The following is a 48,808-nucleotide window of genomic DNA, read 5'->3' as shown; positions in this document are numbered from 1 at the left end:
CATCCGTCAGTTGTCTCGCATTAAATCCAGCCGCCTTGAGGGCCGCCGCACTGCATCCGTTTAATTCATGAATCTGGGTTGCTGATACCCCTTGCGCACGCAACGCACTCAATTTTGTCGGATCGCATCCCGCTGCGCGAATGGCTGCATCACTGACTCCTTGAGCCGCCCGTATTTCGGCAGGGGTAAACCCGGCATTTGCTAGATCATCATCGGTGAAACCGGCTGCTTTTAATGCAGCAGCACTGCAACCAGCATATTGCCGAATCAATTTTGCGCTAACACCTGCTAGACGTTCTCTTTTTAAGGCCTCAACATTACACCCTGTTTCTTTGACATCTTGCGGTGTCATACCTGGAGGCAACTGATTTTCAGCTTGCTGAATTTCCGCCGGTGAATAACCTGCGTCTCTCAACTGCGCAGGACTGTAACCAGCATTTAATAAATCTCTAGCACTAAAGCCTGCGCGTCTCAATTCATCTGGAGTAAAACCAGCATTTTTTAAGTCTGCGGCACTAAATCCTGCATTCTTAAGCTCTTGAGCGGTATAACCTGCTGCTTTTAATTGCTCCGCACTACAGCCACTTATTCGACGAATAGCGGCAGCAGTGACACCCGCTGCACGAAGCTTTCTTAAAGCATCTGGATCACATCCTGCCCTGCTAACATCCGCAGCAGTAATTCCATCAGGCAACCCTCCTGCCTGCGCAATTTCATTATCAGAAAAACCAGCTCCTTTTAATTCTCCGTCGGAAAATCCCCCATCTTTCATTTCTTGGGCAGTAAATCCGGCATTCCGTAATTGACAGGCATCAAAACCACATATCCTGAGCTGGCCAGCCGTATATCCTGCCTCCTTCATTTGCCTTGCATTAAAGCCACTTGCTTTTAATTGAGTGCAAGAACATACTTGCCGCAACTCCGTCAGCTTGTAGCCATTGTCTTTCAGTTGCAGACATGTACAAGCTTCCTTCAGGTCACTTAGAGTCGCTCCTTGCTGAACAACTTGCTGAACGGCAGTCTTACTGCAATTCGCATCCTTCAACGATTGCAGCCATTGACTTTTTTGGGGTCCTGTCGCACTTTCAAGAGCCAATGTTGAAAAACCAACGCCTCCTTCTCCATGTTGAGGACCAACCGCTTGAATATCACCACCAAACGCTTGCGTACGTATAATGGTTGGAATGGCACTCCCACCTTGTTCCGCTGCTTGCTTGGCTTGTTCTATATTTTGCTGCGCCTGCAATGCTGCATATTGAGCGGTAGGATCCATTGAGCCTGGGATAGATTGGATTCCTGTCGGCGCAGTGGTTACTTGGGCTGAAGGCGGAAGCTCTGTTGAAGTCGATGCAGTAAATCGTATCACTCCGATTAAGACAGCAATGATCAACAACACAGCAGTAAAAATAATAATGACCCTTGAACGGGTATTGGTAAATAGCGCCTTTAAATTTTCTTTTTTACCTGCCATTTTTTATAACCCTTCTACCTTGAGCTGCATGACTTTACCATGCCAGGAAACCAGTAAAACCGGAGATTTCTGCATTTCATAGGCATGCATCCCATCCGCACTTGTCATGCTTCCTATCCAGCCTGGTGACAAAATGGTAAGGTTCGTTCTCACATACATTCTCTCATTCAACAACCAAGCTCTTGCGTCTCCACCACTAACTGTAAGTCTTGTGCTCCCTGGAGGAGGAACGCCATCCAAAACATTTAACAATAAATCATTAGCAGATGGCGGAATTCCTATTTCAGTTGGCAAATTTTTGGCATTAGGCCCATAACCTTGAATGCGTAAATCAACTCGATAATCCACAGCCTTCTGCCCGGGAATTAATGTCAGCATGACTGGTGTGTTCAAATCACGTAGCCGGACTGCGAGATTTCCATAAGTGTATAATTTAGTTGCTTGGATCATTAAAGTATTGCTGGTTTTGTCCCATTGGATATTAAAAGCGCTCGGATCACCAAGATCATAAGCACCAATTGGCCAGGGAGCACCTGTTGAATCAAGAAATACCAAAGAAGAAACAAATCCTTGTGAAAGCCGTATTACAGGAGGAGTAGAACCAGGAGATAAATTAACTATTTGCGAAGTAGCGGTTGGTTTCGGCGGAGTCCCAACAGGCGACTCCTTGGCAAATTCAGAGGTTTCATACATTTGCTTAAGATGAATGGTTTGCTCTGGAGATAAAGGAAATAATTGTTCAGTTACCCCCTCATAAGCCAACTCATCGAACACTTCCTTATCAGGTGGCGACATAGAAGATGAAGAAGTACTATCTGTTTCTTTCTGCCCAACATCCGGCTTCACTGCTGAAGGGGGGGGGCGACGTGCGGCAGCAGCAGTAGCTGGTTGAGTTTGATTTCCTCTTGATGGTGCTGCTGGACGTCTTGCAGAGGGTTGCGCTTGCTCATTTTCAGGAGACAAACGCTGCTGTAACATTCGTAACTGCTCAAGAGCCTGTTGAGCAGAATCCACTTGCTGAGCATCCACTGCCACGACAACGTGCATAAGGATTGCCAATAAAGAAAATTTTATTGCTAATTTATTGTAACTCATCAACTTGTCTCACCGCTAGCAGGTCCAACCACAAACTGGGCAATTCCAATACCCCGAGGAGAATTCAACGTCGATACTCGAGTAATTAACATCGTAACGACATTATTTTGTTGAGAAAATTCACTGGCGCTTTGATAAGTTACTAAAATTGGCATTTGCACGCGCCATGAAAAACGATTATTCAACACACCTTTTTGCAAGATAATTGGTGCTCTGGTTGCCACCGCAGAGACGATTAATTTTTTAGCTTTAACCGCATCAAGGTTATTTGACTGCTGGAGAGCGTTCAGAAACTGAGTCCATCCATCAGCCGTAAAAAAGCCAGACGCCGCTTGTAACTCACTGCGATAATTGACAAAGTTATAACTAAATGCAGCAATGGCAGCCTGATTCGCCCATTGTAAAACCGCTGAATCCGATTGATTAGGCTCATTCAAGGGGAATAATGGTGTTATCCGACCATTAATGCTTGTTGCAAAATATTTTGGTGCTGGCGGATGAGTCACTATATAGGTGAGTATGCCCCCTAATATAATATTAACTAACATAGAAACCAATAAGATCAATATTATTTTTCTTTGTCCATCGCGATAAAATTGATTTCTCATCGCGACCGCTGTTAATGCATCTTCAGCCATAATATCCTCAGTTAGTTAGGCATGACTTTGTTATTATTTGATCCGGCCTCACTCGCAAGCAATGGAACAGACGTATAATTGGGTTCATCCAAAGACGTTAACATCACGGGAGGAGTCACGCCGCTCGTCGCATAAAAATCCGGCTCCGGAAGATTAAAATAAGCATAATAAATCCCCATCCCCAGGAATACATTAAGGACAGTAGAAAAAAGAAGAAACGTTATTGCCTTACGATAAGTATCTACGTAGAAATGTTTAGAATTTTTGATTAAATCCCACGCCACACGACTCATCTTATCTCCATATTAAGCAACTTTATCTCGAAATGCTATTTCGATTCTGGAATTTGGTGATTTGTCCCCACCTTGGGCAAGCGCCATTATAGGTTTATCACTACCCAGGCCATGTGTAAAGATAAAACGACTATCAATATTCTGTGTCCATAAATAATTAGCGACTGCCCTCGCTCTCGCCAAGGTTAAGGCGCGCTCTCGCTGTGGAGAACTGCATTTGCTGCTATAGGCAGTTACATTAATCGTAACTTTGCGGAATTGCTTTAAATAACAGGCGATATCGTTCAAAAGCGCATAAGAACCCCACGTGAGTCGTGGAGACTGATCGGCAAATAAATAACTAGATGGGATACTTATTAGATAATCCTGGCCAAGTGTAATAACCTGAATGCCATCTTTGTTAAAACGCTCCTGCATTTTTATAACCGCAGCATCGGATGCTCCAGCAACCTTGTAGGGTAAAGAAGCTGGTGTGCTCGTTACAACATGGACGGGCCTAGAGCAACTTGCCAAAGCAAGCATGGACAGTGAAAAAGCAAGCCAGGCTGAGAAGCTTATAAAACGAGCATGCAATCGTCTCAACTTAAACCCTCACGTCGAAAATCAATAAAATTTCTAAGGAAATAAAAACATACAAATCATCACGTTACAAGCAGTACATGAAAATTTCAAGAATCTGGCCTATTTATGAAAGATAATATTATAATTTGCATAAAATACATGCAAAATGAAATTGGATAATTGGTGGAAAAACATAAAAATTAAGTCTCGGAAACCAATGTTCAGACTTATTCCGAACTCCATGACATATCTTATGCTTTGTTTTTTGCTTTTTCTCGTTCATCTCGGATTTTTCCAGATAACGAATCCACAAGCGTTGCCAGCTCATCTGCACTGATTTGATCTCGCTCTTCAGGTGGATAAGAAGTAGCCATTTGGAAATCTTTTATCAATTCATTGGCAATATTTCCTGAAAGTTTATCTTTTTCACCGCTTAATCGCTCAATTGACATCATATAATCGCGGGTTTCATTGATAGGCAATAGCGGCTCCGAAAACCGCTCAACCTCTTTCACGAGTATTGGCAATGCCTCCATAGAAGAATGCAATTTACTAAATATAGTTAAAGTACCTGGTGGTTCTTCTTCAATAAGTTCTTCTATTTTTTCCGGTTCATTATGTCCATGGAATGCCAATAAAGCTGCCACGCCACGTTCAATAGGTTCGGTAATTTTAGATTCATGTAGAGCATTGCTTATCAGCGTAATTTCTTCATTCTCCACTTCCTTATTGATACCAATATCACCACGCTCTAAAATACTCTGGAAGCCAGCAAGTTGCTTTTGTAGTTTATCAAGGTATTCATCCGCAGGCGCTTCCACTTTCAAAAACTGATTTAATTTTAATTTTTTTACTGGTTTTGGATTGGCATAAAACATTCTGGCTCGCACAATTTTTGAACGGAAAAAGATGTGTGCTTCACCTTCCGTCTGCTCTTTTAAATCAAGTAAATCAATACGGGAACGTTTTTCAAACGATGAACTCTTGGTATCCATATAACTGTTAGCAATACTGGTTTCTTTCGTCTGAAAAGAATCCACTTTAGTTACATAAGCCTCACCTGCCGTTTTGGTGAAAAAATCCCATGTTTCAGTGGGATCTTCCAACTTCATACAGATTTTTATATTCGTGTTCGCACCGATTGATGCGGCTTCCTCTTTAGATGCTTTCTGAAATGCGGGTAAATCCTGACCGGCAAAGATAGCGGAAAAGCCTAGTGAACGTGCCTGAGCCGGAACGACGGCAAATCCTTGAACGGCATAATAGCCATATTCATCTAAGACGCAAATATAAGGTGTTGGAGAATTCGTAGGCTTACGCTCAATAACATCCCGATAGTCTCCTTCAACTTCTTCTCCAAGACCTGCTGCCATCATCGCCTTCAAAGAAGATACAATAATTTTCCCAAGGTTGGACAATTCATCAGGGGATTTTTCCAAAGCAGGCAATAGCACAACAAGGATCCGTCTATTTAATACCACATCTTTAAAATCAACTTCCGCCAAGTTAGTACGAACGATGTGGCCATAGGTATCGGCAAGGGAAGAAAAAGCACGCACCAACTGCATTGTAATAAATCCATGCTGCTCAAATACTTGCGAGACTTGCTTTCCTTTTTTTTCTTTATTGTACCCCGGCAAGGTTCCAAGGTAATTGCGCAGCGGATCGGTTACCAACTTGGGAATAGATTCAATATTAATACTCTCTTGATCATCTCTTGGAAAAATCTTGTCAATGACAATCGTCTCAAGCCGTTGGAGGTCAAAGTAATTTCGAATCGTATCTGCATCGAGCAGAATAGCGCCTTCATCCCGCATGTACACAAGCAGTCGCATCAACGCTTCCACAAATGCGATGGCCCGACCTTTCCACATATCACCGTCTGATGATTGGCTTGAGCCACCCATTAGGCTCACCACCAATTGCGTCAACATGCTGGAAGACCCTTGACAAAACGGGTTTAATGTATTGGACAATCGTTTTTCTTGTGGCCCGATGATATCACGCGCACCGGTCATGAAATTTACCAGTAATAAATCATCTTCACGCCCCATGCTCCGCACCATGGAAAATACTTTAGCGTATAATGAGTTATCACCTTTACCATCCACATAAATAAAACCACTGCCTTGCACCAAAGCATTAAAGGCAATTGAAACCAATGCTTCGGTTTTACCACTACCGGTTGAACCGAAAATCAATGCATGCGTCCGCATGTCATCGTTGGCAAACCACAACTCTTCGCCCGTTTTACGATCATTGCCAAAAAATGCAATTCCGCGAGCAAGATTGGGCGTTTGAATGCCTGGTTTTAGGTCATTATAGTCTTTAACGCGTGCAATTTTTGGCAAACGGAACGGTAAAGTTTGCTTACGGGTAAATGTATAAAGAAAACAAAAGAAACCAATGATCAGCAATAAAATAGCTGCCTCAGATATGTAATAAGTAGAAGCGGCCAAGGACACTAACACAATAGAAACGTTGGTAGGATTAGAGAAAAAATCACTAATACGCTGTCCTAGCGTTCGTGTGTCTCGTAAAAGCTGGGTTGGATCAATCTCATTACGGGAATCAATACCGCGCATCATGGCTCTAACTCCTGCATTTCTTTTGGAGACAGCTTGACGTCTTTGATAGCTATCTCAAGTGCTTTAATGGCTTCATCAATCATTGGCACTAAAGAACGACGCCCCATTGCCTTTTCTGCTTTCCAATGAGCAAAAGGGCCCGCAACTTCTGCATAAGGGGTTTGCCTTCCCACACAATTCAACATATACCAAAGTCGCCGATCAATGGGCTTTAACCACAAGAATTCGGAACTCGGCACAACACCATCATCCCGTGCTGCATATAATAACGACGCCATTACTGTTAACAGATAGGCATGTTTTGCCACGACTTGCTGTACATTTTCAGTGTTTTGAAACTTTCTTAGGGTATTGTTTGCAACACTGTAATCCGGTTTACCTTCAGCATAACTCTTATCGAGAGACTCCAAAATCATTATGGCAGAACTACGATCACGATTCATGCGCGCCATGAACACTGCAGCTAAAGCGCGCGCATGAGGTGGACAACGTTCAAACCCATCCCAATAAGGCCCCAACTGTAAGGTAAATACTCTTTTAGCATCACCTCGCCGTAATCCAGCAGTCATTTCCTGCCCAGGAACAGGTGTATCCAGCAAAACATCTTCTTTTTTAAGCAACTGATACTTGCGGGCAAACTCCATGGGAGTCAATGCCATGGCCCAGGGACCTTCATTAATATCAATGCCCACCAAATCCAGTTTAACCACTGGCATAATAGCTGGCCAATTGTATTGCTCTTGTGCTCGCAATGAAAGCATATTGTATGCTTTGCGAAACCTTAGCGTGACATTGGATTTATAAAGCAAAATGGCGAATGTAACAAGAATAGCGACAACTGGATAACGAGTGTAATCGCCTACACTTCGTGATAGATCAAGCATTTGATCCCATTCTACAGCGCTTGGGTCAAGCGTCTGCATTAAATAAATCTCATTCGACAATTGCCCAGAGCCTATAAAAAAATTAATCAGCTTTGCTTGTAGAATATTGATGTAAAAAACAGCGGATACAATGTACCTGTGCCCAACGCTCCACAAGACATAAACGGTTAGAATAAGCAATATCATAACCCACACAGGAGCCATTGAATTATCGCCAGATTGTTGCTGTGGTTGTTGTGCCATCTGAGATTAATAGGTTAAAGACTACTTAAATAAAGTATATACCTATTTTTAACTGTTTTGCGATATCCAGCTTACATAGGCCTTTCTAATTCATGATTGGAAACTTTAATCAACCGGCCACCAGTGTATTTATATGTACCGGAAATATGGACGAAGCGATCAATATTTTCCAATTTCAACGCCCTGTCTTTTAGCGTTAATAATGACTTACCGAGCTTATCAACGGGCGTTTTTTCTGCAGGAGTAGGCAAAATATCATTTTGACTGATGTAAATGGAAACATACCCTTCATTTATTTTATTTTCTTTGGTTCCTATGATTTCTTTAACGTCTTTCTCGTTGGCATAGATTGGCCTTGAAATCATTTGGCTTGGCAGATTAGCCACAATCCGCTCCCAGGACGACAGATTACTGCCAGTAGAAGAATAAAGTGCCACGAAAATTTCCCGCTGACCGCTACGCAAAGCAATTCGGTTAGCCAGATGAGAAGGTATTTTTTCTTTTTCTTGATCAGATAAATGAACCTGACTCGCAAAACGTTCGCGAATTTCACGTAATTTTTTACCAATCACCCGCAAAAAATTTGACTCATCCCACGGACCTTGCTCAATTGCATCATCCAGAGCCTTTAATATGGAGTTCGCTTGTTCTTCGGATAATTCATCTTTCATAAAAGTCAGGATATTACCACCATTTTGAGTATACTAAGACACCCCCCTCACCACAAAATATTCGCACGAGACAACGTTGCGGAGACAGGCGGGCGGGCATAAACAGATCAACAAGTTGGTGCTGAACGCAGTCGGATTTGCAGGCACACCCTTGGTTTATTGTAAATTATAGCACCAATTCATCTCTATGTAGACTGGTGTGCAGCACATTTATTCTGGAATGGTAACACGTTTTAAGGTTTATTCAATTCATTGACTTATATTCTGAGTGATGATTGATGCTCCTCATGATGCTCTTCAGTTTCTTTAGCCGTTGAAGCCACTGATTGTTGCTCTCCTGCTACAACTTTCTGAGCAGGTTCTCCATAAATCTCTGCCTTGATTTGCCTCGTGCAGGTAGAAAGCGTTGCAACCGCTTGTTTACCAGACTCTGAAGGTGAAATGGCCTCTGCACGGGTGGTTGCTCCAAGAAGATTTTCTACATTCTGCGAGGCCTTCACCGCAGCCTCTTTCGTCGAAACTCCTGACGAGGCCTCTCCACTAAAAAGACCATGCGTGCTAAGACCGTCACTAGAACCTTCACTTCTTACTCTGTCCCATCGATTTGACACTGCCATAGTAATCTCAAAAATATGTTTGTTGTTAAAGATAGCTTAACAGAATTTAACTTAATAAAACCTTAAATCATCCTTTATTTGCACATTCTTTACACTTTACCTAATCATACATCAATTCATCCAAAGGTGTATAATCGCGACTTGGCCCACCTTGAATCAATTCATTCAACACATCCGTCATGCATAACAACCGCAACACATTTGGCGTGACTTCATCAAACACAACCCGGGTTCCTAAAAGCGCATTTTCTGCTTCATCGAAGCTTACGCCTAAACCATACCCGAGACATAATGAACAAAGTTGGTCGGCACGCTTAGCGATCGCTGGTAATAATCCAGTCGCGGAAAATACCTCATCAAAACTGACAAATCGATCGTTCAAATAAAATTTTGCATTCATACTGGCCGCGATTAATGCCATGCCTTTGCTGATGTCTATTTTCATAGTTAACGCCACCAAGGCTGCGAAGATTTCACACTACCGGCGATAAACGTCCTGATCCAACGTAAAAAAACCGGCACAGTAAAACCATAGTGTTCAAGAACACCAAAAAATATAGCCGAGACGATGACCAATATGCCAGTCCAAATACGAATATGCATTAGAAAAAGAAAAATAGGAAATGCTGCTCTAGCATCCACTACAAAAAAACGGGCGCTGCGAGCAGAATCACGCCAATGCGATGTTTGCGAAAATCCAGCCATACCATTCCTCTTTCTTGCCTGTTTAAGTTAAAGTATATCGTGCAGAAAAGGCAATGCAAGCTTTAGAGACTGTTAATATAATAGCTAGAATATAGTATTTTCGTTTTTATCTTGTGGCAAAAGACATTTGGCTAACACATCAGCTAAAGCAGGAGAAGCATTGTTCGTCGGAGTTGGCTGTAATTCCAGATTCTTATCATCCCCTACCTGTTCTTCCTGGGTAGGCTGATCATGAATAGGTGAGTCCGTTTTGATTTCTTTGCTTTTCTGGCTCGTTTCAGATTCACCTACTTGGACCGAAGTCGATGGATGCCCAAGCTTTAATCTATCAAGCATGTACGTTGTGCTGCCACTCATGATAGCTCCGCATAAAATAACCCTCTGAGTCCATCATACACATCAAAGATTAAGGTTTTATTAGCTTGCCTTAAATAAATACCTGTAATAAAGTAGCCAGCATGCTGCTTAATTACTGCTATTCATGAAAGGACTCTGCATCGCTCTCGCGATAGCAGCGTTGGCTGTTTGCGCGTCTATTTTTCAACAAAATATCCCAATCATCATCCATTGGATTGATAAATTAGGTTTCATTGCCCCTCTTATATTTTTACTTTTATATTGTTTTGCAACACTTTCTTTCTTGCCTACGATGGTTTTGACCTTAGCAGGAGGAATCCTCTTTGGTCCTATCCTCGGTACATTATTTAATTTAATAGGTGCCACTTTAGGGGCTAGTTGTGCTTTTTTTATTAGTCGTCATTTCGCTTTTGATTGGCTAGCCAACAAACAAAATAAACCAATAAACAAGCTTATTACAGGCGTCGAACGGTGGGGCTGGCAATTTATAGCTTTATTGCGCATCGTACCAATTGTTCCTTTTAGTTTAGTCAATTACGGCTTAGGCCTAACGCGTATAAAATTTAGTCATTATTTCATGACCACCATCATTTTTTTGATCCCCACCGAAATTGTTTCAACTTATTGTGGCTATGCTGGCATGGATATGCTTATTCATTCAGGCGAACTCTATAAACGAATCAGTTTATTTTTTCTAGTTTCTCTTGGTGTCTTGCTTATCTTATTTAGAGTTAGACAGCTTAAGCGCAATGGATAATTCTTCATCCTCTTTTAACAGATCCTGCAGTTGGTTTAATAAAGGATGTTCGAGATTTAATAGAACGCCGTCCAAAGATCGGACTGGTCTAATGCCTTGTAAAACATTGGTAACAAATACAGCATCAGCATTTATAATCCATTCTTTTTGCAAAACCTCTTCTTGGCATTCAATAGTATGTTTCAGGCACAAACTCAATAAACGATTTCTTATAATGCCTGGTAGCACCCCACAGGTAATGGGTGGTGTATAGAGCTTATTTTGATGAATCACAAAAAGATTAGCGACTGTAGTCTCAGTAATATGATGCTGCATATTAAAAAATAAAGCATCATCGGCGTTCATGGATAGAGCATGTCGACGGGCTAAAATGGATTCCAGGTAATTAACCGTTTTCAATTGATAAACAGGGTTATTTGCATCACGCAACCAAGGGGCAGTTACCAGATTCAACGCCTGGCACATCGACTGATAGACAAATGGTTCTAACAGCAAGCTTGGGTGATCACCCTGAACACACAGCCCACGGGTAGCACGGCCACTTGTTAAAATCACCCTTATCCCGCCAGTTTGAAGCTTTGCACAGCCTATGCATTGAAGAAGCAATTCATACCATGCTTCATAACTTTGTTCATAAGAAATTTGAAGTTTTGAGGCGGCACTTGACATGCGCTGCCAGTGCAGCTCGGCATAACAAGGACGATGATTTATAATTTTTATGGTTTCAAACAATCCTTCACCCAGAAAAATTCGATCATCGGCCAAGAACGGTATAGCCTGCTCACAAGTCTTAGTAGTCAAGAAAATCTTCTAATTCATCACGCAGGCGCTTTTCTTCTAATAAATTTTCCAAACGCTTGCGTGCATCAGAAGGCGGACGGTTAGAATCATCTAAAATAATCTCATCCGCTTCTACAAACTCGTCTTCTGCAATCAGCTCTTTTTCTTCTTCATCATATAGTTCAGTCATGCTATCCTCTCGAAAGTTTAAATAGCAATACTCTTTGCTCCTGCGATAACTATTATTACCCTTATGAAGCAAAGACTTAAAAAGGTGCAAGCTATATACCCTATTTTTTTTTTTTTGCCTAGCTATTTTTTCATTTGTCTTGAACTATGAAATATATCTACGTGATAATCAATAAAAAATTATCTAACCAATTTATTATGGCTGACCGATTTAAAGAAGCACTAAGACAAACGTATCGACTAATACGCAAAAATTTGACACTTGATTATAAGCAAGCTGCAGCCAATAAAATATGCTCACGTATTCGCACTCTAGAAAAATATCGCTACGCCAAACGCATAGCGCTTTATCAATCGGTTCATGGTGAAGTTGACTTGGGCAGCTTATGGAAATCTGCTCCCTTGCAAGGCAAATATTGCTATTTTCCCACACTGAATGAAGATCTTAGTTTGTCATTTCTTCCGGCAACGCCAGCAACACAATTTTATAAAAACCGCTTTGGCATTCAAGAACCCTGTGGTCAGTCAGAACAAGCTCTAAGACCCGATGAACTCGATATTATTTTTATGCCCCTCGTTGCTTTTGACGACCAGGGAACACGGCTAGGCATGGGGGCAGGCTATTATGATCGAACGTTAGAGAAATATAAAACTCGTTGTTTGATAGGTGTAGCGTACGATTTTCAACGTCTTTCGTTCATTGCCCCACAACCCTGGGATATACCGTTATCCGTGATTGTAACTGAACGTGCAATTTATTGGAGTAAATCATGACTCATTATTGGTTAATGAAATCTGAACCCTCTTGTTTCAGTATTGACGACTTACGCAAATCACCACAACAAACAACACCTTGGGATGGTGTACGTAACTATCAAGCGCGCAATTTTATGCGTGATATGAATCTTGGCGATTTGGTCTTTTTTTATCATTCAAATTGCAATCCGCCAGGCATTGTGGGGATTGCAGAAGTGGTCAGTACCGCTTACCCGGATTATACAGCGTTTGATCCTAATAGCGAGCATCCGGATGCCAACAGCACTCCTGAACATCCAAGGTGGTTTATGGTTGACATTCGTTTTAAAGAAAAATTTCCTGAACTTATTTCCTTAACGACCCTTAAGCACTCTCCTGAACTGGAACAAATGCCTCTGCTGCGTAAAGGCAACCGCTTATCCGTCATGCCAGTCAGTGCACAAGAGTGGGATTTTATAACCCAGTCATTACGATAAATCTCAGGAGGGCCTGTTATCTATGGACCCTAAATAATGTGAGGAAAGATTTTTCCTAGAACGCTAACTTAATGCATCTTCACCAACTTCGCCAGTCCTGACTCGCACCACTTGTTGTAAATCATAGACAAAAATTTTACCATCACCAATCTTGCCTGTATAAGCTGATTTGCAAATGGCATCGATTGCTAATTCAACCATTTTATCGGGCAAAGCAAGCTCGATTTTTATTTTAGGCAGAAAATCAACAACGTATTCAGCCCCTCGATAGAGTTCCGTATGACCTTTTTGGCGGCCAAATCCTCTGGTTTCAGAAACCGTAATGCCAGGAACACCGATTTCCATGAGTGCTTCATGAACATCATCCAACTTAAAAGGCTTGATAATTGCAACAATCATTTTCATTTCTTTTACCTTAAAAAAATCTTGGTAAAGATTTCTCATAGCTGTTTCAAGCTGATTTTGTTAGACTTTAATCCTGGGCAATAAACGATGCAGCAGGAGTTATGTAATGGTTGAAATCAGCCAATTTGAAGAGCTGGCAAAAAAACTTTACGCCACTTTACCCGCCAGTGTACAAAATTTTGAAAATGAGATTCAACAAAAATTCCGGGAAATATTACAATCGGCATTCACTCGAATGGATTTAGTCACTCGCGAAGAATTTGATATCCAAATCAAAGTACTAGCGCGTACCCGGGATAAAGTTGAAGCATTGCAAAAGCAAGTCGATGCCTTACTTGCTGCAAATAAAGACAACAATACCTCCAGTTAAATATTCAACATTTAATCCAAGTTCTAGGATGTTGTAAACCACTTCTGTGAAAACATCGACGAATTCTCTTTCATGAAGTAGAATAAATCCGGTCCAACCTAAAAAATAGAGCATCATCATGAGCCTGGCTATTATTAAAACGCGCAGTGCTTTGGGCATTAATGCCCAACCCGTCTCAGTGGAAGTCCACTTATCCAATGGCATACCTGCTTTCACCATCGTAGGATTGGCAGAAACTGCTGTAAAAGAAAGCAAAGATCGCGTGCGCAGCGCCATCATCAATAGCCAGTTTGAATTTCCATGTCGAAAAATAACGGTTAATCTTGCGCCAGCTGATTTACCAAAGACAGGTGGAGGGTTTGATTTGCCCATCGCGATTGGCATTTTGGCTGCATCAGGACAAATCCCTATTCATAAGCTAGACTCCCATGAATTTATTGCAGAGCTGGCATTGAATGGTAATCTTCGAGGAATCTCAGGAATTATTCCGATCGTGATTGCCTCACAACGCGAGCAACATCAATTAATCATTGCTCGTGCCAATGAAAAAGAAGCGTCTCTTGCCGGACAAAATGATGTAAAAACGGCTGATAACTTACGTGCAGTCTGTGGTTATCTAAGCCAAGGCCTCCCTTTACATCCTTTGCCAGAACGACCAAAAAACACACTAGAAGATCATGAATTAGACTGGTCGGACATCAAAGGTCAAAATCATGCAAAATTTGCCATGGAGATTGCCGCATGTGGTGGCCATAGCATTTTATTAAGCGGTCCTCCGGGCAGTGGGAAAACGATGCTAGCGAGTCGCTTTTGTACGCTGCTGCCAGAATTATCTGAATCACAGGCCTTAGAATGTGCAGCCATTCGATCCGTTCGTGGACGATCGCTAAATTTTTCCCATTGGCGCGAGCCTCCTTTCAGGGCGCCTCATCATACCGCATCGCCCGTGGCTTTAGTGGGTGGAGGGAACCCGCCGAGACCGGGTGAAATTTCACTGGCCCACCATGGCGTACTATTCCTTGATGAATTACCAGAATTCCACCGCCAAGTCCTGGAAACCTTGCGTGAGCCACTGGAATCAGGCCATATATGCATTTCCAGAGCAGCAACCCAAACCGAATTTCCTGCACGCTTCCAATTGCTGGCCGCCATGAATCCATGCCCCTGTGGTCAATGGGGGAATCCGAAAGCAACTTGTGTATGCACACCTGAACGAATAAATCGTTATCTTGCCAAATTATCCGGCCCATTGCTTGACCGTATTGACATGCAGGTAACAGTACATGCGCTTTCTGAGGATGAGCTTGTCAAACCAAATCAAACAGCCGGTGGAGAAAGTATGAAAATAAGAAAAATCGTTACTGAGATTAGACAACTGCAATTAAACAGACAAGGATGCGTTAATGCAGCACTCAACGCTAAAGACTGCGAAACAGTCTGTTTCTTAGGCAAAAAAGAACAAGAATTTTTAAGCAAAGCCATTAATCGCCTGAAATTGTCCGCACGAGCTTTTCATCGCTTACTTAAAGTCGCCAGAACCATTACCGACATGCGGCATGAAGAACGGGTCGAGTTATCGGACTTACAGCAAGCATTATCATTCAAACAAATGATGCCTTCTGCATCCATAACGTCTTAAATAAATCCAAATAATGATTATATATCGGTCAAAAAGAACATTATTTTTTATTTATAATATAATTAAGTAACGAATGAGTTTCTTTATTACGTTAATAAAGGTGCCATAATGAAGAAAGCAATGAACTATGAAGATATATTTGCTATGCCTCAAGAGGAGCTGGATGTATTAGTACAACGCATTTATCAAAAAATTCAAAAGGATGAACGATTCAAGCAACGATTAAAAGAGAAGCCAACAGAAGTATTAGAAAAAGAAGGCATCAAACTGCAGCCAGGTCTTTGTTTTCAAGTGGTTGCAAGCAAAGAAGAAGCTATGCAATTGCCAGTAAATGTCATTCCATTCCCACTGATTACTGGCAAAAAGGGAAAGGTGGCGCTTACTGATCTGACAGAAGTGGCTGGCGGCGGTTATATCCCTGGGAGTTATTTTGGAAACCTTGATAGATGGGGGGAGTAAAGGCGCTTCCCTGACGAAAACACTTCTGTTTACTACGAAGCTTGAGACAAACCATTTTAATATAACATAGCTGCGGCAGCTCAAACTAAGCCGCTTTACATAATAAGTCAAAAATAGCCATGCGCATGAACACGCCATTATGTACTTGCCGCAAGATAACCGATTGAAGCCCATCCGCCACATCATTGTCGATTTCTATACCACGGTTCATGGGGCCTGGATGCATCACGACCGCATCTGGTTTGGCATAGGCTAACACCTCCTTCGTCAAGGCATAATCACGACGATAAGTCTCCACGTCAAGATGCTCTGAGGCCAATAAACGCTCTCGTTGCACACGCAAACACATCACCACATCAGCTTCTTTTATACCATCCCGTAAAGAAGAAGTAATCTGGCCGAAAGCAACCGATTCCGGTTGCCAGATATCGGGAGCGACAAAAATCAATTCGCCAACCCCCATCAAAGCACATAACGCTTGCATGGAATTAGCCACACGCGAATGACGGATATCACCGACAACGGCAATCTTTAACTGACTGAGATGAGGTTTAGTCTCCATAATGGTCATCATGTCCAACAGGGCCTGGCTGGGATGAGCATGCTTGCCATCGCCTGCATTGATGATTTGCACCACATCATTACACTGTGCTGCCAATAATTGTGGCAAACCATCTTCTGAATGACGAATTACGAGAAATGAGATCCCCATGGCAGTAAGTGTTTTTATCGTATCTCCAATGGTTTCACCTTTCTTTTCTGAAGAGCTTTGTAAATCCAAATTAATGACAGACATCCTTAATTTTTTGGCGGCAAGTTCAAAACTGACGCGTGTGCGGGTGCTGTTTTCATAGAAAAGATTAGCCACCGTGAATTGAGAATAAGCAGGAAAATTGGCATGATTTTTCAATATCAGAGCACGTTCTATCAATCGGTCTGCCTCTTGCCGGGATAACTGACTGATTTGCAGAAAATGTCTCATGTTTATAATACCTCATTGCAACAAGCACGTTGATACGTATTTTATAATGTAATATCCCTTAAAAGCGAGTCACTAAAGAAAACTCATTATTTGAAGCTAATTCAGTTATTTTGAACGTCTGGATGCTGTAACCATTGTTCTAGAATAATACAGGCTGCAATGCTATCAATTTCTGCTTGTTTAATTTTACGATATCCTCCTTGTGCAAATAAATGCGCGCGAGCTTCTACTGTGGATAAACGTTCATCGACGAGATAGACTGGAAGAGAAAAACGCTCTCTAAGCTCAGATGCAAATGTCTTACTGGCTTTTGTGGTGTAAAGCTTGCCATCGTTGAGCGTCGTTGGCAAACCAACAATAAGGCCGGCAGGGCGCCAGTCGTTTATCAGTTTTTGAATGCTATCCCAGTCAGGAACCCCTTGTTTTGCCTCCAGGGTAATCAATGGAGATGCGCTAGCAGTCAGCCGCTGGCCAACCGCTACACCAATTCGTTTATATCCAAAATCAAACCCTAAGAAAACGCCTTCACGCATGACCGGCACTGGAAGTTAATTGATTCATGTTTACTCCAATGCTTAAGCCAGCATATTCCCAACGATCTTCAAAAGGGACTTCATACAACAATTCAGGCGTATAAGGACAAACCAGCCAAACGTTGTCAAGCATTTCCTGTTCCAATTGATTTTCACTCCAACCCACATAACCTAACGTAACCAGCACATCTTTAGGGCCGTGATCATCAGCAATAGCGCGAATAATATCATTTGAAGTCGTCACCGTCACGTCATCGCGCAAAGCCAGACTTGACCGCCATTCACCAAAGGGACGATGAATAACAAATCCTCTATCCGGCTGGATTGGCCCACCAAATAATAATGGCATATTATTCCGTTCAATATGCCTTGGCTCAATATGCAACTGATCAAACACCATACTCATAGGATATTCCATAGGACGATTTATAATCAGGCCAACAGTGCCTTGAACATGATGTTCACAGACATAAATAACTGCCCTCTTAAAATTTGGGTCACGCAAGGAGGGCATTGCAATCAACAAATGATTCGCTAAGGATGTATTGGATGCCATAACGATGCCCTCTTTATAATCTGCTTATTATAAGTATATACCACTGCATTGAAACCGTTTTTAAAATCAAAAGCAGGAAGGTATGGAATTTATAGGAAAGCACACGTTATGATTGCGGTAAAAATAATTCCGTCATAAGGAAATACCGTGGATAAAATTGCGCTGAGCCCTAAGGACCTTTTTTTACTTCGTGCCTGGGAAATCGATGAACTGCTCTGGCTTGTCTTCAGCATAAGTTTAATTGTATTTCTAGTGGGGTTATATGTTTGGGATAGAATCCAGAAAAAACATGCGATTTTGCGCAACTTCCCTTTGATTGGTCATTTTCGTTATCTTGGTGAATATTTAGGTGAGTATTTACGGCAGTATTTCTTTGCTGGAGATCGCGAAGAGTTACCATTTAATCGCGCCGAGCGCAGTTGGGTTTATCGCGCCTCTAAAAACGTCGATACAACCATTGGTTTTGGCTCAACGCGGCCATTACATAATACCGGTACGGTTTATTTTGTCAGCGCCCCCTTTCCTCCACTTGCCAGAGATAAAGCCACGATACGTCCCTTAACCATTGGCCCCAAATGCGAGCAACCTTACACATCCTCGCATATTTTTAATATTTCTGCCATGAGCTACGGCGCCATTTCCAAACCAGCTATTCTAGCTCTGGGCAAAGGAGCGAAAATGGCTGGCTGTTGGTTAAATACCGGCGAAGGAGGCATTTCTCCTTACCATTTGGAATATGGTTGCGATGTGATTGCCCAGATTGGTACAGCAAAATACGGTTTTCGCGATGCAAACGGTTATCTTTCAGACGAACGCCTGCAGAAATTGGCTAATGAAAATGCCATCAAAATGTTTGAAATAAAATTAAGCCAAGGAGCAAAACCAGGAAAAGGCGGTATCCTGCCTGCGATTAAAGTAACAAAAGAAATTTCAGAAATCCGGGGCATTCCAATTCATACAGATTCTATCAGTCCAAATCGCCATATCGACATCAGTAATGTAGAGGAACTACTTGATATTATTGAACATATTCGCCACATTACTGGCAAACCAGTAGGATGCAAATTTGTGTTGGGTAGTTATGAGTGGGTTCATGATCTTTGTCTTAGCATTCACAAACGTGGAATCGACCATGCACCTGATTTTATTACCCTGGATAGTGCTGACGGCGGCACTGGGGCATCCCCACAAGGCCTCATGGACTATATGGGCATCCCTATTCAAGAATCGCTTCCCCGTCTGGTTGATATTTTGACTCTTTATAATTTACGTGAACGCATCAAAGTCATTGCCAGTGGAAAGTTAATCACCCCGGCCGATGTCACATGGGCGCTTTGTGCAGGGGCTGATTTTGTCAATTCGGCGCGTGGATTCATGCTGGCTCTAGGCTGCATACAAGCGATGAAATGCCACAATAACACGTGCCCTACCGGCATAACCACTCATAATCCCCGTCTGCAACGTGGTCTTGTTCCTAGTGATAAAGCAGAACGCGTCTATCATTATGCAAATAATATGGCGCATGAAGTCGCTATTCTATGTCATTCTTGCGGCGTAGATGAGCCTAGACAATTACAGCGTAAGCATGCAAGGATTGTGAGAGAAGATGGCTTTTCTGTTTCACTGGCTGAAATTTTTCCCGATCAAGAGCCTTTAGCGGAATACAAATGAAGCATTAAGCCGCTTCTTGAGCTCTCGAATCAACTCATTGCACTTGTCTGCGGCATATTCTTTATTAGGTTGTGAAACTTGCCAAATACCATGAGGCCATAGTTTATCATTCACAAAACGAGCAATCACATGAACATGTAATTGCGGAACAAGATTTCCCAAGGCGCCCATATTTAGTTTATCCGGTTTAAAATATGCACGGACAATGGCCGAAAGTTCATTGATTTCATCCATAAGTACATAACGCTGTTGTTGTGGTAATTGGTCAATGTCCTGTATATTTTCCACACGGGGAACCAGAATAAGCCAGGGAAATTCAGCATTATTTTTTAAAAACACCTGCGACAATGGCCAATCACTGAGCTTAAAACAAGTCGATAAAATTCGAGCATCCACGACAAAAGTCATAACATTCCTTAGGAGCCAGAGAGTTTTCCACTACAATCATGTGAAATAAGGTTTTTAAAGTGATTGTCCGACTACAAAAAACAACAAAAAGGAGGTAAACATGCACTTGAACGGCAAAATTTCATCCATTTTCTGGAAAGGACTCTTTACTTTATTACCCTTATATTTAACATTTTATTTTCTTTGGTGGCTATTAGGAAGCATCGAAGCAACATTCAGTCAATTTTTAAAAGCCATTTTAGGCTCCTATTATTTTCCCGGAATGGGGTTATTAACCGCTTTAATCATCGTTTTTGTCATGGGCCTCTTGCTTCAGGTGTATATCACTCAACATTTGAACCACGTATTAAATAAATTTATAGGCAAATTACCCATTCTTGGCGAACTCTATGAGTCACTGCAATCCATCATCAAATATTTGACTTCACCGACGAAGCCTGAAAATGAAGAAGTCGTTATGGTTCATCTTGAGCATTTAAATCTTAAGATGCTTGGCATTGTCACCCGCACTGATTTTGATAAATCACCCGCAGGCATTGGCGATGAGTCTTTGATTTCCATATACATCCCAATGAGTTATCAAATCGGGGGATTTACCGTTTACGTTCCTAAAACCGCTGTAACACCCGTGGATTTAACAGCAAAAAAAGCACTGAAATGGTCTTTTATGGCCGGCATTGAATCCTAATCATTTTTTGTTAACAAATCCTCATGATCGACTAAAATTAATATAGGAATAATCGGAATAAGGGAACAAAATGAACACGACTCAGGATAAAATTGCTAATCCACTTAATTATTATAAAAAACCAATTGAAGTTGAACAAGATAGAACCTTATCGGTTGCAGAGAAAATAAAATTATTAACTAATTGGCTAGACGATATTAACTTAAGACAAATTGCTGAAGCAGAAAATATGCAAGCAAAAGATAATGGACGAACCTATATTGCAGACGTTGAACGACTATTGCATAAATATCAGACAGAACAGCCAGGTCGTCATTAAGAACTAATTCACATAATTTGCTGGAAATACCAAGAGGTATGACCGACGATTTTAATCTCGTTAACAACAGCAACGACACCCTGTGTATTACGCGCCAAATTTTCAGCCCATTTTTTATGCGCTTCAGTCTTTGCTTTTCCTTGCAGAAAGACCACACCGTCATTTACTTTCACCTGAGTTTCTTCATACCAAGTCGTTGCAATCAAGATGCTTTCGATTCGCTGACGAATCTCTTCATCACGCGCTGAAGGCTTAATTTCAACGTGATGTGACACTTCAGGCATTGTACTGGTAGACGACTGTATCTCTTCAGCATTAGAATTCGGTGGTTTTTCCGCCCATGCAAATAAATAAAAACCCACAAAATAAATCAACATAAAGACGTGCGGTAAATAACCATACCACCGTTTTGGACTATTTTTTCTCTGAAGCATGTCTACATTCCAGATTAAAAACGATAAATGGCGGCAATCCCTGTTTGCGTAGGCATCTTATTGCTTGGCACAATTAAGACATCGCCATGCGTTTTCAAAACCAGCTCACTGATATCATCCAGTAAATCATCGGTCTCTGGATTCAACAGTTTATTTAATGTTACCTCACCAGAATCGTGATTTATTTGCCCTGGGATTCGCTTATCTGCATCAATCAGTACGGTAGATACTCGTCCTGCAACAGCCGCCTTAGCGATCTTTTCTAGATCATCTGAACCAAGATTCTTAGAATCGGCTTTTGAAAATTTATTTATAATTTCATCTAATCGCCTCAGATAATGCGGTTCAACCAACTTCCAGGCGCGCTCTCGTAATTCATCCAGTGATGCATCATCCGGATTAAGTTTAATACCATCAGCAAGCAAGTAAGGATTTTCACTTATTTTATGAAATAAATGATGATATTCTGGCAAGGCTGCAAGAATCAGAGGTAATTTTGCAGTTCGAGAATGATGCTTTAAGATGGCCTCATCGACGTGACGAAAGAATCGTTCTTCATCCAAATCGACATCGTCTTTTCTGGCCCCATGTCCATGATACATGGCAGGCCCTGCTGTTCCTTTACCATAACTGGCAACTTTTAAATGGGGCTCAGTCAATTCAGAACCTAGTGCCTTGATGATCGTATCCGGAACTTCTTTAGCCAGCTTGACTTCTTCAAGTCCATCACGATTGCCTTCAAACAATTTAACTCGTTCACGGCTTAAAGCAAGAATTTGATAACGTTCCGCTGTTTGCATCAGGCGTATGAGTGGTTTAATATGAAAATTATTGGCTACTACTGCAAGTTCCACCACCGCTCGCGGCAAAGTATACACTCGAAATGAGCTTGGTGTCGCTAAAATGGCCATGCCATCCAGCGTATAATTCCAAAATTCATGATCAGCCATTAATGTTTGAAATGGCTTCAACAGAGATTCGATTTTTTTTTCTGGGTATTTTTGCTGCAATGATTTTTCAATAGATTTAAGCAGATTTTTGAAACGAATAATGTCTTGTTCTTTTTCAGGGCGAGTACGATGAGTAGGTTGGTAAAGAGAAATACAAGGTGTCTCATCGTTATTAAAAAACTGCTCTGGATAATCCTCTATTAATGAATTCATGTTCTTCTCCTTCCAATGGAAAAATCTCCTAATAACTAAAAGTATAGAACAGCTTACAAGCAAAAAACGTTGGGCAGATGACCGATGAGATAACAAACTCACGTTAAAAACGTGATTATCAATGTGTGCTTGTATATTGAAACTTGCAAATACCATAATATGGAAGACACGATTAGGAGCCAATCACCATGCTTGCAGCCATACAGCCTTTCCTACTTTCTTTCATGATTGGTTTACTGATCGGAATAGAGCGGGAACGCAGTCATATCGAAAGCACCAAAGCCCTTGGTATGCGTACTTTTATATTGTTTGCTCTCTTAGGCACGCTGGCAGCAAAAATTAATGATTATAGTTTGACTTTTTCGCTAAGTTTATTTGTTTTTACTGCAATACTACTCAGCTATCTGCGAGCAACCCGAAGCCGCCAAGCAAGCAAAATGATTGGTATTACAACTGAAATGGCAGCAGCAACCGTATTCATGCTGGGTTATTTAATCTTACATCAGGTGCTATTAGCCATTTGCATTGCAACCACCGTATTAATTATTCTTTATGGGCGACGCAGTTTGCATCGTTTTGCCAAAGAAAAAATAACAACAAAAGAAATAGAAGCAGCGATTACCATTCTCATTATCTCTTTAAGTATTATTTCATTTCTGCCCAATCGAATGATTGATCCATGGCAGCTGTTTAATCCACAAAACTTCGGGATTATTTTACTTATCCTAGCAAGCTTGCAATTCGGAGGCTATATTGGTATTCGTCTTTTTGGTGAACATCTGGGCATGATTTTAATTGGTTTTTTTGGTGGTCTGGTCTCCTCTACTGCTGTATTTGCATCACTCTCCCACGCAAAACGCAAGCAAAAGCAAAGCAGTTTTTCAGCCGTTATTGCAGGTGTTTTTGCAACCATTGCAACGCTATTAGGCTTTATAATTGTGCTTTTTGTTGTTGCACCAAGATTACTACAATACATCATCTGGCCAATTCTTGCCGCTATTCTTTTTGGCGGACTATTTTCCTGGATTTTTATGCACCATAATGGTGAACATAAAATCAAAATAACCTATCCTAACCCCCTAGATATTAAAGCCATTATCAAACTTGGTTTATTAATTATGGGCATCTTACTCTTCGTTGCTGCAACAAAACAATACATTGGACCACAAGCATTGCCCCTGACTGCTTTTATCACTGGCTTATTTGAAATTCATGGGATGGCTTACGCCATTGCACTACTTTACAATGAAAAAAGCCTTTCTTTATCAGAAAGCACCCAATTATTAGCCATCGTCGTTACAGCAAGTTTTATTTCTAAATTTGGTCTGATTTGGATAATAGCCCACAACCGTTTCGCTTTTATCATGAGCCTATTTCTAACCGGAATGTTAGGTATTGGGGGAGCGGTTTATTTCTTTTTAATGACAGCGTCAAATAATATTTAATGCTATTATCAATCATCTCTCACCCTTTTATCAAACATCAGAAACAAAGTGGAAGTATACCGTCCGACTATTTTCTGGTAAAAACAGTAAAAACCAACTACGCTTGTAACTGATTTTTATAAAAATTTTGTCGCGAATCTTGCACGGAAAAAGTCTATTATTTATCCCATAAAGAATCCTGGGAGCAAAAATGAGAATAAGTAAAAAAAATTTGCCGACAAAAGAATTAGCGCGACTGCTTGCAGAAGCTAGCATTCCCACGATTGTCAAGGAGTTAAACCATGCGGCAAGGGAGAAGCGCAGTGAATTATTTAATCTCTTATCTCCCAATAGAGCCGATAAAATATTCAGCTATGTAGAACCGGTTCATCAGGCACAAATTATCCAAGATATTGACAGTAAGAAAGCACTTGCATTGCTTGAAAAAATGGAACCCGATGATCGTGCTCGATTGTTTGATGAATTACCTCATGAAACAGTTGAGCGATTTCTTCACCGCTTAAGTGCAAAAGAACGTCGAGCCACCTCTTTACTGCTCAAGTACCCTAATGAAACAGCGGGACGGATCATGAGTCCTTTTTTTATATCACTCCACGCTGAAATGACGGTCGAAGAAGCACTAAAAAAGATTAGAGCAACTGGAAAAGAAGCAGAAACAATATACATCTTGCCAGTAGTAGATGAAAACATGCACCTGGAAGGCGTGGTTGAGCTTGATAGATTAGTTATGGCCGATCCCAAACAAGTGATTACCCAATTAATGTATAAAGAAATAAAAAGTTTCTCTGTCTACGATGATCAGGAAAAAGTCGCACGATTTATTCAATCAACGGATTGGCTTGCGGTACCGATTGTAGAAAAAGGCCACCATCTAGTTGGTCTTGTCACAATTGATGACGCCATGGACATCATGCAGCTGGAGGAAACAGAAGACATCATACGAGGTAGTGCCTCAGGTCCTCTAGGCAACCCCTATCTTTCTGTTCCTGTTTTTCGTTTAATGAAAATAAGAATCATTTGGCTTTCTATGCTTGCCATTGCCGGAACATTGACGGTTAATGTTTTACATGCTTTCGAAACAACACTCAACCAAGTCATCGTTCTTGCTCTCTTTATCCCCTTATTGATTGGTATTGGAGGCAATACCGGCTCACAATCCGCTACAACCATTGTCCGTGCTCTTGCCGTAGACGATGTTCGAGTCAGCGATTTTTTAACCGTTGCCTTACGCGAAACAGCCGTCGGCATTTTGCTTGGGTTGAGCTTAGGGTTGGCAGGCTATCTCATCGTTTGGCTTATCTTTCAGCAAAATATTGCACTCATTATATCATTGAGTTTACTTGCCATCTGCACGATGGCAGCTTTTACAGGGTCTCTTATGCCCATACTGGCCAGAATTTTAAATTTAGATCCCGCTGTAGTCAGCGCACCTTTTGTCTCCACCATTATCGATGCAACCGGACTCTTGATTTATTTTATGATAGCCAAGATGATCATGGGCTTTTAGAACCCAGCTAAACAATTACTTTATTCCACTTCCCATAGGATGAGACAATTCTGCCGCGAGGTATCGTCAAAATGAACAACAATACTGCACATGCAATACTGGCCAACGTTGCAACCAGACTAGCGCCATACATGAACGGTGTTATAAATAATGCCAATGCAAATATCAAATTAATAAAACGTATTGCCCGAACCACTTCTGCCAATGCGGTCACGGTGACCGTAATAATCAAAGAACCAATCAAATGATCGGCATTAGCCATACCTCCTGATGCCTCTAACGTTAAGCGTGTAAACATTAACCAGACTCCAATGGCGATACATGCTAATAAATTCCAGGGTAATGTGATACCACCGCTTAACATTTCTCTGATGATGATATTCGAAGATTGTTCAAAATCATCGTGCTCTCTTTTTTTTCTATTTTCCTCATCCGTATCACCCACAAAGAGAATACGTAACAATGGTCTTCCGGCTCGCCAGCGTCGCCATAAAAACACCCCGGTTGCGATTAACTCATCAAATGAGTAAGGAACTTGAATTAACATGGCCACAGCTGCAATCAGACATAAAGTACACCACGTATCTAGTAAGATAGGCTGAATGACAATAAACGTTATTGATACGACACCTAAAGGAACAATCATAATACCAAACAATAAAACCAGCCACGGCATGGCGCGCCAGCGATTTGCTCCCCCAATGATGCCTGTAAGGATTTCTAAAAGATAAACCACTGCCCCAAGCCCTGCATCCGAGACAGGCCAGGCTTCTGATACATAAGACGTAATGATTTCTTCCGTCCCATTTTTAGGATCATTTAAGCTTCCCGGGAAAAAAGGTTCCCACACATGCTCAATATGACCTAATTGATAAGACGTCAAATAACGAGAAATGAATAACCCTATAAAAGCAAGAATAATAATGGGAAGTCTCTGAAACCAACTTGAAGGCGAATAATCCCAGCCTGGAGGAATAACAGGGCCAGTCATGGCGGCATTGGGAGCCACACCGGCATCCGGACGCACCAATACGGAAAAACCAATGACAAGTGAACCAATCAGTGTATCGTTAAGATACGCAGCTGCCGTAGGAGCCCAAAAGACAAGCGGGGCAAAAATCAACCACAATCCAAGGGCAGCACAAAGCCATCGAACCCCGGAAAATCGCCAGGATAAACATAAAAACGCAAAAAAAATCAATAATATGCCACTAATGATATCACTGAACATAAGGAATGGGGACTGATACTCAAACATGACAGGAGAAGTAAGCAGCCAAAAACCCATCCCGATATTTAAAAAATGGGCCCATAAATTTTGTTGATGTTGTTGTCTAAAATTCGTCTCATAACGTGCCCGTATTTTATCAAGTTGTTTATCTTTCAATGCTTTCATCCAATCCGGCAGAGTCAGTCCATTTTCTTGGTACCACCGTTTGGGATCCTGTTTTAAATGATTGATTATCTTAGGAAGCGTTTCTTTAATCGCATGTTTAGGCGCCCATCGAAGCTTTTCTCGTGCTTTACTAATATCCAGAGCATAATGATCCGATGCCCTGTCAATCATAAAAGGACGAATAAATGGTTTTTCACCTTGATCAAAATCATCTGGAATGATTGGTTCTGATTGTTCTTCTATCCAGGCACCAGCTTTGGCGATAGGTACAGGAATGTTATACAGCTTGGATTTTTCATCATGAATCAAATCCATGATAAGATGCTGTAATGTTTCATAGCTGACGGTTTCAGGTTCTCCGGCAAGAATGATTTCTTTCCCAGCCAATTTATCCTGATGTTGAATTGCTTTTTTAAATAATTCAATCAGATCTTTCTGATGAATAAAAGATTGACCTGTCTTGCAATTTCCAGCATATAAATGACTTTTTATATCTCGCTCATAAATTCTTGCAATCTGGCTCGCCAACGTTGGCACACAGGTAAATTCATTATATAACCCAGCAAGCCTCAGTATAAGATAAGGAATTTTACCATGATGTTTTTCAATGATTTCTTCCGCACGAACTTTCGATTGCGGATAAATCCATTTGGGAGCAAGCGGTGTTTTTTCATTGATCATTTCACCGGGTTCACAAGGCTTATGCGCCAGCATGGTACTGGAATAAATAAATCGCTCAACGACAAAATCCTGCAACGCCGCCAATAATCGTCTTGTCCCTTTAACATTCACTTCTTCATAAAGCGGTGATTCCTCCCCGCTGAAATCAAAATAAGCGGCAAGGTGAATCACCGCTTTGATTTGATCGCCATATTTTTCTTTTAAGAACTTAAATGCTAAAGTAACAGAAGAGTCAGAGGTAATGTCAAAAGCAATATCACAGGTCGCTTCATCTTGATCAAAACCAATCACCTGAAAATCATCTTGCAGCGCCTGCATTAATGATGTACCTATATTTCCTGAAGAACCGGTAATAATAATCATTGGCTTGCGATTTCCCTGAACCATCATTTAAATCCCTTTAAAAATAAAGTTAGAATGCGCTGCTGTTAATCGCGGTAAAAGCTAAGAAATTCCTGTACTGCTTTTCTTGCTTCCTCTTTAGTATAGCCGTAATGTTTTTGTAACTTGCCATAAATTTCTTGCTGATTTCCTTTAATTTCTTCTAAATCATTGTTAGTCAACTGTCCCCAAACTTGTTTTAACTTACCTTTTAGTTCTTCCCATTCACCTTGAAAAATATCCTTGTTCATAATTTATTTCCTTATAGATGCTGAAGATGCTGATTCATATAAGCTTAGCTCACTTTCTATAACTACATGAAAGATCATCCTGTGAAAGAACGAATGTCCTTGCTTCTTTGCGCAAAGTTTTTCCATGGATTTTGTTTTTTTGCCAACCGCCGGAAAATATTTTTCAAATGATAGGATTGTGGACCAAGTGCTTTATCAGCCAACTCTTCCCACTCAATGGGTGTAGCTATTGGTGCATGCCGCAACGCACGCAAAGAATAGGGTGCAACGGCGGTCATTGCGTAATCATTACGCAAATAGTCAATAAAAACCTTATTGCCTCGCTTTTCTTTACGTTGCTCCAGGGTTGTCAGATCGGGGCATTCCTCATGCAATTTTTCCGCAAGTATTCTTGCAATTGTTTTTATTTCTTTAAAGGAACCATAGGGCTTGATTGGAATATGCACGTGCATACCTTTTGAGCCAGATGTTTTGGCAAAAGAAGGCAATGCCAAAGCGTCGAGCAAGTCTTTTAATGCTAAAGCTGCTGTACGAACTTTTTCAAAGTCATTATCGGAAGGATCAAAATCAAAAATGACTTGATCAGGTTTTTTTATATCCGTCATGGTCGCCAAAGCCACATGCAATTCAATTGTATTTTGTCCGGCCAAATAAACCAAATCGCTTGCTTCATCCACCCCAACCATCTTCATGCTTGCATTCTCTTTTTCCATAGGAACAGTGAACCGTTGGATAAAATCCGGAAAATAATCGGGCACATGCTTGTTAAAAAACCCTTCTTTATCAATACCGTCAGGATAACGTTTTAACGTTAAAGGTCTTTTTTTTATCCATGGCAAAATATAGGGCGCAATACGACAATAGTAATTAGCCATATCTTTTTTTGAAATATTATCCTCAGGAAAAAGAATTTTATCCGGATGTGAAATGTCAACATCATTTATTTTCATACTCCGAGCTTGCCTCCATCCTGATGTACCAAATATGATACGGTTAGCCATCTTATGTTTCCTCTTTGCGCACCTCTTTTGCATCCTTATCTTTTCGTAATCCCAAAAACCGGGGATGACGTAATTTATTATTTGATGTCCACTCAGTAAACTCAACTTGAGCAACCAGTTCCGGTTTTATCCAAGTAATACCCTCACTAGATTCAGAAAAATCAATAAAAGGACATGAATCAGACTGTATCGATATCATTCGATTATGTAGAAATTCAAGAAATTCATCATCAAAACCTGTTCCTACTCGCCCGCAATAGTTCAATTGGCTATCTTGGTAATACCCTAACAGTAATGCGCCAAACCCAATTCTTTGGCCTTGAGGTTGGGTGTAACCGCCAATCACAAATTCCCGGCCATGGCTACATTTAAATTTTAACCACTGTTTTGAACGCTGACGCACATACTGGCTCTTTGCCTGTTTAGCAATCACCCCCTCCCAGCCTTTGGCACAAGCTTCTTGCAAATATTCTTCACCTCGTTCATTGCGATGCGGTAAATATCGAATTGCAGAAGACTCAAAAGAAAAAGCCTTTTTCAGAATCGCTTTGCGTTTTCTTAGCGACAATTCCTCTAGGCTGTAACCATCAAGATAAAGAATATCAAACACATAGGCAAATACTGGATATTTCTTGATTAGCTTGTCTTTAGGATTTTTAACATGCATACGATTTTGCAGCCTGGCAAAACTGGTAATTTTCCCATCAAAAGTAACCAATTCGCTATCCAGAATAAAACGTCCTGGAAATTCTTTTAAAGCTTGACTTATTTCCGGATAAAAATCATTTTGCTCTTTATGGTTGCGCGACAACAATTTAACTCGCTTCCCTTTTTTATGCAGCAAACAACGTTCACCATCAAGCTTACGCTCGTAAATCCATTCTTTATCAGAAAAATAGTCCTTGGTGAGCATTGCCAGCATAGGAGAAATAATATCATCCTGATCTTTCTCGATTAATTTTTTCTTTATTTTGTCAGGCAAGTCTTTCAGAACTTTATTCATCATGTTGTTCTTCTTTGGCAATTTCTTCTATGGAACGATCACTTAAAACAGAATCAGGTTCAGTATTGACAGGATTACGTCTAGCATCAGCAAATTCATCATCCAACTTAAAAATAACCCATTGCTCTTTTTCTTTTCTTTTACGAAGGCGCGCAAGCGCATAACCTCCTTGTAGCTTTTTACCGTTCAGTTTAAATTTGAATGCCCCTTCTTCAAGAGCCTCCGTCATGGATTTTTCATCTTTGTCCACCATCACTTCATAGTCACCAATATCCCATACTAATACAGTTCCTGCGCCATATTCCCCCTCAGGAATAACTCCTTCAAATTGAGCATAGTCTAATGGATGGTCCTCTGTTCTTATTGCCAAACGCTTTTTATTTGCAACCGTTGATAGACCTTTAGGCACAGCCCATGACACTAAAACATCCTCGTTTTGCAACCTAAAATCATAATGCAAATGACTTGCATCATGTTTCTGAATGACAAAAATACGCTGGGATTTTTTAGAGGCCTTACCCTCTTTCGGCTCTTTTGTTTTCTTAAAATTTCTTTTCTTTTTATAAGCGTCTAAATCATGCTTGGGCATTATAAATTCTCGCTTTCAGTTTTTATTGGTGTCTAAAGGACAGGAATAACGCTCGAGCTTGGAAATAATAGTAGTCACTGATTTAGCATAATGCCATTGATGAATGACGGTTGCTTAAAAAATAGGAATTAGCCACTCATAGAAAATACAACTATTTTAAATAGTTAGCGAACTGCTCATTTAATGAATTTCCTTTTACCGATTTTTAAAAAAACTATTGAGCATTAAGTCATTTATGAGGTATGTTGAAATAACTCCCGAGAAAATTGGGTTTGGTACAAGCAATGGTCATTTAAGGACAAATGCAATTTGCCAACTAGCTCGGTAAATACTCAGAGCAGACCAAAATGGATAAGCTTTAGCATAAGGAGGAAATTATGGCTACAGGCGAAGTTAAGTGGTTTAATAATGCCAAAGGCTGGGGGTTTATTGTGCCAGAAGGCGGCGGGGATGATATTTTTGTTCATTTTTCTGCTATTCAAGGCGCTGGTTATAAAACCCTGATTGCAGGTCAGACAGTTAGCTTTGACTTAGAACGCGGAGATCGCGGTTTGCATGCAACGAATGTTTCAGCACTGCCAGAAACAGCAGAAGCAGAATAGTACAACACGATGCTTATGTTTGTGGTATCGAATGCATTGATGACACAGCAGCAAGTGCTGCTGTGTCGTTTATGATAAAATAAATTCCACACCTATGATGGTACACAGAATCAAAGCATAATATAATGCGGTCTGAGTATTCACTAGCGTTTTGCACATGAAAGATGGTTTGCTATTAATCAATCTTGGTACGCCGGATCTTCCCGATACTACATCAGTCAGGCGATATCTGCGAGAATTTCTTAGTGATAAACGAGTAATTAATTTACCCATACTCGTGCGTTATTTTATTCTTTATTGTTTCATACTCCCATTCAGGCCCCAAAAATCCGCACAAGCTTATCAAGCCATCTGGACTCAAGACGGTTCTCCATTGCTGCAACACAGTCGAAATTTACTGAGGAAATTGCAATCTCGGCTTGGTGGACATTGCAAAATTGCTCTCGGCATGCGATATGGGAAACCCTCTATTGAGCAGGCATTAATGGAATTACAACACTGTGAAACGATAACGGTATTACCACTTTATCCGCAATACTCATCGGCCGCTACTGGCTCCACACTAGCCAAGGTGTTTCACCTTCTTGCCAAACAAAATATCATTCCATCAATAGCCATTATACGCGATTTCCACCAAAATGCGGGTTATATTCAAGCGCAAGCAGAAAAGATAGCGCCATACATAACCACGCATGATTTCATTCTTTTCAGCTATCATGGCATACCGGAAAATCATCTACACGTCGGAGCATGCAAGAAAAGTTGCCCCAACGATTGCTGTCCGGAAACGTCTGCTCATCCTAGCTGTTATCGTGCCCAATGCTTTCGTACAACTGCATTACTAGCCAAGGCTTTGTCTTTAACGAAACAGCAATACAGCACTTCATTTCAATCAAGATTGGGTAAAACCATTTGGATAAAACCTTACACGGATAAAATGCTTACTGATTTAGCTGCTCGTGGTATTAAACGACTTGCGATCGCTTGCCCTTCTTTTGTAGCAGATTGCCTAGAAACACTGGAAGAAATCGGTATACGAGCCAAAGCGCAATGGCATCAACTGGGCGGTGAGCAACTTACTCTGATTCCATGTATTAATGACAGTGAAATCTGGGTAAATGCCATTGTTGCACTGACCAAACCGAACTGCCGCGCAAATCCCTTGCCTGATTGAAAAAAGAGAGTCACATTGCAAAAATCGTTTTTTATGCTATATCCATTCGAAAGACCGTTTAATTTTTAATCTCAGTTACAGGCAATCCGCGTAGCCCACAAGCGATGCCTCTATCTGACTTCCTAAAGGAGGTTAGCATGAGTAATAAACAATTTTCAGAACGTCTTAACAAAGAATTAGATGACATTGGCGTGCCGCAAGAAAACCATGAGCGCGTAGAAGTATTTGCCAAACTAATTAAAATACCAAGATTTAAGGCGGAAGCCATATTAAATGGCAATATAAACCTTGAAGCACCATTACTAAATCTATTGGCTGAAGAGTTAGAAGTCAGCGCCGATTGGTTATTAGGTAGAAGTGATAAAAAACAAAATTAATTGTGACCATTCACCACATTTTGAATGCCTTAGGGGAAAAGTCAGATTGGAGTGCAGGTTAAATGGCGTGAACAGTTACAATTAATTTTCCTTAATGTCGGTCCTTACCCTTGAAAACGTTTATTAATGCTAATAGGCTTAGCATGTTTTTCAATATACTGGATGATTTCACCAGCAATATCAATTTGCGTTGTTTTTTCAATGGCTTCAAGGCCTGGCGAAGAATTAATCTCTAGAATTAATGGCCCGTGATTCGATCTTAATATGTCAACGCCTGCCACCTTAAGTCCCATGGTTTTTGTTGCGGCAACCGCAAGTGCCCGTTCTTGCGAGGACAGTTTAACTTTATAAGCCTTTCCCCCTTGATGAACATTTGCACGAAACTCTCCTTCTTTCGCCTGTCGTTTTATCGCGGCCACCACCTTATCACCAACCACGAGACAACGAATATCCGTACCGTGCGATTCGGATATAAACTCCTGCAACAAAATATTAACGTGCATTTCCTTAAATGCATTGATAATACTAACCGCCGATTGCTGACTATCAGCCAAAATAACGCCTTTACCCTGCGTTCCCTCCAGTAATTTAATCACCAAAGGCGTCCCCCCGACCATACGAATCAAATCTTCTGCATCATCTGGAGATTGAGCAAAACTTGTCAATGGCATTGGAATGCCTTTGCGAGCCAACAACTGTAAAGAACGAAATTTATCTCGCGAACGTGAGATGGCGATCGACTCATTCAAAGTATACATACCCATGGTTTCCATATGACGCAGTACCGCTGTACCATAAAATGTATTAGAACTGCCAATACGCGGAATAACAGCATCAAAATGTGGCAAAGCCTCCCCACCGCGATAATGAACCTTTGGATTTGAAGCTGCAACATTCATGTAACAGTACAAAAAATTAATGATTTTAATTTCATGACCTGCAGCCTCGCCGGCGGCTTTCAAACGCTGGTGTGAGTATAAATTAGGGTTTGTCGCTAATATCGCGATTTTCATGACTACTAACCTTAGTTATTATTAGCAGATTTCACAGCCAGTGAACCCGCATGGTTTAATGATTATCCTACCTGATAAAAACATATTAAAAATTCATGCGCACGCATCCCGCACACAGCCAGACGTAAACAATCTATGGATTTGCTACTGCACAGATCATATGGAAAGTGTAGATCACCTTAACCGCACTTACAGGGTATTCTCACAAAAAATTATTGCTTAATAATTCATACCCACTCACATACGGAACACATTAAACCGTCATCAATGGACATTGATAAGATGTTCTCCGATTGAACCAATCATTTTTTGCTTATGAGATCAACAATAGATAATCATCAGCTAGATTATCGGCTTGATGAGGCACCGTAAAAAAGGCACTCAATTGACCTTTAGGATTAAATAATAAGACCGTACCTGTATGCTCAATGTCATAGTTTTGCGGATCTTCATTGTTTTTGAGAGCAATTTTTGCATAGGCAATCCCCAATTCACGAGTCATGGCCCTGATTGTACGTTTATCCCCACGAGCACCGTAAAAGTTAGGATTAAAGGCATGAACGTAATGCTCCAATTTTTCCAGATTATCTCTCTTTGGATCAATAGAAACCATAACCACCTTAGGTAGTGTTTTCACTCTTTTTTCTTCCAATAAGCGATACATCTTGCCAAGCTCAGCCATCGTGGTTGGACAAAGATAACCACAATTGGTAAAACCAAAAAACATCATCGTCCATTGCCCTTGCAAACTTGCATTATTAAATGGTTGTTGATCCGTGCCAGTTAAGGCAAAAGAATTAACTTCTCGTGGTTCATTCAACAAGGTACCATGAAATTTGCTCTCATCAATTTTTTTTGTCTTATGAATATATTGTGAAAAAAATACGCCCGATATTAAAGCAACGAACGCAACTAAAACCACCACGGTTAAAGTCACACCATTTTTTTTATTAGCCATTTGTTCCCCTTACAAATAATGATCCAGCAATAAAAACAAAAATAATAACATTAAGTAAATAATGGAAAATCTAAACGTGCGCATGGCCACAACTGGTTGTTCACTGCGATATAAAACAACAGCCCAATATAAGAAACGAGCACCTAACAATAAAACACCGGTCAAATAAAACCAACCACTCATCTTGACAATAAAAGGCAGCATGCTAACGACGACCAGTAAAATGGTATATAACAACACATTTAATTTAGTAAATTGTATTCCGTGGGTAACAGGCAGCATGGGAATTTCGGCATGTTGATAATCTTCAAAACGATAAATCGCCAACGCCCAAAAATGCGGCGGCGTCCACGTAAATATAATCAACACTAAAAGCAAGGCTTGTGGATCTAGTTGATTCGTCACAGCCGTCCAACCCAGTAAAGGAGGGGCTGCACCAGCTAAGCCACCAATGACGATATTTTGCGGCGTAGCACGCTTTAGATAGCCAGTGTACACACCAGCGTACCCAATTAACGTCATAAAGGTTAATGTTGCTGTGAGTGCGTTGACAAAGAAAATCAGCACAACAATCCCCATACTTCCCAGGACAAGTGCAAACCAAGAAGCTTGCTTCACAGAAATTCGTCCATGGGCGATTGGCCGTTTTCTAGTTCGCATCATAATGGCATCAATCCGCTTATCCAGCAGATGATTGATTGCAGCAGCACTTCCTGCACATAACCCAATCCCAACAAGGGAAGACCCCAACAAAGTTAATGACACCCAGCCGGGAGTTGCAAGATACATACCAACGACAACCGTAAGTAACATTAATGCCACCACCCGAGGCTTGCATAATTCTAGATAATCTCGCCAGGTTGTATGGACGTATGAATTACTATTGAGGTGCATGAACACCTCCCTTGGATAAATAAAGCAGGCTGAACATCGTAACCAAAAGCAATGCAGCCACGCCATTATGTGCAACAGCAACCCATAAAGGGAGTAAGTAAATTACATTCATCACCCCTAATGAGAATTGTATTAATACCAGCGCAATAGCCAACATGGCAACCATGCGTAAATAAGTTGCACGAAATCGTGCAATCATTAATCCTGAAAGTAAAATAACAAACCCTGCTGTCGTAACAGCACCTAAACGATGAATGAATTGAATGGTTACTCGAATATGGGAATCCAACAGACCGCCCTGATAGTTAAGACCAACTGGTGAAAATAAATTAAAGCCTTGCGAAAAATCTAATTCGGGAAACCATAGACCATTACATTTGGGAAAACCAACGCAAGCAATTCCTGCATAGTTTGAGCTCACCCATCCCCCTAATCCAATTTGAACAAAAACAATAACTGTGGTCAAAATAACCCAAAAACGCCACCTCGGCAGAGATTGCCCTTTAACATCGCTTAATTGCCAACGAAAATAACAAAGTCCTGCAAAAATCAATAGGCCTCCCAGTAAATGAGCCATCACAATCACTGGAAGCAACTTCAAAGTGACCGTCCACATGCCTAACATCGCCTGAAATATCACTAAGCCAACTAATGAAAAAGGCAAGATTTTCGGTATTTTTCTTAACGGGTGGGAAAATAAAAAAGTACAGATAAAAATAATTAAAATTAATAAGCCCAATGTCCCCGCAGCATAGCGATGCACCATCTCGGTCCATGCTTTTTGCCTCTCGAATTGCTTGTCAGGAAATTGTTTTTGCACAAGTGATAAATTGCTTTTTTCCGTTGGTAATATCATATGACCATAACATCCAGGCCAATCCGGGCATCCTAATCCCGCATCCGTCAGTCTTGTATAAGCACCCAACATAACCACAGTCAATGCTAAAGTGATTGCCAACATTGTTATTTGGCGTAATATTTTTAATTCCATCAAATCATTACTCTTTTACATTCAATAAGCGTTTAATATCATGAAAAATATCCTCCGGCTTGGTATCTGGCGAATAAGCAAGCACCAAAAATCCATTGGGATTTTCAAGATATATTTGGGGTGTGGGTGGTAAAGCAGGTAACCGTGCATGATTACCCGCTGTCAATTTTAACACATGAATATCCTGGTCACGCAAAACATAAGTTAAACGATCAGACAGCGGCGGCACATCAGGCTTCATTAACAAACAAGATTCAACTTCATATAAGTGCCGGCCTAACGCCAAGCGAATTCTTGCCAGCTTATTTAATTGCTGTACGCACTGTTTCTTACATCCGTCCGGACTCCATAGCAATACCCGCCATTTCGCTGCAATGTCATGGGGTGAAATCAATATTGGAGGATTTAACAATTCACCTTTATTGGTTTTTGTTGCGCCCAGCCATTGCGGATGACTATAAAAAAAATAAGCAAAAAGCCCCGGGGAGGCAAATAATAAAACCAGTGCAACAGGAACAAAATACTTACGATAAAAAACATTCATGCTTTTTTCTTACTATTTAAGGCAACAAACAAGACAAAAATAACGAATGCTATGGCAAACCATTGGAATGCATAAGCGTAATGTCGCTGCGGAGACATTGAAACAATAGGCCATTCTCGAATAAAACCATTCGCTTCTTTCTTATCAAGTCGAATAATAAACGGATGAACTGATTTATGCAAAAACTGACTGGCAATTTTCGTATCAATCGATTCGATAATCAACTGATTCTCTTTTTTTTCAAAGGGTTGCCCAAGTAAAATCTTTTTTTCAGATGGATAGTAACTACTACCTATTATTTCAATAATACTAAGTGGAGTCTTAATGACTGGCAACGATTGTCTAGTCACATCACCAGCGACCCAACCTCGATCCACTAAAATGATTTGATGATTGGTCAGTTGAAAAGGAGAAAGAACATGATATCCAAACTGATGCTGATGATGTTGGTTGTCCAATAACACGACCTGCGAAAGAAAATGCCCCCGAACCTTAATCCGCTGATACTGAGCGGGCGGCTTGTCCAACGGAGACCAATCCATAGGTAATTGATTTAAAAATTTTTTTTCTAACTGAAGCATCTGCTCTTTCTCATGAGCTCGTTCCAATTGCCAATAGCCCAATCTCATAAAAATCAAGATTGCAGCCAATGTTAGTATTGCCATAGGCCAATTTAAGATGAAACGAATTTTAAAACCGGTTAAACTTAACATCTTTTATCTATCATAATTTGCAAAGCACTTTAGTCTATGGCAACTGCTTAAAAAAACCAGGAGTATAGCAATGTTTACTAAAGCCATCATCATTCTTGCTATGTTAATTATACTGGCAGCACTGGCAAGCAGTCTTATTTTTCTTGTCAAAGATGAAGGTAAATCCAAACGCACCGTTAAAGCGTTAACTTGGCGAATTGGTTTATCACTTTGTCTATTTGTTTTTTTATTTTTGGCGTTTGCCCTTGGCCTTATATCGCCTCATTCCATTCTATAAAATAGAAGTAAACAAAAACTCAGTTAAAAGTATGATGTACTTTACATTAAAAAGTAGATCGCTTATTTTGATTTAAATCTGAATGCCGAATGCAATGTGTCTGGTTATCCAAATACTCCAAGGCAGGATGATAGGCTAGAGATACAATAAAAATGATAAAAATTGAGTTAAGGTAAGAGGCAAAATGAGGCGTATTCTTTATTTCCTATTAACCATATCTGTTTCTGCTCATGCCGATACGATTGATCATTATATGAATATTGTTAACAATATTCCAAAAATGGAAATGAGGGCTGACCCACAATCACAAGCATGGGCCAGGTCAGCCAGGAATATCCTTACATTAACTTGTGAGAGTATTGCCGAAACATTGACTCTAGCTAACGATTCAGCAAAATCGCAAGGAGCACCATTATTTTGCTTGCCTGCAGGTGTCCAGCTTAAAGCAGCCACACTTGATAGCCTGATTCAACAAACTTATCGCGAAATTTCAAGTCAACAAAGTGATAAAAACAAAATGAGTGTATCACAGGTTGCCCTAATAGGAGTCAGTAAACAATACCCCTGTCAACCGAAAAATACCCAAACCAATCAGATGATTTCAGCAAACAGTCAATTATTTTCCTCAAACAATCAAGCGAATGCAATGCTCCACCAAAATGCAACTTATCCCCAAGATAAATCCTGGGGCACTACAGGTTAGGACAATGAGACAGATTCATTGTCCTAATTTTCATTAAATTCTTCAAAGGCCTCCAAGGCTTCAGCAGCATACATAAGCGAAGGACCGCCACCCATATAAATTGCCATCGCCAAAGTTTCAAGCAATTCCTCTCGACGGGTTTGGAGTTTAACTAACGTTTGGGCATGAAATCCTATGCAACCAGGACAATGGTTCGCAACGGCTAATGCCATAGCAATTAATTCTTTGGTTTTCTTATCCAAAATGCCATCTTTACTCGCCGCTTGTGAAATGGCAGCAAAACCAGACATAACCTCTGGCATTTCTTTACGCATCTTTCCAAGCTGTGTCGTAATATCCTTGGTAATTTGTGTGAATTTTTCTGACATAACATCATCCTTATTATTATCATTAATTAATGATAGAGAGATACTTCGCAAGATAAAATATACAAGTGATTTTATTTATAATCCAAGCTTTATTAAACTTTTTCTTAGTTCCTTTCTATTGCTCTTAAAGGCTTCGCTTTTGTAAAGGGGGGCGAGACCCTTGCCTATATAGAGAGTGCATAAATCCATTTAAATGGACTTTCATTATTTATTATGGCCAACATCCAATATCATAGTATATTCTAAAAAAAGTTCATCCATTATTAGTGGGTGTCATCAATGACACGCCCAGCTATTTTAAATATATCTTAAGCGTGGAATGCAAAAAATGCCCCTCAGAACATTACGTTTTTTCATAAAATTATTGTTTACAATTGCAATCGTAGCTGGACTAGCTTACTTTTTCAGAAACCAACTTATCCCTCTGTTTTTTCAACCCACCGCAACCACCGTACAGGCAGGGAAAAACTCAATCTCAACTCATGCTGAAGTCGTTGCCAATGATTTAACCGCACCGTGGGAAATGGCATTTTTACCAAATGGCGACATGCTAATTACTGAACGCCGAGGAACCTTGGTAAGAATTGGTAAGATTAAAACACGTATTAAAATTCCAGAGGTGGATGCCAGTGGGGAAGGTGGGCTTTTAGGAATGGCGCTTGACCCTGAATTTGAAACAACATCGTATTTGTATCTTTATAAGACTACTCGTAGAAATGGAACCTTACAAAATGAGATTGTACGCTATACTTATAATGCTGAAGGTGAGCTTCGGAACAAAACCATCATTTTTAATAACATTCCAGCCGCTCGCTTCCATAATGGTGGCCGCCTATTATTTGGACCAGACGGTTATTTATATGTGACCACAGGCGATGCCCAACAACGCTCATCAGCACAGAACACCCAATCTCTTGCAGGAAAAATATTACGTATTACTAAAGATGGGAAGCCTGCCCCAAATAATCCATTTTCCTCCGCAATTTATTCATATGGTCACAGAAACCCACAAGGATTGGCATGGGACGAACAAGGTCGGTTGTGGGCAACAGAACACGGTGAACGAGGAAATGATGAGGTCAATTTAATATTGTCTGGACATAATTATGGCTGGCCTGTGATTCAAGGCCAAGAGACCGCTCAAGGAATGATGGCTCCTGCTTTAACTTCAGGGAAAAATGAGACTTGGGCACCATCTGGCATCACCTATTTAAATAGCAGCCTCTATTTTGGTGGGTTAAGAGGACAAACACTTTATGAAGCCAAACTTGATGAAAATCAATCAGGATTCCGACAACTTTTAGGACATTTTCGCAAACAATATGGCCGCATAAGAAATGTAATCGTTGGTCCTGATCATTTTTTATATATCATGACTTCAAATAAAGATGGTCGAGGACAACCTGCTGCTAACGATGATCGGATTATCCGAATTAATCCAAAATCGCTTAAATAAAATCATCATCCAGCATGTTTTCACTTCATTGCCACGCCTTAGTGGTGCAATTCAAAGGCCAACGCTCAATGATTTCATATTGCCCAGGTCCTGAAGTTATTGTTGATTTTAGCAAATAAAAATCATTAATAAACCAGGATAAAGATGGAATCGAGCGCGTCTCAACTGGCTGCAACCATTTACGGGCAATAGTCACATGCGGGAGATAAGATGACCTATCGGGCTTAAACCCTACCGTAATTAAACCATGGGTAAGATGGTTCAACAGCTGTGCCAATTCAATTGGTTTTTTTTCCATGCCTAACCAACAAACCTTGGCTTTTAGCCAGCAGCCCGCTTCATTGATTTTTAATTTGAACGCTGGACTCTTTATTTGGGCCGCCATACGTTTTACTGCTTGCAAAAAATCGGGATGAAGACTTCCCAAATAAGCTAAGGTGATATGTAGATTTTTAATAGCAACAGCAGAGCAAGTCGCTTCGGCAATAATTTCCTGACCACGTTTATAAAGCGCTGCAGCTGTTTTTTCATCAGGATATAATGCAAAAAAATAACGCTCCTTTCCAATAAGAGGTAATTGTGGGTGTTTTTCAGGGGCACAGCGTTGAATCAATCCTTGCAGTGCAACTTGCACGGCTTGTTGACGTACCGTTATTCTATTTCCTTTAAAAATATAACATTGGCTATGTATAGGTTGAAAATCCCCAGCCCATGCTATCCATACCAGGCCAACGGGTTTTTCGCTGCTACCGCCATCAGGGCCTGCTACCCCAGTAATGGCCACACTCACTTGTGCCTCACTATGTGCAATAACTCCATGAGCCATAGCCCGAGCAGTTGCTTCACTGACAGCACCTTGCGAACGTATTGTTTGCGGCGAGACAGCCAGCATTTGTTCTTTAGCTTTATTATTATAAGTAACAAAAGCTCGATCAAACCACAGAGAACTACCTGGTACATCGGTGATTGCAGCGGCAAGACTCCCTCCCGTACATGATTCTGCCACCGCGCATCGTATTTTACGTTTCAGTAAAATTGTACCTAATTGTTCTGCAAGCTGATAGATTGCATTTGACATTCGATCTTTGCCTCAAAGAATGATTTATAATCATGCAAATTTATTGAAATATTTCTTGCAAAAAATCAGTCATTGCTTGCCAGGAGCGTCGTTCTGCTTTCGCATCATAGACTGTACCCAACGTCTCATCATGCGCTTGCGGATTGGTAAAAGCATGTTTTGTATGACCATACATATGAACTTGCCAATCAACCTTTGCTGCCGTCATCTCCTGACAAAATGCCATCACCTCTCCAGACGATACCATTGGATCATCGTACCCATGTAAGGCCAAGACTTTGGCCTTGATGGTGTGCTCAGAAAGCCCTTCCGGTTTATTTAGCAGACCATGAAAGCTGACTGCCCCTACAATAGTTGCACCGCTGCGTGCTAAATCTAAAGCACAAAGACCTCCAAAACAAAAGCCAATGACAGCGATGCGTTTATGATCAGCCTCAGCCATCGTTATCAAAGCATCCAGACCTGCTTGTATACGATCGCGCAACAAGAGTCGATCATTAGCTAAAGGCTCCATTAACGCTTTCTTTTCCTCTATGGATTTACCCTGACGACCAAGGCCATAGAGATCTATAGCAAAACCAATGTATCCCATATTTGCCAACTGCTCTGCTTTCTGGCAAGCAAATTCGTTTCGTCCAGTCCAATCGTGGATAACCAATACTGCGGGTCTTGGTTTCGTTGTTTGATTATCATAAGCAAGATAACCATGTAATTCCTGCTCTCCATGGTAGTATACATAGTTAGACGAATGCATCACAAATCCTTGTCTTAAAATTTACTGATTAACAGTCTAATTCGATATTCGCAAATGTCCAGGAAATAGCTGATAAATCCACCTGCATCTATTTTTTGTGGCTTGAATGTCGCGATATCATCGTCGCTGACGCCTGATCCGTCGGTAGTATAATCATTTCATGAATGTTAACGTGTGCAGGACGCGTTGCACAATAAAACACGGCATCCGCAACATCATCAGCAGAAAGCGGTTCCATTCCCTCATAAACGGCTGCTGCACGCTCTTTATCGCCTTTAAAGCGCACCAAGCTGAAATTGGTTTCAACAGCACCTGGGTCAACAGAACTCACTCTGATTTTTGTACCCAATAAATCCTGCCGCAACCCCTCAGATAATGCCTTAACTGCATGCTTGGTCGCACAATAGACCGCCCCCTTAGGATAAACCTGGTGACCCGCAATAGAACCAATATTAATCACATGCCCGAAATTTCGCTCAACCATTTGCGGAAGAACTGCGCGAGTAACGTACAATAACCCTTTGACATTCGTATCGATCATCTTTTCCCAATCGGCAACATCAGCCTCGTAAATTGACTCAAGACCAGCAGCCAGCCCCGCGTTATTGATTAAAATATCAATGTTTCTCCAACCTGTGGGCAAATCATTGAACGCATTTATCACTTGAGCCTGTTTACAAACATCTACTGTGAACATATGAATATCTGCATCATGCTCTTCTTGTAATTGCTCAGCAAGATCATGAAGCAGCTCAAAACGGCGGGCACATAATAACAACTTGGCTCCAGCCTGAGCAAATTGTTTGGCGCATGCAGCGCCAATGCCGCTAGATGCTCCAGTTATCAATACAATTTTATCTTTTAACATGGATAACTAACCTCTTCATGACTTATTAAGTTTATGCTCTATCTTGTCCTATTTATTTGTGTAAATATAACAAAATGACCAATGGTGATTTAGCCTGGATGCATTCGGCAAACACATGATTAAAGGAGTTTATATGAAAACCATCATGACACTGTGCACAATGTTAATATTGCTCATTCCAAACATTGGCCAGGCTAAAGCGAGCCAAACGCCTTCCAATCCCAAACCTTGTTCACTTGAACAATTAAAAACAAACGAAACGTTAAAGAGATATTTGAATTTTTCTAAAGATCCCGCCGGATTATCCGTAGAATCCAAAGAGAATGATACCAATGTTCCTCATTTATTCCAACAATACGCTTCTCAACACCAATGCGCTGTCTATACCATTTCTATGATGGAGCTGGTAAAAGGTTTATTAAAAGGTTCAACAAGCAACCTATTTAATAACGATCCTCCTTCTGATGTTCAATCTGAGCAAAACAACATCCGCAAAAAATTCATCGTGATTGATGGAGATAAAGCTGTCTGCATCAAAAAACTTGGTTTACAGCTACCTTTAATGGAATTTTTGCCTAAACACAGCAAGACTCATCAAAACAGATAAGGATTTCAATGATGAATAAAAAAATAACAATGTATTTATTAATTGCTTTATCAGGATCTTCTGCATTTGCTGAAATTACAACAAAATCACAAGAACCAAAGGCGAACGTACAAAAAAGTTTAAGTGATTATCCTGTTTGTAAAACTGAAATTTTGGCTCAACAACTTGATAAACAATTTACAGTGGTTTACTTAAAAGATGAGCTTGCCAATTACAATTATTATCTTATTAAAGATTCTTCAGAATTAAATGCCGATAACATTCGTAAAGCAGTTTGTGAGTTTATTTTAAATAACAATTGTTATCTTTATTGGGGAAATGTAGCTAATCTTGCTATACTCGCTTCGAAGAAAGCTGCATGGTTTCCGGCAGATACAAGCCCTCACTATATGTTATCGCCCATCATTACCTGTAATAAAGCAGTAAAAACAGTAAAAACAACTCCTAAAAACAATGACGATTGAAGAAAATAAATTACTATTAAAACAAGCATTTAAAGCAATCTTTGAACATGAGGTTGTCGACGAGAAAACAATTGCCGCATTCTTTTCTAAAGATTATCGGCAATGGGTAGACGGCCATGAACTGGATTATCAAGATTTTATACAACACATTCAGGCACAGAAAAAACGAGTAGCCACCGTGTCCATCGATTTCAAATCTATGATTGCCGAGAATGATAAAGTCGCAACGGTTCATTTAATTGATGCTATTACGAGAGAAGGCGCTCCTGTACGAGGTAAAGTCATTGCCCAGTTTACTATTAAAAACAAAAAAATCGTTGCGTGTGAGGAATTAACATTTCTTCATGAAGCCCAAGAAAAAGATAAAGATTTGGGCTCCGCACGTTAAGGTATGATGATGGAGCATCAGTCTAGGGTTTTTCGATAGCGTTTAAAACCAATCAACATCACAATACCCATAAAACCAATAATAGGAATAATCTCACGCCAAACATCAAGCAAATCATTGCCTTTTAAAAGAAGGCCGCGAACGATGATTAAAAAGTGCGTAAGCGGCAGCAGATTACCCAAGAATTGTGCCCATTCCGGCATGCCACGGAAAGGAAACATAAACCCTGATAATAAAATGGAGGGTAAAAAAAACATGGCGCTTTGCACCGCTTGCAATTGGTTGCTTGCCAGCGTAGAAAAAGTTAATCCCATGACTAAATTCGCAGCAATAAAGGGTAAGCAAAGGATTAATAACAACAGAATACTCCCTTGCATTGGCACCCCGAATAATAATTTGGCCATCAATAAAATCAGCAGAATTTGCACATAACCGACAATAATATAAGGAAGAACCTTGCCAATCATGACCTCAAGCGGCCTAAGCGGTGTTGCCAGCAGATTTTCCATAGTCCCTCTTTCATATTCTCGAGTAATTGCCAATGCAGTAATCACCACCATCGTCATGGTCAACACCACACCAAGCAAGCCAGGAACAATATTATAGGCTGTGATGGCCAAAGGATTGTATACTGCATAAACCAAGGGAATATAAGGAGGAGGACTTGCACGAAGCGATTCAAGAGGACCCGTTAAGTCCTCGTTTAGTGCCAAATGTGCCAACTCACTGAATACCTTTACTGCCTGGCTAGTAGCCGCTGGATCTGTGGCATCGGCTTCTAATAACAAGGAAGGCTTTAAGCCTTTGAGCAAATCATAGGAAAAATCAGGAGGAAAATTAACCACAAATTGCACTTTTCCTGTTTTTAATAAATAACTTGCTTCTTTTTCTGATGAAGACGGACTGATGAATTGGAAATACGTTGAATTTTCCATGCTCTTTAAAATTCGACGGCTCATATCACTATGATCATTACCAACAATAGCCGTAGGTAAATGGCGAGGATTAAGATTAATGGCATAACCAAATAAAATCAATTGAATCAAAGGGATACCGACAATCATAGCAAACGTTGCTTTATCTCGGCGTATTTGAATAAATTCCTTAATAATCATCGCCAATAAGCGTGAATTAATCCAGAATTTCAATTCTGCTCTCCCGGGGATTGTCTGACCAAGCTTAAAAAAGCATCCTCCAAAGTAGATTCAATTTCGTACCAGCAAATATCGTGTTCTTTTTTTAAGACGTCCAAACCCTTTTCAATGTCTTCTACATTAAAACCACAGACATGAATATGCCTGCCAAATAATGCTGCCTGGATCACTCCATCAATTTGTTTAGCTTTTTGCAGCAATGTTGTTGTAACGTCGCCACGAATTTCCCATGTCTTTAGTTTTGTGCTCTTGATGACTTCATCAACAGTACCGGTAATTAACAATTTTGAGTGAGCAATGTAAGCCAATCGTGTACATCGCTCCGCTTCATCCATATAGTGCGTCGTCATCAAGGTTGTTACTCCTTGCTCACTTAACGAATGAATTCTATCCCAAAAATCACGTCGTGCAATGGGATCAATACCTGCAGTAGGCTCATCCAGCAACAGCAAATCAGGTTCATGCAACATACAAGCCGCTAATGCCATCCGCTGTTTCCAACCGCCTGATAACTCCTCGGCTAATTGATTCTGCCGCCTTGTCAAATCAAAACTCTCCATGATGCACGTTACTCGCTGCTTACGCTTATTAAGTCCATACACACTGGCAATAAAATTCAGATTTTCCTTTTTTTACTTGCAAATCAACATCATTAACCACAACCCGATCATCAAATGATTTACGTAACTTATGAACATCAATGACAATTTCACGCGTCATATTTAATACCGTATACACAAACAGGTTGGCCGGGCTTAAATTGACTGGGATGTTCTATGCTCGCTTTAACTCTAAAAACGAGCTTATCGTTATTTTCACGACTGTAAACCAATGGTGGAATATATTCAGCTTTGGGAGAAATATAACGAATGGTTGCTTGATTTTTTTTTATCACAGCCGTCACAGGTAAAGAAAATGGTTTGACTGAGATGTATTTTAGCTAGTTCTTGGACTGGGATAAAAAATTCAATGCGCGTGTTCCTTGGCGTCAGCAGAGATAAAACAGCCTTTTGATTGCCAACAAACTCACCTTCCTGATAATAGGTATCCAGAATCACGCCGTTTTCAGGCGCAACAACATGTTTTTGCGCCAATCGCCATTTCGCCTGATTTAATTGCGCTATCAAGGCATTTATTCTTGCCTCTTGTGCATTAATTTGTTCTTCTCTGCTTCCTAATAATGCCAATTCCTTAAATCTTGCCAATGCCTCATCAAGATTATCTCTATCAGTCGCATCTCTTTCATATAAAGTACGGTATCGATTGACACGCAACTTAGCCAGCTGCAATTGCTCATCCACTTGTGAAATTTTTGCATTGATAGCAGCAATTTCAGGGATTCGCTTTGGATCTTGCAAATCGTTATAAATCTTTCTTGCCTGGACTATATCCGCTTGCCTTTCCTTTTGCCTTTCCTTGATTATCAACGCTTCCGGATTTTCATCAAGTTTGAATAATAATTCATTTTTCTTAACCTGCTGTCCTCGCTCAACAAATTTTTTTACCAAAACCCCAGAATAAGGCGAAGCAAGATAGATTGCCTCACCCTCGATGTAACCTTGATATTGATTATGGTTTGGCTTACCACAACCAATCATACAGATGATCAATATTAAACTTGTTATATTTTTAACGTTCATTCATCCTGTACCCACGTCACATTATGCCGATTCTTTATTGAAGTATGACTCGATTAAGATATAGCATACCCTTAAAATTTATTGAGAACAGCAAACATTATGAATAACTCAATCCAATCTTATCAAGACAAATATCCTATCATTGGACAACAAGTCTATATTGATTCAAAAGCGGTGATCATTGGTAATGTAACGATTGGAGATGAAGTTTCCGTATGGCCCATGGCAGTCATTCGCGGAGATGTCCATTCAATTCATATTGGAAATTCATGCAATATTCAAGATAGCGCTATTCTGCATGTCACTCATGACGGTCCACACACTCCAGGTGGACAACCGCTCATATTAGGAGAGGGCGTTACGGTTGGTCATCAAGCCGTACTGCATGGCTGCCGCATTGATAATTATTGCTTAATTGGCATAGGGTCGATCATTCTCGATGGTGCTTATCTTGAAAATCACCTCATGATCGCCGCAGGCAGCCTAGTTCCTCCCGGAAAACATCTAAAAAGTGGGTATTTGTACTTAGGCCGTCCTGTCCAACCAATACGACCATTAACCCAAGAAGAATTAAATCATCTTGAATATTCAGCAAAACACTACGTCAAATTAAAAAATAACTATCTACGAAAAAATAATATGGCTAATTTTTAGGTCTGTTGACCATTCAGCGAAAAAAAAGCGGCGTGAAGCCGCTTTAGGAAAAAAGCCCTGGCGATGCCCTACTTTGACATGGGGAAGCCCCACACTATCATCGGCGTACGTTTGTTTCACTTCTGAGTTCGGGATGGGTTCAGGTGGTTCCAAACGGCTATGGTCGCCA

Annotated in this window: 60 protein-coding genes, 1 rRNA gene and 1 pseudogene; 21 read left to right on the top strand and 41 right to left on the bottom strand. The window is 40.6% G+C overall.

Annotation, left to right across the window (positions count from 1 at the left end; genetic code table 11):
• From E1O52_RS12000 to E1O52_RS11945, 12 genes and pseudogenes are all read right to left on the bottom strand, one after another.
• Positions 1-1,471 (bottom strand): annotated as a pseudogene (locus E1O52_RS12000) (pentapeptide repeat-containing protein); the annotation flags it as partial.
• 3 nt (positions 1,472-1,474) lie between these two features.
• Positions 1,475-2,566 carry a DotH/IcmK family type IV secretion protein gene (locus E1O52_RS11995; RefSeq protein ID WP_133128944.1) on the bottom strand — a complete coding sequence of 364 codons (1,092 nt, stop codon included), beginning with the start codon at positions 2,564-2,566 and terminating at the stop codon, positions 1,475-1,477.
• On the bottom strand, positions 2,566-3,204 hold the full coding sequence (locus E1O52_RS11990; protein WP_133128943.1) for a type IVB secretion system apparatus protein IcmL/DotI: 639 nt from the start codon (positions 3,202-3,204) through the stop codon (positions 2,566-2,568). The genes E1O52_RS11995 and E1O52_RS11990 overlap by 1 nt, the downstream gene beginning before the upstream one ends.
• Before the next feature lie 11 nt (positions 3,205-3,215).
• Positions 3,216-3,497 (bottom strand): type IVB secretion system protein IcmM/DotJ, encoded by a 282-nt coding sequence (gene icmM / locus E1O52_RS11985; RefSeq protein ID WP_133128942.1) that lies wholly within the window; start codon positions 3,495-3,497, stop codon positions 3,216-3,218.
• A 12-nt stretch (positions 3,498-3,509) separates the two neighbouring features.
• Positions 3,510-4,079 (bottom strand): type IVB secretion system protein IcmN/DotK, encoded by a 570-nt coding sequence (gene icmN, locus E1O52_RS11980; RefSeq protein WP_423202737.1) that lies wholly within the window; start codon positions 4,077-4,079, stop codon positions 3,510-3,512.
• Between the two features lie 230 nt (positions 4,080-4,309).
• Complete coding sequence (locus tag E1O52_RS11975; protein ID WP_133128941.1) at positions 4,310-6,646, bottom strand: TraM recognition domain-containing protein; 2,337 nt, start codon at positions 6,644-6,646, stop codon at positions 4,310-4,312.
• Positions 6,643-7,773 (bottom strand): type IVB secretion system coupling complex protein DotM/IcmP, encoded by a 1,131-nt coding sequence (icmP, locus tag E1O52_RS11970; protein WP_133128940.1) that lies wholly within the window; start codon positions 7,771-7,773, stop codon positions 6,643-6,645. The genes E1O52_RS11975 and icmP overlap by 4 nt, the downstream gene beginning before the upstream one ends.
• A 71-nt stretch (positions 7,774-7,844) precedes the next feature.
• On the bottom strand, positions 7,845-8,444 hold the full coding sequence (gene icmQ, locus E1O52_RS11965) for a Dot/Icm secretion system protein IcmQ (RefSeq protein ID WP_133128939.1): 600 nt from the start codon (positions 8,442-8,444) through the stop codon (positions 7,845-7,847).
• A gap of 257 nt (positions 8,445-8,701) precedes the next feature.
• The gene (locus E1O52_RS11960) at positions 8,702-9,061 is read right to left on the bottom strand and encodes a hypothetical protein (RefSeq protein WP_133128938.1); all 360 of its coding nucleotides are present in this window, start codon (positions 9,059-9,061) and stop codon (positions 8,702-8,704) included.
• Positions 9,062-9,161: 100 nt separating this feature from the next.
• Positions 9,162-9,506 (bottom strand): type IV secretion IcmS family protein, encoded by a 345-nt coding sequence (locus E1O52_RS11955; RefSeq protein WP_133128937.1) that lies wholly within the window; start codon positions 9,504-9,506, stop codon positions 9,162-9,164.
• A gap of 2 nt (positions 9,507-9,508) precedes the next feature.
• Entirely contained in the window at positions 9,509-9,766 is a 258-nt protein-coding gene (icmT, locus tag E1O52_RS11950; protein ID WP_133128936.1) for an IcmT/TraK family protein, read from the bottom strand.
• An 84-nt stretch (positions 9,767-9,850) separates the two neighbouring features.
• The gene (locus tag E1O52_RS11945; RefSeq protein WP_133128935.1) at positions 9,851-10,123 is read right to left on the bottom strand and encodes a hypothetical protein; all 273 of its coding nucleotides are present in this window, start codon (positions 10,121-10,123) and stop codon (positions 9,851-9,853) included.
• A 124-nt stretch (positions 10,124-10,247) separates the two neighbouring features.
• Here E1O52_RS11945 and E1O52_RS11940 point away from each other — a divergent pair, with 124 nt between their 5' ends.
• On the top strand, positions 10,248-10,880 hold the full coding sequence (locus E1O52_RS11940) for a TVP38/TMEM64 family protein (RefSeq protein WP_133128934.1): 633 nt from the start codon (positions 10,248-10,250) through the stop codon (positions 10,878-10,880).
• Here the strand turns inward: E1O52_RS11940 and E1O52_RS11935 are convergent.
• Both E1O52_RS11935 and E1O52_RS11930 read right to left on the bottom strand, forming a co-directional pair.
• Positions 10,845-11,681, bottom strand: a complete 837-nt coding sequence (locus tag E1O52_RS11935) for an aminotransferase class IV (protein ID WP_242602245.1) — start codon at positions 11,679-11,681, stop codon at positions 10,845-10,847. The two genes, E1O52_RS11940 and E1O52_RS11935, sit on opposite strands and share 36 nt — an antisense overlap.
• The gene (locus E1O52_RS11930; protein WP_133128932.1) at positions 11,671-11,850 is read right to left on the bottom strand and encodes a PA3496 family putative envelope integrity protein; all 180 of its coding nucleotides are present in this window, start codon (positions 11,848-11,850) and stop codon (positions 11,671-11,673) included. Before E1O52_RS11930 ends, E1O52_RS11935 begins: the two co-directional genes overlap by 11 nt.
• A gap of 197 nt (positions 11,851-12,047) precedes the next feature.
• Between E1O52_RS11930 and E1O52_RS11925 the strand changes: the two genes are divergently transcribed.
• Both E1O52_RS11925 and E1O52_RS11920 read left to right on the top strand, forming a co-directional pair.
• Positions 12,048-12,623, top strand: a complete 576-nt coding sequence (locus E1O52_RS11925) for a 5-formyltetrahydrofolate cyclo-ligase (protein ID WP_133128949.1) — start codon at positions 12,048-12,050, stop codon at positions 12,621-12,623.
• Positions 12,620-13,081: an EVE domain-containing protein gene (locus E1O52_RS11920; RefSeq protein WP_133128931.1), complete on the top strand. Its 462-nt coding sequence runs from the start codon at positions 12,620-12,622 to the stop codon at positions 13,079-13,081. The genes E1O52_RS11925 and E1O52_RS11920 overlap by 4 nt, the downstream gene beginning before the upstream one ends.
• 63 nt (positions 13,082-13,144) lie before the next feature.
• On the opposite strand, the gene E1O52_RS11915 is transcribed toward E1O52_RS11920, so the two are convergent.
• Complete coding sequence (locus E1O52_RS11915) at positions 13,145-13,486, bottom strand: P-II family nitrogen regulator (protein WP_133128930.1); 342 nt, start codon at positions 13,484-13,486, stop codon at positions 13,145-13,147.
• Between the two features lie 106 nt (positions 13,487-13,592).
• Between E1O52_RS11915 and ubiK the strand changes: the two genes are divergently transcribed.
• From ubiK to E1O52_RS11900, 3 genes are all read left to right on the top strand, one after another.
• A complete protein-coding gene (gene ubiK, locus E1O52_RS11910) occupies positions 13,593-13,856 on the top strand; it encodes a ubiquinone biosynthesis accessory factor UbiK (protein WP_133128929.1) in 264 nt (87 codons plus the stop codon).
• Positions 13,857-13,974: 118 nt separating this feature from the next.
• Positions 13,975-15,495 (top strand): YifB family Mg chelatase-like AAA ATPase, encoded by a 1,521-nt coding sequence (locus tag E1O52_RS11905; RefSeq protein WP_133128928.1) that lies wholly within the window; start codon positions 13,975-13,977, stop codon positions 15,493-15,495.
• A gap of 108 nt (positions 15,496-15,603) precedes the next feature.
• Positions 15,604-15,954, top strand: a complete 351-nt coding sequence (locus E1O52_RS11900) for a hypothetical protein (RefSeq protein WP_133128927.1) — start codon at positions 15,604-15,606, stop codon at positions 15,952-15,954.
• A gap of 85 nt (positions 15,955-16,039) precedes the next feature.
• Here E1O52_RS11900 and E1O52_RS11895 read toward each other — a convergent pair whose 3' ends face one another.
• The 3 genes from E1O52_RS11895 to E1O52_RS11885 all read right to left on the bottom strand — a co-directional run bounded on the left by E1O52_RS11895 (position 16,040) and on the right by E1O52_RS11885 (position 18,025).
• Positions 16,040-16,936: an aspartate carbamoyltransferase catalytic subunit gene (locus E1O52_RS11895; RefSeq protein ID WP_133128926.1), complete on the bottom strand. Its 897-nt coding sequence runs from the start codon at positions 16,934-16,936 to the stop codon at positions 16,040-16,042.
• A 101-nt stretch (positions 16,937-17,037) separates the two neighbouring features.
• On the bottom strand, positions 17,038-17,469 hold the full coding sequence (gene ruvX, locus E1O52_RS11890) for a Holliday junction resolvase RuvX (protein ID WP_133128925.1): 432 nt from the start codon (positions 17,467-17,469) through the stop codon (positions 17,038-17,040).
• A complete protein-coding gene (locus E1O52_RS11885; RefSeq protein WP_133128924.1) occupies positions 17,462-18,025 on the bottom strand; it encodes a YqgE/AlgH family protein in 564 nt (187 codons plus the stop codon). Before E1O52_RS11885 ends, ruvX begins: the two co-directional genes overlap by 8 nt.
• 147 nt (positions 18,026-18,172) lie before the next feature.
• On the opposite strand from E1O52_RS11885, the gene E1O52_RS11880 reads away from it, so the two are divergent.
• Positions 18,173-19,696, top strand: coding sequence for an FMN-binding glutamate synthase family protein (locus tag E1O52_RS11880; RefSeq protein ID WP_242602243.1), 1,524 nt, complete (start codon positions 18,173-18,175; stop codon positions 19,694-19,696).
• Here the strand turns inward: E1O52_RS11880 and E1O52_RS11875 are convergent.
• Positions 19,679-20,104 carry an HIT domain-containing protein gene (locus E1O52_RS11875; protein ID WP_133128923.1) on the bottom strand — a complete coding sequence of 142 codons (426 nt, stop codon included), beginning with the start codon at positions 20,102-20,104 and terminating at the stop codon, positions 19,679-19,681. The genes E1O52_RS11880 and E1O52_RS11875 overlap by 18 nt on opposite strands.
• A gap of 100 nt (positions 20,105-20,204) precedes the next feature.
• Between E1O52_RS11875 and E1O52_RS11870 the strand changes: the two genes are divergently transcribed.
• Positions 20,205-20,792, top strand: a complete 588-nt coding sequence (locus E1O52_RS11870) for a DUF502 domain-containing protein (protein ID WP_133128922.1) — start codon at positions 20,205-20,207, stop codon at positions 20,790-20,792.
• Between the two features lie 70 nt (positions 20,793-20,862).
• Entirely contained in the window at positions 20,863-21,111 is a 249-nt protein-coding gene (locus E1O52_RS11865) for a hypothetical protein (RefSeq protein ID WP_133128921.1), read from the top strand.
• An 8-nt stretch (positions 21,112-21,119) separates the two neighbouring features.
• Here E1O52_RS11865 and E1O52_RS11860 read toward each other — a convergent pair whose 3' ends face one another.
• Positions 21,120-21,545 carry a BON domain-containing protein gene (locus E1O52_RS11860; protein ID WP_133128920.1) on the bottom strand — a complete coding sequence of 142 codons (426 nt, stop codon included), beginning with the start codon at positions 21,543-21,545 and terminating at the stop codon, positions 21,120-21,122.
• A gap of 14 nt (positions 21,546-21,559) precedes the next feature.
• A complete protein-coding gene (locus E1O52_RS11855; RefSeq protein WP_133128919.1) occupies positions 21,560-22,708 on the bottom strand; it encodes a baeRF3 domain-containing protein in 1,149 nt (382 codons plus the stop codon).
• A 188-nt stretch (positions 22,709-22,896) separates the two neighbouring features.
• Here E1O52_RS11855 and E1O52_RS11850 point away from each other — a divergent pair, with 188 nt between their 5' ends.
• Together E1O52_RS11850 and mgtE are read left to right on the top strand one after the other, a co-directional pair.
• The gene (locus tag E1O52_RS11850; RefSeq protein ID WP_133128918.1) at positions 22,897-24,153 is read left to right on the top strand and encodes an MgtC/SapB family protein; all 1,257 of its coding nucleotides are present in this window, start codon (positions 22,897-22,899) and stop codon (positions 24,151-24,153) included.
• Positions 24,154-24,343: 190 nt separating this feature from the next.
• A complete protein-coding gene (gene mgtE / locus E1O52_RS11845; protein WP_133128917.1) occupies positions 24,344-25,660 on the top strand; it encodes a magnesium transporter in 1,317 nt (438 codons plus the stop codon).
• A gap of 7 nt (positions 25,661-25,667) precedes the next feature.
• Here the strand turns inward: mgtE and E1O52_RS11840 are convergent, their stop codons facing one another.
• The 5 genes from E1O52_RS11840 to E1O52_RS11820 all read right to left on the bottom strand — a co-directional run bounded on the left by E1O52_RS11840 (position 25,668) and on the right by E1O52_RS11820 (position 30,962).
• Complete coding sequence (locus E1O52_RS11840; RefSeq protein WP_207384206.1) at positions 25,668-28,127, bottom strand: vitamin K epoxide reductase family protein; 2,460 nt, start codon at positions 28,125-28,127, stop codon at positions 25,668-25,670.
• A 38-nt stretch (positions 28,128-28,165) separates the two neighbouring features.
• On the bottom strand, positions 28,166-28,369 hold the full coding sequence (locus E1O52_RS11835) for a CsbD family protein (protein WP_133128916.1): 204 nt from the start codon (positions 28,367-28,369) through the stop codon (positions 28,166-28,168).
• A 74-nt stretch (positions 28,370-28,443) separates the two neighbouring features.
• Complete coding sequence (gene ligD, locus E1O52_RS11830) at positions 28,444-29,319, bottom strand: non-homologous end-joining DNA ligase (RefSeq protein ID WP_133128915.1); 876 nt, start codon at positions 29,317-29,319, stop codon at positions 28,444-28,446.
• 52 nt (positions 29,320-29,371) lie between these two features.
• Positions 29,372-30,376, bottom strand: a complete 1,005-nt coding sequence (gene ligD, locus E1O52_RS11825; RefSeq protein WP_207384205.1) for a non-homologous end-joining DNA ligase — start codon at positions 30,374-30,376, stop codon at positions 29,372-29,374.
• The gene (locus tag E1O52_RS11820) at positions 30,366-30,962 is read right to left on the bottom strand and encodes a DNA polymerase ligase N-terminal domain-containing protein (protein WP_133128914.1); all 597 of its coding nucleotides are present in this window, start codon (positions 30,960-30,962) and stop codon (positions 30,366-30,368) included. The genes ligD (E1O52_RS11825) and E1O52_RS11820 overlap by 11 nt, the downstream gene beginning before the upstream one ends.
• 377 nt (positions 30,963-31,339) lie before the next feature.
• Between E1O52_RS11820 and E1O52_RS11815 the strand changes: the two genes are divergently transcribed.
• From E1O52_RS11815 to E1O52_RS11805, 3 genes are all read left to right on the top strand, one after another.
• Entirely contained in the window at positions 31,340-31,564 is a 225-nt protein-coding gene (locus E1O52_RS11815; RefSeq protein WP_133128913.1) for a cold-shock protein, read from the top strand.
• Positions 31,565-31,721: 157 nt separating this feature from the next.
• Positions 31,722-32,738: a ferrochelatase gene (gene hemH / locus E1O52_RS11810; RefSeq protein WP_133128912.1), complete on the top strand. Its 1,017-nt coding sequence runs from the start codon at positions 31,722-31,724 to the stop codon at positions 32,736-32,738.
• Between the two features lie 137 nt (positions 32,739-32,875).
• Positions 32,876-33,115 (top strand): hypothetical protein, encoded by a 240-nt coding sequence (locus E1O52_RS11805; RefSeq protein WP_133128911.1) that lies wholly within the window; start codon positions 32,876-32,878, stop codon positions 33,113-33,115.
• Positions 33,116-33,219: 104 nt separating this feature from the next.
• Here E1O52_RS11805 and rimK read toward each other — a convergent pair whose 3' ends face one another.
• The 6 genes from rimK to E1O52_RS11775 form a co-directional block, all read right to left on the bottom strand.
• A complete protein-coding gene (gene rimK / locus E1O52_RS11800; protein ID WP_133128910.1) occupies positions 33,220-34,128 on the bottom strand; it encodes a 30S ribosomal protein S6--L-glutamate ligase in 909 nt (302 codons plus the stop codon).
• A gap of 313 nt (positions 34,129-34,441) precedes the next feature.
• On the bottom strand, positions 34,442-35,086 hold the full coding sequence (locus E1O52_RS11795) for an SCO family protein (protein WP_133128909.1): 645 nt from the start codon (positions 35,084-35,086) through the stop codon (positions 34,442-34,444).
• Positions 35,087-35,095: 9 nt separating this feature from the next.
• A complete protein-coding gene (gene cyoE, locus E1O52_RS11790) occupies positions 35,096-35,980 on the bottom strand; it encodes a heme o synthase (RefSeq protein ID WP_133128908.1) in 885 nt (294 codons plus the stop codon).
• Positions 35,967-36,971 (bottom strand): COX15/CtaA family protein, encoded by a 1,005-nt coding sequence (locus tag E1O52_RS11785; RefSeq protein WP_133128907.1) that lies wholly within the window; start codon positions 36,969-36,971, stop codon positions 35,967-35,969. The genes cyoE and E1O52_RS11785 overlap by 14 nt, the downstream gene beginning before the upstream one ends.
• A 7-nt stretch (positions 36,972-36,978) precedes the next feature.
• Positions 36,979-37,515 carry a thioredoxin domain-containing protein gene (locus E1O52_RS11780; protein ID WP_133128906.1) on the bottom strand — a complete coding sequence of 179 codons (537 nt, stop codon included), beginning with the start codon at positions 37,513-37,515 and terminating at the stop codon, positions 36,979-36,981.
• Positions 37,512-38,228: an SURF1 family protein gene (locus tag E1O52_RS11775; RefSeq protein WP_133128905.1), complete on the bottom strand. Its 717-nt coding sequence runs from the start codon at positions 38,226-38,228 to the stop codon at positions 37,512-37,514. The genes E1O52_RS11780 and E1O52_RS11775 overlap by 4 nt, the downstream gene beginning before the upstream one ends.
• 70 nt (positions 38,229-38,298) lie before the next feature.
• Between E1O52_RS11775 and E1O52_RS11770 the strand changes: the two genes are divergently transcribed.
• The gene (locus E1O52_RS11770) at positions 38,299-38,505 is read left to right on the top strand and encodes a twin transmembrane helix small protein (RefSeq protein WP_133128904.1); all 207 of its coding nucleotides are present in this window, start codon (positions 38,299-38,301) and stop codon (positions 38,503-38,505) included.
• Between the two features lie 184 nt (positions 38,506-38,689).
• A complete protein-coding gene (locus E1O52_RS11765) occupies positions 38,690-39,208 on the top strand; it encodes a phosphatase (protein ID WP_341272577.1) in 519 nt (172 codons plus the stop codon).
• A gap of 23 nt (positions 39,209-39,231) precedes the next feature.
• On the opposite strand, the gene E1O52_RS11760 is transcribed toward E1O52_RS11765, so the two are convergent.
• Positions 39,232-39,576, bottom strand: a complete 345-nt coding sequence (locus E1O52_RS11760) for a carboxymuconolactone decarboxylase family protein (protein WP_133128903.1) — start codon at positions 39,574-39,576, stop codon at positions 39,232-39,234.
• 328 nt (positions 39,577-39,904) lie between these two features.
• Between E1O52_RS11760 and E1O52_RS11755 the strand changes: the two genes are divergently transcribed.
• The gene (locus E1O52_RS11755) at positions 39,905-41,032 is read left to right on the top strand and encodes a PQQ-dependent sugar dehydrogenase (RefSeq protein ID WP_165474817.1); all 1,128 of its coding nucleotides are present in this window, start codon (positions 39,905-39,907) and stop codon (positions 41,030-41,032) included.
• 25 nt (positions 41,033-41,057) lie between these two features.
• Here E1O52_RS11755 and thpR read toward each other — a convergent pair whose 3' ends face one another.
• From thpR to E1O52_RS11740, 3 genes are all read right to left on the bottom strand, one after another.
• Positions 41,058-42,110 carry an RNA 2',3'-cyclic phosphodiesterase gene (gene thpR, locus E1O52_RS13225; protein ID WP_165474816.1) on the bottom strand — a complete coding sequence of 351 codons (1,053 nt, stop codon included), beginning with the start codon at positions 42,108-42,110 and terminating at the stop codon, positions 41,058-41,060.
• Between the two features lie 40 nt (positions 42,111-42,150).
• Entirely contained in the window at positions 42,151-42,864 is a 714-nt protein-coding gene (locus E1O52_RS11745) for a dienelactone hydrolase family protein (protein WP_133128901.1), read from the bottom strand.
• An 88-nt stretch (positions 42,865-42,952) separates the two neighbouring features.
• Positions 42,953-43,732: an SDR family oxidoreductase gene (locus E1O52_RS11740; protein WP_133128900.1), complete on the bottom strand. Its 780-nt coding sequence runs from the start codon at positions 43,730-43,732 to the stop codon at positions 42,953-42,955.
• Positions 43,733-43,865: 133 nt separating this feature from the next.
• Between E1O52_RS11740 and E1O52_RS11735 the strand changes: the two genes are divergently transcribed.
• Genes E1O52_RS11735 through E1O52_RS11725 form a run of 3 tightly spaced genes read left to right on the top strand, consistent with a single transcriptional unit; the run spans position 43,866 to position 45,191 of the window.
• Positions 43,866-44,339, top strand: coding sequence for a hypothetical protein (locus tag E1O52_RS11735; RefSeq protein ID WP_133128899.1), 474 nt, complete (start codon positions 43,866-43,868; stop codon positions 44,337-44,339).
• Positions 44,340-44,347: 8 nt separating this feature from the next.
• The gene (locus tag E1O52_RS11730) at positions 44,348-44,803 is read left to right on the top strand and encodes a hypothetical protein (RefSeq protein WP_133128898.1); all 456 of its coding nucleotides are present in this window, start codon (positions 44,348-44,350) and stop codon (positions 44,801-44,803) included.
• Complete coding sequence (locus E1O52_RS11725) at positions 44,793-45,191, top strand: nuclear transport factor 2 family protein (RefSeq protein WP_133128897.1); 399 nt, start codon at positions 44,793-44,795, stop codon at positions 45,189-45,191. Before E1O52_RS11730 ends, E1O52_RS11725 begins: the two co-directional genes overlap by 11 nt.
• A gap of 17 nt (positions 45,192-45,208) precedes the next feature.
• Here the strand turns inward: E1O52_RS11725 and E1O52_RS11720 are convergent, their stop codons facing one another.
• From E1O52_RS11720 to E1O52_RS11710, 4 genes are all read right to left on the bottom strand, one after another.
• Complete coding sequence (locus tag E1O52_RS11720; protein ID WP_242602242.1) at positions 45,209-46,339, bottom strand: ABC transporter permease; 1,131 nt, start codon at positions 46,337-46,339, stop codon at positions 45,209-45,211.
• Positions 46,336-46,905 (bottom strand): ATP-binding cassette domain-containing protein, encoded by a 570-nt coding sequence (locus E1O52_RS11715; RefSeq protein ID WP_207384204.1) that lies wholly within the window; start codon positions 46,903-46,905, stop codon positions 46,336-46,338. The genes E1O52_RS11720 and E1O52_RS11715 overlap by 4 nt, the downstream gene beginning before the upstream one ends.
• Positions 46,906-46,933: 28 nt before the next feature.
• Positions 46,934-47,065 carry a hypothetical protein gene (locus E1O52_RS13420; RefSeq protein WP_278043960.1) on the bottom strand — a complete coding sequence of 44 codons (132 nt, stop codon included), beginning with the start codon at positions 47,063-47,065 and terminating at the stop codon, positions 46,934-46,936.
• Between the two features lie 125 nt (positions 47,066-47,190).
• Positions 47,191-47,985, bottom strand: a complete 795-nt coding sequence (locus tag E1O52_RS11710) for an HlyD family secretion protein (RefSeq protein WP_133128896.1) — start codon at positions 47,983-47,985, stop codon at positions 47,191-47,193.
• A gap of 99 nt (positions 47,986-48,084) precedes the next feature.
• Between E1O52_RS11710 and E1O52_RS11705 the strand changes: the two genes are divergently transcribed.
• Positions 48,085-48,639 carry a gamma carbonic anhydrase family protein gene (locus E1O52_RS11705; RefSeq protein ID WP_133128895.1) on the top strand — a complete coding sequence of 185 codons (555 nt, stop codon included), beginning with the start codon at positions 48,085-48,087 and terminating at the stop codon, positions 48,637-48,639.
• A 55-nt stretch (positions 48,640-48,694) separates the two neighbouring features.
• On the opposite strand, the gene rrf is transcribed toward E1O52_RS11705, so the two are convergent.
• Positions 48,695-48,808, bottom strand: a 5S ribosomal RNA gene (rrf, locus tag E1O52_RS11700); the annotation flags it as partial.

The sequence above is a fragment of the Legionella nagasakiensis genome (assembly GCF_900639915.1).
Lineage (GTDB): Bacteria > Pseudomonadota > Gammaproteobacteria > Legionellales > Legionellaceae > Legionella_A > Legionella_A nagasakiensis.
The sequence above is the reverse complement of the archived record's forward strand: the minus strand, read 5'-3'. Positions and strand labels throughout refer to the sequence as shown.

Excerpts from the sequence above, each read along its gene's own strand:
- E1O52_RS11995 (WP_133128944.1), bottom strand. The coding sequence starts at position 2,566 with ATGAGTTACAATAAATTAGCAATAAAATTTTCTTTATTGGCAATCCTT.
- E1O52_RS11990 (WP_133128943.1), bottom strand. The coding sequence starts at position 3,204 with ATGGCTGAAGATGCATTAACAGCGGTCGCGATGAGAAATCAATTTTAT.
- icmM (WP_133128942.1), bottom strand. The coding sequence starts at position 3,497 with ATGAGTCGTGTGGCGTGGGATTTAATCAAAAATTCTAAACATTTCTAC.
- E1O52_RS11975 (WP_133128941.1), bottom strand. The coding sequence starts at position 6,646 with ATGATGCGCGGTATTGATTCCCGTAATGAGATTGATCCAACCCAGCTT.
- icmP (WP_133128940.1), bottom strand. The coding sequence starts at position 7,773 with ATGGCACAACAACCACAGCAACAATCTGGCGATAATTCAATGGCTCCT.
- icmQ (WP_133128939.1), bottom strand. The coding sequence starts at position 8,444 with ATGAAAGATGAATTATCCGAAGAACAAGCGAACTCCATATTAAAGGCT.
- E1O52_RS11960 (WP_133128938.1), bottom strand. The coding sequence starts at position 9,061 with ATGGCAGTGTCAAATCGATGGGACAGAGTAAGAAGTGAAGGTTCTAGT.
- E1O52_RS11955 (WP_133128937.1), bottom strand. The coding sequence starts at position 9,506 with ATGAAAATAGACATCAGCAAAGGCATGGCATTAATCGCGGCCAGTATG.
- icmT (WP_133128936.1), bottom strand. The coding sequence starts at position 9,766 with ATGGCTGGATTTTCGCAAACATCGCATTGGCGTGATTCTGCTCGCAGC.
- E1O52_RS11945 (WP_133128935.1), bottom strand. The coding sequence starts at position 10,123 with ATGAGTGGCAGCACAACGTACATGCTTGATAGATTAAAGCTTGGGCAT.
- E1O52_RS11940 (WP_133128934.1), top strand. The coding sequence starts at position 10,248 with ATGAAAGGACTCTGCATCGCTCTCGCGATAGCAGCGTTGGCTGTTTGC.
- E1O52_RS11930 (WP_133128932.1), bottom strand. The coding sequence starts at position 11,850 with ATGACTGAACTATATGATGAAGAAGAAAAAGAGCTGATTGCAGAAGAC.
- E1O52_RS11925 (WP_133128949.1), top strand. The coding sequence starts at position 12,048 with ATGGCTGACCGATTTAAAGAAGCACTAAGACAAACGTATCGACTAATA.
- E1O52_RS11920 (WP_133128931.1), top strand. The coding sequence starts at position 12,620 with ATGACTCATTATTGGTTAATGAAATCTGAACCCTCTTGTTTCAGTATT.
- E1O52_RS11915 (WP_133128930.1), bottom strand. The coding sequence starts at position 13,486 with ATGAAAATGATTGTTGCAATTATCAAGCCTTTTAAGTTGGATGATGTT.
- ubiK (WP_133128929.1), top strand. The coding sequence starts at position 13,593 with ATGGTTGAAATCAGCCAATTTGAAGAGCTGGCAAAAAAACTTTACGCC.
- E1O52_RS11905 (WP_133128928.1), top strand. The coding sequence starts at position 13,975 with ATGAGCCTGGCTATTATTAAAACGCGCAGTGCTTTGGGCATTAATGCC.
- E1O52_RS11900 (WP_133128927.1), top strand. The coding sequence starts at position 15,604 with ATGAAGAAAGCAATGAACTATGAAGATATATTTGCTATGCCTCAAGAG.
- E1O52_RS11895 (WP_133128926.1), bottom strand. The coding sequence starts at position 16,936 with ATGAGACATTTTCTGCAAATCAGTCAGTTATCCCGGCAAGAGGCAGAC.
- ruvX (WP_133128925.1), bottom strand. The coding sequence starts at position 17,469 with ATGCGTGAAGGCGTTTTCTTAGGGTTTGATTTTGGATATAAACGAATT.
- E1O52_RS11885 (WP_133128924.1), bottom strand. The coding sequence starts at position 18,025 with ATGGCATCCAATACATCCTTAGCGAATCATTTGTTGATTGCAATGCCC.
- E1O52_RS11875 (WP_133128923.1), bottom strand. The coding sequence starts at position 20,104 with ATGACTTTTGTCGTGGATGCTCGAATTTTATCGACTTGTTTTAAGCTC.
- E1O52_RS11870 (WP_133128922.1), top strand. The coding sequence starts at position 20,205 with ATGCACTTGAACGGCAAAATTTCATCCATTTTCTGGAAAGGACTCTTT.
- E1O52_RS11865 (WP_133128921.1), top strand. The coding sequence starts at position 20,863 with ATGAACACGACTCAGGATAAAATTGCTAATCCACTTAATTATTATAAA.
- E1O52_RS11860 (WP_133128920.1), bottom strand. The coding sequence starts at position 21,545 with ATGCTTCAGAGAAAAAATAGTCCAAAACGGTGGTATGGTTATTTACCG.
- E1O52_RS11855 (WP_133128919.1), bottom strand. The coding sequence starts at position 22,708 with ATGAATTCATTAATAGAGGATTATCCAGAGCAGTTTTTTAATAACGAT.
- E1O52_RS11850 (WP_133128918.1), top strand. The coding sequence starts at position 22,897 with ATGCTTGCAGCCATACAGCCTTTCCTACTTTCTTTCATGATTGGTTTA.
- mgtE (WP_133128917.1), top strand. The coding sequence starts at position 24,344 with ATGAGAATAAGTAAAAAAAATTTGCCGACAAAAGAATTAGCGCGACTG.
- E1O52_RS11840 (WP_207384206.1), bottom strand. The coding sequence starts at position 28,127 with ATGATGGTTCAGGGAAATCGCAAGCCAATGATTATTATTACCGGTTCT.
- E1O52_RS11835 (WP_133128916.1), bottom strand. The coding sequence starts at position 28,369 with ATGAACAAGGATATTTTTCAAGGTGAATGGGAAGAACTAAAAGGTAAG.
- ligD (WP_133128915.1), bottom strand. The coding sequence starts at position 29,319 with ATGAAAATAAATGATGTTGACATTTCACATCCGGATAAAATTCTTTTT.
- ligD (WP_207384205.1), bottom strand. The coding sequence starts at position 30,376 with ATGATGAATAAAGTTCTGAAAGACTTGCCTGACAAAATAAAGAAAAAA.
- E1O52_RS11820 (WP_133128914.1), bottom strand. The coding sequence starts at position 30,962 with ATGCCCAAGCATGATTTAGACGCTTATAAAAAGAAAAGAAATTTTAAG.
- E1O52_RS11815 (WP_133128913.1), top strand. The coding sequence starts at position 31,340 with ATGGCTACAGGCGAAGTTAAGTGGTTTAATAATGCCAAAGGCTGGGGG.
- hemH (WP_133128912.1), top strand. The coding sequence starts at position 31,722 with ATGAAAGATGGTTTGCTATTAATCAATCTTGGTACGCCGGATCTTCCC.
- E1O52_RS11805 (WP_133128911.1), top strand. The coding sequence starts at position 32,876 with ATGAGTAATAAACAATTTTCAGAACGTCTTAACAAAGAATTAGATGAC.
- rimK (WP_133128910.1), bottom strand. The coding sequence starts at position 34,128 with ATGAAAATCGCGATATTAGCGACAAACCCTAATTTATACTCACACCAG.
- E1O52_RS11795 (WP_133128909.1), bottom strand. The coding sequence starts at position 35,086 with ATGGCTAATAAAAAAAATGGTGTGACTTTAACCGTGGTGGTTTTAGTT.
- cyoE (WP_133128908.1), bottom strand. The coding sequence starts at position 35,980 with ATGCACCTCAATAGTAATTCATACGTCCATACAACCTGGCGAGATTAT.
- E1O52_RS11785 (WP_133128907.1), bottom strand. The coding sequence starts at position 36,971 with ATGGAATTAAAAATATTACGCCAAATAACAATGTTGGCAATCACTTTA.
- E1O52_RS11780 (WP_133128906.1), bottom strand. The coding sequence starts at position 37,515 with ATGAATGTTTTTTATCGTAAGTATTTTGTTCCTGTTGCACTGGTTTTA.
- E1O52_RS11775 (WP_133128905.1), bottom strand. The coding sequence starts at position 38,228 with ATGTTAAGTTTAACCGGTTTTAAAATTCGTTTCATCTTAAATTGGCCT.
- E1O52_RS11770 (WP_133128904.1), top strand. The coding sequence starts at position 38,299 with ATGTTTACTAAAGCCATCATCATTCTTGCTATGTTAATTATACTGGCA.
- E1O52_RS11765 (WP_341272577.1), top strand. The coding sequence starts at position 38,690 with ATGAGGCGTATTCTTTATTTCCTATTAACCATATCTGTTTCTGCTCAT.
- E1O52_RS11760 (WP_133128903.1), bottom strand. The coding sequence starts at position 39,576 with ATGTCAGAAAAATTCACACAAATTACCAAGGATATTACGACACAGCTT.
- E1O52_RS11755 (WP_165474817.1), top strand. The coding sequence starts at position 39,905 with ATGCCCCTCAGAACATTACGTTTTTTCATAAAATTATTGTTTACAATT.
- thpR (WP_165474816.1), bottom strand. The coding sequence starts at position 42,110 with ATGTCAAATGCAATCTATCAGCTTGCAGAACAATTAGGTACAATTTTA.
- E1O52_RS11745 (WP_133128901.1), bottom strand. The coding sequence starts at position 42,864 with ATGCATTCGTCTAACTATGTATACTACCATGGAGAGCAGGAATTACAT.
- E1O52_RS11740 (WP_133128900.1), bottom strand. The coding sequence starts at position 43,732 with ATGTTAAAAGATAAAATTGTATTGATAACTGGAGCATCTAGCGGCATT.
- E1O52_RS11735 (WP_133128899.1), top strand. The coding sequence starts at position 43,866 with ATGAAAACCATCATGACACTGTGCACAATGTTAATATTGCTCATTCCA.
- E1O52_RS11730 (WP_133128898.1), top strand. The coding sequence starts at position 44,348 with ATGATGAATAAAAAAATAACAATGTATTTATTAATTGCTTTATCAGGA.
- E1O52_RS11725 (WP_133128897.1), top strand. The coding sequence starts at position 44,793 with ATGACGATTGAAGAAAATAAATTACTATTAAAACAAGCATTTAAAGCA.
- E1O52_RS11715 (WP_207384204.1), bottom strand. The coding sequence starts at position 46,905 with ATGGAGAGTTTTGATTTGACAAGGCGGCAGAATCAATTAGCCGAGGAG.
- E1O52_RS13420 (WP_278043960.1), bottom strand. The coding sequence starts at position 47,065 with ATGACGCGTGAAATTGTCATTGATGTTCATAAGTTACGTAAATCATTT.
- E1O52_RS11710 (WP_133128896.1), bottom strand. The coding sequence starts at position 47,985 with ATGAACGTTAAAAATATAACAAGTTTAATATTGATCATCTGTATGATT.
- E1O52_RS11705 (WP_133128895.1), top strand. The coding sequence starts at position 48,085 with ATGAATAACTCAATCCAATCTTATCAAGACAAATATCCTATCATTGGA.